General features: G+C 68.4%; 52 protein-coding genes, 1 tRNA gene and 1 riboswitch (1 of these 54 cut by a window edge). Of the genes, 26 read left to right on the top strand and 27 right to left on the bottom strand.

The genetic code is table 11. The features are described from left to right. Window positions 1-563, bottom strand: the 5' portion of a protein-coding gene (locus V6M45_RS11450; protein WP_332656527.1) for an NAD kinase. It extends 211 nt beyond the left edge of the window; 563 of the gene's 774 nt are visible here — the first part of the coding sequence; the start codon lies at window positions 561-563; the stop codon falls past the left edge of the window. 46 nt (window positions 564-609) lie between these two features. Further along, window positions 610-1,716, bottom strand: a complete 1,107-nt coding sequence (locus tag V6M45_RS11445) for a DUF2336 domain-containing protein (protein WP_332656526.1) — start codon at window positions 1,714-1,716, stop codon at window positions 610-612. 143 nt (window positions 1,717-1,859) lie between these two features. Between V6M45_RS11445 and V6M45_RS11440 the strand changes: the two genes are divergently transcribed. The 4 genes from V6M45_RS11440 (at window position 1,860) to V6M45_RS11425 (ending at window position 7,852) form a co-directional block, all read left to right on the top strand. Beyond that, window positions 1,860-2,624: a class II aldolase/adducin family protein gene (locus V6M45_RS11440; RefSeq protein ID WP_332656524.1), complete on the top strand. Its 765-nt coding sequence runs from the start codon at window positions 1,860-1,862 to the stop codon at window positions 2,622-2,624. After that, window positions 2,621-3,397 (top strand): hypothetical protein, encoded by a 777-nt coding sequence (locus V6M45_RS11435; RefSeq protein ID WP_332656522.1) that lies wholly within the window; start codon window positions 2,621-2,623, stop codon window positions 3,395-3,397. Before V6M45_RS11440 ends, V6M45_RS11435 begins: the two co-directional genes overlap by 4 nt. Window positions 3,398-3,518: 121 nt before the next feature. Beyond that, window positions 3,519-4,634, top strand: coding sequence for an efflux RND transporter periplasmic adaptor subunit (locus V6M45_RS11430; protein WP_332656520.1), 1,116 nt, complete (start codon window positions 3,519-3,521; stop codon window positions 4,632-4,634). Further along, window positions 4,634-7,852, top strand: a complete 3,219-nt coding sequence (locus V6M45_RS11425; RefSeq protein ID WP_332656558.1) for an efflux RND transporter permease subunit — start codon at window positions 4,634-4,636, stop codon at window positions 7,850-7,852. The genes V6M45_RS11430 and V6M45_RS11425 overlap by 1 nt, the downstream gene beginning before the upstream one ends. 1 nt (window position 7,853) lies before the next feature. Here the strand turns inward: V6M45_RS11425 and V6M45_RS11420 are convergent, their stop codons facing one another. Further along, a complete protein-coding gene (locus V6M45_RS11420) occupies window positions 7,854-8,342 on the bottom strand; it encodes a c-type cytochrome (RefSeq protein ID WP_332656518.1) in 489 nt (162 codons plus the stop codon). Between the two features lie 142 nt (window positions 8,343-8,484). Here V6M45_RS11420 and V6M45_RS11415 point away from each other — a divergent pair, with 142 nt between their 5' ends. Together V6M45_RS11415 and feoB are read left to right on the top strand one after the other, a co-directional pair. After that, the gene (locus V6M45_RS11415; protein WP_332656516.1) at window positions 8,485-8,793 is read left to right on the top strand and encodes a FeoA family protein; all 309 of its coding nucleotides are present in this window, start codon (window positions 8,485-8,487) and stop codon (window positions 8,791-8,793) included. Further along, on the top strand, window positions 8,793-10,664 hold the full coding sequence (gene feoB, locus V6M45_RS11410; protein ID WP_332656514.1) for a ferrous iron transporter B: 1,872 nt from the start codon (window positions 8,793-8,795) through the stop codon (window positions 10,662-10,664). Before V6M45_RS11415 ends, feoB begins: the two co-directional genes overlap by 1 nt. Before the next feature lie 8 nt (window positions 10,665-10,672). Here feoB and V6M45_RS11405 read toward each other — a convergent pair. Together V6M45_RS11405 and V6M45_RS11400 are read right to left on the bottom strand one after the other, a co-directional pair. After that, a tRNA-Thr gene (locus V6M45_RS11405) sits at window positions 10,673-10,748 on the bottom strand. A 44-nt stretch (window positions 10,749-10,792) separates the two neighbouring features. Next, window positions 10,793-11,230, bottom strand: a complete 438-nt coding sequence (locus tag V6M45_RS11400; RefSeq protein WP_332656512.1) for an HIT family protein — start codon at window positions 11,228-11,230, stop codon at window positions 10,793-10,795. Window positions 11,231-11,333: 103 nt separating this feature from the next. On the opposite strand from V6M45_RS11400, the gene V6M45_RS11395 reads away from it, so the two are divergent. Next, on the top strand, window positions 11,334-11,687 hold the full coding sequence (locus V6M45_RS11395; protein WP_332656510.1) for a phage holin family protein: 354 nt from the start codon (window positions 11,334-11,336) through the stop codon (window positions 11,685-11,687). A gap of 1 nt (window position 11,688) precedes the next feature. Here V6M45_RS11395 and V6M45_RS11390 read toward each other — a convergent pair whose 3' ends face one another. From V6M45_RS11390 to V6M45_RS11380, 3 genes are all read right to left on the bottom strand, one after another. Further along, a complete protein-coding gene (locus tag V6M45_RS11390) occupies window positions 11,689-12,840 on the bottom strand; it encodes a GNAT family N-acetyltransferase (protein WP_332656508.1) in 1,152 nt (383 codons plus the stop codon). Beyond that, on the bottom strand, window positions 12,837-13,295 hold the full coding sequence (locus tag V6M45_RS11385; protein WP_332656506.1) for a RidA family protein: 459 nt from the start codon (window positions 13,293-13,295) through the stop codon (window positions 12,837-12,839). Before V6M45_RS11385 ends, V6M45_RS11390 begins: the two co-directional genes overlap by 4 nt. A gap of 582 nt (window positions 13,296-13,877) precedes the next feature. Continuing rightward, window positions 13,878-15,122 (bottom strand): DNA polymerase IV, encoded by a 1,245-nt coding sequence (locus tag V6M45_RS11380; protein WP_332656504.1) that lies wholly within the window; start codon window positions 15,120-15,122, stop codon window positions 13,878-13,880. Between the two features lie 364 nt (window positions 15,123-15,486). On the opposite strand from V6M45_RS11380, the gene V6M45_RS11375 reads away from it, so the two are divergent. Both V6M45_RS11375 and V6M45_RS11370 read left to right on the top strand, forming a co-directional pair. Next, window positions 15,487-15,873 carry a response regulator gene (locus V6M45_RS11375; RefSeq protein WP_332656502.1) on the top strand — a complete coding sequence of 129 codons (387 nt, stop codon included), beginning with the start codon at window positions 15,487-15,489 and terminating at the stop codon, window positions 15,871-15,873. Then, a complete protein-coding gene (locus V6M45_RS11370; protein WP_332656500.1) occupies window positions 15,870-17,231 on the top strand; it encodes a PleD family two-component system response regulator in 1,362 nt (453 codons plus the stop codon). The genes V6M45_RS11375 and V6M45_RS11370 overlap by 4 nt, the downstream gene beginning before the upstream one ends. A 3-nt stretch (window positions 17,232-17,234) precedes the next feature. Here the strand turns inward: V6M45_RS11370 and V6M45_RS11365 are convergent, their stop codons facing one another. Beyond that, complete coding sequence (locus tag V6M45_RS11365) at window positions 17,235-17,414, bottom strand: hypothetical protein (RefSeq protein WP_332656498.1); 180 nt, start codon at window positions 17,412-17,414, stop codon at window positions 17,235-17,237. 118 nt (window positions 17,415-17,532) lie between these two features. Further along, window positions 17,533-17,700: a 50S ribosomal protein L33 gene (rpmG, locus tag V6M45_RS11360; RefSeq protein ID WP_003164451.1), complete on the bottom strand. Its 168-nt coding sequence runs from the start codon at window positions 17,698-17,700 to the stop codon at window positions 17,533-17,535. Between the two features lie 126 nt (window positions 17,701-17,826). Here rpmG and V6M45_RS11355 point away from each other — a divergent pair, with 126 nt between their 5' ends. Then, window positions 17,827-18,402, top strand: a complete 576-nt coding sequence (locus tag V6M45_RS11355) for a hypothetical protein (protein ID WP_332656495.1) — start codon at window positions 17,827-17,829, stop codon at window positions 18,400-18,402. Between the two features lies 1 nt (window position 18,403). Here V6M45_RS11355 and V6M45_RS11350 read toward each other — a convergent pair whose 3' ends face one another. Genes V6M45_RS11350 through rnr form a run of 3 tightly spaced genes read right to left on the bottom strand, consistent with a single transcriptional unit; the run spans window position 18,404 to window position 23,346 of the window. Next, window positions 18,404-20,254, bottom strand: a complete 1,851-nt coding sequence (locus tag V6M45_RS11350; RefSeq protein WP_332656493.1) for a sulfotransferase — start codon at window positions 20,252-20,254, stop codon at window positions 18,404-18,406. 48 nt (window positions 20,255-20,302) lie between these two features. Next, window positions 20,303-21,010 carry an NUDIX hydrolase gene (locus V6M45_RS11345; protein ID WP_332656491.1) on the bottom strand — a complete coding sequence of 236 codons (708 nt, stop codon included), beginning with the start codon at window positions 21,008-21,010 and terminating at the stop codon, window positions 20,303-20,305. Further along, window positions 21,007-23,346 carry a ribonuclease R gene (rnr, locus tag V6M45_RS11340; RefSeq protein ID WP_332656489.1) on the bottom strand — a complete coding sequence of 780 codons (2,340 nt, stop codon included), beginning with the start codon at window positions 23,344-23,346 and terminating at the stop codon, window positions 21,007-21,009. Before rnr ends, V6M45_RS11345 begins: the two co-directional genes overlap by 4 nt. 112 nt (window positions 23,347-23,458) lie before the next feature. Between rnr and V6M45_RS11335 the strand changes: the two genes are divergently transcribed. The 5 genes from V6M45_RS11335 to V6M45_RS11315 are packed head-to-tail and all read left to right on the top strand — an operon-like array spanning window position 23,459 to window position 28,323. After that, window positions 23,459-24,862 carry a cystathionine beta-synthase gene (locus V6M45_RS11335; RefSeq protein ID WP_332656487.1) on the top strand — a complete coding sequence of 468 codons (1,404 nt, stop codon included), beginning with the start codon at window positions 23,459-23,461 and terminating at the stop codon, window positions 24,860-24,862. A gap of 3 nt (window positions 24,863-24,865) precedes the next feature. Continuing rightward, entirely contained in the window at window positions 24,866-25,624 is a 759-nt protein-coding gene (locus V6M45_RS11330; protein ID WP_332656486.1) for an alpha/beta hydrolase family protein, read from the top strand. After that, the gene (locus tag V6M45_RS11325; protein ID WP_332656484.1) at window positions 25,621-26,433 is read left to right on the top strand and encodes an alpha/beta hydrolase family protein; all 813 of its coding nucleotides are present in this window, start codon (window positions 25,621-25,623) and stop codon (window positions 26,431-26,433) included. The genes V6M45_RS11330 and V6M45_RS11325 overlap by 4 nt, the downstream gene beginning before the upstream one ends. Further along, window positions 26,420-27,163, top strand: coding sequence for an alpha/beta hydrolase family protein (locus V6M45_RS11320; protein WP_332656482.1), 744 nt, complete (start codon window positions 26,420-26,422; stop codon window positions 27,161-27,163). The genes V6M45_RS11325 and V6M45_RS11320 overlap by 14 nt, the downstream gene beginning before the upstream one ends. Continuing rightward, complete coding sequence (locus V6M45_RS11315; RefSeq protein WP_332656479.1) at window positions 27,160-28,323, top strand: cystathionine gamma-synthase; 1,164 nt, start codon at window positions 27,160-27,162, stop codon at window positions 28,321-28,323. The genes V6M45_RS11320 and V6M45_RS11315 overlap by 4 nt, the downstream gene beginning before the upstream one ends. Before the next feature lie 47 nt (window positions 28,324-28,370). On the opposite strand, the gene V6M45_RS11310 is transcribed toward V6M45_RS11315, so the two are convergent. The 7 genes from V6M45_RS11310 to V6M45_RS11280 form a co-directional block, all read right to left on the bottom strand. Further along, on the bottom strand, window positions 28,371-28,631 hold the full coding sequence (locus V6M45_RS11310) for a hypothetical protein (RefSeq protein WP_332656477.1): 261 nt from the start codon (window positions 28,629-28,631) through the stop codon (window positions 28,371-28,373). 77 nt (window positions 28,632-28,708) lie between these two features. Beyond that, window positions 28,709-28,921, bottom strand: a complete 213-nt coding sequence (locus V6M45_RS11305) for a cold-shock protein (protein ID WP_168049007.1) — start codon at window positions 28,919-28,921, stop codon at window positions 28,709-28,711. A gap of 221 nt (window positions 28,922-29,142) precedes the next feature. Then, window positions 29,143-29,760: a fasciclin domain-containing protein gene (locus V6M45_RS11300; protein ID WP_332656475.1), complete on the bottom strand. Its 618-nt coding sequence runs from the start codon at window positions 29,758-29,760 to the stop codon at window positions 29,143-29,145. A 205-nt stretch (window positions 29,761-29,965) separates the two neighbouring features. Next, the gene (locus V6M45_RS11295; protein WP_168049003.1) at window positions 29,966-30,178 is read right to left on the bottom strand and encodes a cold-shock protein; all 213 of its coding nucleotides are present in this window, start codon (window positions 30,176-30,178) and stop codon (window positions 29,966-29,968) included. A 163-nt stretch (window positions 30,179-30,341) separates the two neighbouring features. Next, the gene (locus V6M45_RS11290; protein ID WP_332656471.1) at window positions 30,342-30,563 is read right to left on the bottom strand and encodes a hypothetical protein; all 222 of its coding nucleotides are present in this window, start codon (window positions 30,561-30,563) and stop codon (window positions 30,342-30,344) included. Between the two features lie 38 nt (window positions 30,564-30,601). Then, window positions 30,602-31,303, bottom strand: a complete 702-nt coding sequence (locus V6M45_RS11285) for a TorF family putative porin (protein WP_332656469.1) — start codon at window positions 31,301-31,303, stop codon at window positions 30,602-30,604. Between the two features lie 45 nt (window positions 31,304-31,348). Further along, window positions 31,349-32,275, bottom strand: a complete 927-nt coding sequence (locus tag V6M45_RS11280; RefSeq protein WP_332656467.1) for an NAD(P)H-dependent flavin oxidoreductase — start codon at window positions 32,273-32,275, stop codon at window positions 31,349-31,351. 153 nt (window positions 32,276-32,428) lie between these two features. Here V6M45_RS11280 and V6M45_RS11275 point away from each other — a divergent pair, with 153 nt between their 5' ends. From V6M45_RS11275 to V6M45_RS11260, 4 genes are all read left to right on the top strand, one after another. Then, window positions 32,429-32,764, top strand: coding sequence for a GIY-YIG nuclease family protein (locus tag V6M45_RS11275; RefSeq protein ID WP_332656465.1), 336 nt, complete (start codon window positions 32,429-32,431; stop codon window positions 32,762-32,764). Between the two features lie 137 nt (window positions 32,765-32,901). Then, window positions 32,902-33,363, top strand: coding sequence for a preQ(1) synthase (queF, locus tag V6M45_RS11270; protein ID WP_332656463.1), 462 nt, complete (start codon window positions 32,902-32,904; stop codon window positions 33,361-33,363). Between the two features lie 71 nt (window positions 33,364-33,434). Beyond that, window positions 33,435-34,292 carry a DUF817 domain-containing protein gene (locus tag V6M45_RS11265; protein ID WP_332656461.1) on the top strand — a complete coding sequence of 286 codons (858 nt, stop codon included), beginning with the start codon at window positions 33,435-33,437 and terminating at the stop codon, window positions 34,290-34,292. 142 nt (window positions 34,293-34,434) lie between these two features. Beyond that, window positions 34,435-36,021, top strand: a complete 1,587-nt coding sequence (locus tag V6M45_RS11260) for a phytoene desaturase family protein (RefSeq protein ID WP_332656459.1) — start codon at window positions 34,435-34,437, stop codon at window positions 36,019-36,021. On the opposite strand, the gene V6M45_RS11255 is transcribed toward V6M45_RS11260, so the two are convergent. After that, window positions 36,018-36,395 carry a response regulator gene (locus V6M45_RS11255; RefSeq protein WP_332656457.1) on the bottom strand — a complete coding sequence of 126 codons (378 nt, stop codon included), beginning with the start codon at window positions 36,393-36,395 and terminating at the stop codon, window positions 36,018-36,020. The two genes, V6M45_RS11260 and V6M45_RS11255, sit on opposite strands and share 4 nt — an antisense overlap. Continuing rightward, window positions 36,392-37,954, bottom strand: a complete 1,563-nt coding sequence (locus V6M45_RS11250) for a PAS domain-containing sensor histidine kinase (protein WP_332656455.1) — start codon at window positions 37,952-37,954, stop codon at window positions 36,392-36,394. The genes V6M45_RS11255 and V6M45_RS11250 overlap by 4 nt, the downstream gene beginning before the upstream one ends. A gap of 74 nt (window positions 37,955-38,028) precedes the next feature. Between V6M45_RS11250 and V6M45_RS11245 the strand changes: the two genes are divergently transcribed. Further along, a complete protein-coding gene (locus V6M45_RS11245; RefSeq protein ID WP_332656453.1) occupies window positions 38,029-39,555 on the top strand; it encodes a carboxylesterase/lipase family protein in 1,527 nt (508 codons plus the stop codon). A 4-nt stretch (window positions 39,556-39,559) separates the two neighbouring features. On the opposite strand, the gene V6M45_RS11240 is transcribed toward V6M45_RS11245, so the two are convergent. Then, window positions 39,560-40,918, bottom strand: coding sequence for a GH1 family beta-glucosidase (locus V6M45_RS11240; protein WP_332656451.1), 1,359 nt, complete (start codon window positions 40,916-40,918; stop codon window positions 39,560-39,562). Window positions 40,919-41,175: 257 nt separating this feature from the next. Between V6M45_RS11240 and V6M45_RS11235 the strand changes: the two genes are divergently transcribed. The 6 genes from V6M45_RS11235 to V6M45_RS11210 all read left to right on the top strand — a co-directional run bounded on the left by V6M45_RS11235 (window position 41,176) and on the right by V6M45_RS11210 (window position 49,913). Continuing rightward, window positions 41,176-42,249 (top strand): LacI family DNA-binding transcriptional regulator, encoded by a 1,074-nt coding sequence (locus V6M45_RS11235; RefSeq protein WP_332656450.1) that lies wholly within the window; start codon window positions 41,176-41,178, stop codon window positions 42,247-42,249. Next, the gene (locus V6M45_RS11230; protein ID WP_332656449.1) at window positions 42,249-45,329 is read left to right on the top strand and encodes a TonB-dependent receptor; all 3,081 of its coding nucleotides are present in this window, start codon (window positions 42,249-42,251) and stop codon (window positions 45,327-45,329) included. Before V6M45_RS11235 ends, V6M45_RS11230 begins: the two co-directional genes overlap by 1 nt. A gap of 93 nt (window positions 45,330-45,422) precedes the next feature. Next, a complete protein-coding gene (locus V6M45_RS11225) occupies window positions 45,423-46,868 on the top strand; it encodes a glucoamylase family protein (RefSeq protein WP_332656448.1) in 1,446 nt (481 codons plus the stop codon). Beyond that, window positions 46,865-48,136: an extracellular solute-binding protein gene (locus V6M45_RS11220; protein WP_332656447.1), complete on the top strand. Its 1,272-nt coding sequence runs from the start codon at window positions 46,865-46,867 to the stop codon at window positions 48,134-48,136. Before V6M45_RS11225 ends, V6M45_RS11220 begins: the two co-directional genes overlap by 4 nt. Further along, window positions 48,133-49,092, top strand: coding sequence for a carbohydrate ABC transporter permease (locus tag V6M45_RS11215; protein ID WP_332656446.1), 960 nt, complete (start codon window positions 48,133-48,135; stop codon window positions 49,090-49,092). The genes V6M45_RS11220 and V6M45_RS11215 overlap by 4 nt, the downstream gene beginning before the upstream one ends. After that, on the top strand, window positions 49,089-49,913 hold the full coding sequence (locus V6M45_RS11210) for a carbohydrate ABC transporter permease (protein WP_332656445.1): 825 nt from the start codon (window positions 49,089-49,091) through the stop codon (window positions 49,911-49,913). Before V6M45_RS11215 ends, V6M45_RS11210 begins: the two co-directional genes overlap by 4 nt. Window positions 49,914-49,917: 4 nt before the next feature. Here V6M45_RS11210 and V6M45_RS11205 read toward each other — a convergent pair whose 3' ends face one another. The 4 genes from V6M45_RS11205 to rplI all read right to left on the bottom strand — a co-directional run. Further along, window positions 49,918-51,405: a replicative DNA helicase gene (locus tag V6M45_RS11205; protein WP_332656556.1), complete on the bottom strand. Its 1,488-nt coding sequence runs from the start codon at window positions 51,403-51,405 to the stop codon at window positions 49,918-49,920. Window positions 51,406-51,523: 118 nt separating this feature from the next. Continuing rightward, a complete protein-coding gene (locus tag V6M45_RS11200; protein ID WP_332656443.1) occupies window positions 51,524-51,898 on the bottom strand; it encodes a hypothetical protein in 375 nt (124 codons plus the stop codon). A 91-nt stretch (window positions 51,899-51,989) separates the two neighbouring features. Then, window positions 51,990-54,398: a TonB-dependent receptor plug domain-containing protein gene (locus tag V6M45_RS11195; protein ID WP_332656441.1), complete on the bottom strand. Its 2,409-nt coding sequence runs from the start codon at window positions 54,396-54,398 to the stop codon at window positions 51,990-51,992. A gap of 273 nt (window positions 54,399-54,671) precedes the next feature. Further along, window positions 54,672-54,780, bottom strand: a riboswitch (SAM riboswitch). 109 nt (window positions 54,781-54,889) lie between these two features. After that, a partial coding sequence (gene rplI / locus V6M45_RS11190) for a 50S ribosomal protein L9 (protein ID WP_332656439.1) occupies window positions 54,890-55,411 on the bottom strand: 522 nt, incomplete at its 5' end.

Here is a 55,411-nt window from a genome sequence, read left to right as displayed (position 1 = left end):
CAGCGCCGCGGGCGAAAGGCGCTGATCGGCGTCAGGGCCAGCACCCGGGCGTCCAGCGGAATGATCGGCCCGTGGGCTGACAGGTTGTAGGCGGTCGAGCCGGCGGCGGTGGCCACAAGACAGCCGTCGCAGGACAGCTCCTCAAGCCGCACCCGTTCGTCGACCGTGATCCGCAGCTTGGCGCTTTGCCGGGTCTGGCGCAGCAGGGAGACCTCGTTGATGGCCAGTCCGCTCTGAACCGCGCCCGCCTCGGTCCAGGCGTCCATCTGCAGCGGGTGGATGACCGCCCGTCCCGCCGTGGCCAGCCGCTCCGGCAGGCCTTCCTCATTGTAGTCGTTCATCAGGAAGCCCACGGAGCCGCGGTTCATGCCGAACACCGGAGTGCGGCGCTGCAGATTGGCGTGAAGGGTCTCCAGCATGAAGCCGTCGCCCCCGAGCGCGACAATGACATCGGCCGTGGCGGCGTCCGCGGATCCGTACAGCTCGACGAGGCGGTCGCGGGCGACCACGGCTTCGGGACGGTCCGAGGCGGCGAAGGCGATGCGAAGGGGGGGCTGGGTCACGCGTCTACGCAAGCCGAGCCCGGGGGCGAAGTCAAACGCGCCGTGTTCAGCCCGCGACGAGGGCGCGGAACGAACGGGCCGCCGAGGCGGGCGAAATGGCGCCCCGCATCCATACGGGGTCGCCCGCGTCGCCCGGGGATCCGTCGTTGAGCAGGCGAATCTCGGCCAGCAGCGCGGGGTACACCGCCCGGTCCACGCCGACCGAGGCGCAGGCATAGAACAAGGCCTCGGGACTGCGGGCGGCCACCGCCTCGCGCACCTGGGCGACCGAGAATCCGCCCAGCGTCGCCAGCGCATGGACGAACAGACCTAGGCGACGCTCTCGGATCGCGCGGACGAGATAACCCGCCCGCAGCTGCCCCGCCGCCTGAAGCTTGGCGACGAGCCGTCGCTCCATCTCCTCCCGGTCCGGGTCATTGGCCGGAACGGGCACTATGGTTCCGGAGCGCGCATCATAGACGGATTGCTGTATCAGCGGCGCGAGCTTGCGTTCGTCGACCTGGAACCGCGCGCAGATGGACTGGCGCAGCGCCACGCCGACCCATTGGTACATCTGCTCCGCCAGTTGTTCGGTCATTCGCGGGTGGCGGGTCAGCGGACCGCGCAGCGCGGCGATTCGGCGCGACTGTTCGACCAGACGACGGAGGCCGTCGAGGCTGATCTCCGCGGTGCGGTTGAAGGCGAGAGCGGTCAAGGTCGCGGGTTCGCCACGATCGATGATCGCGTCCGCGACCCGGCCGCCGAGGTGAGGCCTGCGGGCGATCTCGATCTGATGTTCGAGCGTCGCCTCGACCAGAACGCGCAGCAGGTCATCGTCCTGCAACAGCGGGCTGGCCGCCAGAACGGGGCGGGCGATCTCGATTTCGTCGAGTGCGAGGACGTTGATCAGGGCAGGCGGGGCCCAATCGGCGCGCGCGAGCCGCTCCGACAGGACCTTGCGCACATCGCGTTCGGCCTGGCGCGCGAGGGTCAGGAAGATCTCGCTGAGGACCGGGGACAGTTCGCCGGCCGGCGGGCGGGAGTCGCACAGGGCCACGACGCCGAGCAGCAGCCGCTGCCGGGCATCGGTGCTGGGGTTGCGCGCCAAGGCCAGCAGATCCGGATAGGCCGGGGGAGAAGCCAGGGGAGGGGAGCGGAACTGAGCGACGGTCAAAGGCGTCTCCGGCGCGCCGACGATTCGGCTGGTCCAAGCGTAGCCACAGCGCGCTAAGGCAGGGTTAACGGAAGCTGAATCTTGACGCCGGCCCCGCCCGGCGCGAGCGTGCGCCGCCGCGCACAGCTGAAGGAGCGCCGAACATGGCCGACGGAGCGAACGTCTCGCTGAAATCCCGTGTCTCGGAGGCGGAGTGGAACGCCCGTGTCGAACTGGCCGCGCTGTACCGTCTGGTAGCGCTGCATGGCTGGGACGACATGATCTTCACCCATATCTCGGCGCGCGTTCCGGGGCCGGAAAGACATTTCCTGATTAACCCGTACGGCTACTATTTCGAGGAGATGACGGCTTCCTGCCTCGTGAAGGTCGATCTCGACGGGAACATCGTTCAGGACACCACCAGTTTCATCAATCCGGCCGGCTTCACCATCCATTCCGCTATCCACGCGGCGCGTGAGGACGCCCATTTCGTCATCCACCTGCACACCGTGGCCGGCGTTGGGGTCGCGGCGCAGCAGGAGGGCCTGCTTCCCTTGGGCCAGAACGCCTGTCTGCTCCAGCAACAGGTCGCCTATCACGGCTACGAAGGCCTGGCCCTGAACCACGACGAGCGCGAGCGACTGGTGGCCGACCTCGGCGACAAGCCCCTGATGCTGCTGCGCAATCACGGCACCCTTGCGGTTGGCCAGACGGCGGCGCAGGCGTGGATCGGCATGTTCTTCCTTGAGCGTGCCTGCGCCCAGCAGGTGGCGGCGCTCTCGGGCGGTCGCGACCATGTATTGATGGCGCCCGACGCGGCCCAGGCCGAGACCCGCGAACAGGGCAAGGGGATCGGATTCGTCTCGGCGCTCGCCTGGCCGGGAGCCCTTCGAATGTTGGATCGAAGGTCGCCGGGCTACGACGTGTGAACCGGGCCGGGGGGCTGCTGGTCGGATTGGCGGTCGCGGCTCTCGCCGCACCCGCAGCCGCCGGCGCGTGGAACCAGCCCAAGGGCAAGGGCCAGGTCATTCTGAAACTCGAGCATATGGTGGCGGAACGCGGGTTTGATCCTGACGGAGTTCTGGTCGACCTGCCAGCCGAGCGACGGGACACCTCCCTGGGGGTCTTCGCCGAGTACGGCCTGGCGGACAGGCTGACGGTCCGGTTCAAGGGCGATTGGCAATCAGGTGAGGACGCCTTCGTCGATTACGAGGGGCGAGGGCCGCTGGAGATCGGCGTCAGCTGGCAGGCCTGGCGGGACGAGCACGCCGCTGTAAGCCTCTACGCCGGCTACGCCACCGGCGGTGAAGGGCGCAATGCGGGCTATGCGGCGCCCGGACAGGGCGATGAGGACTGGGAGATAAGGGCCTCGGTCGGGCGCTCGTTCCAGAACGGCTGGGGACCGGCTTCGCCCCGGACCTTTGTCGAGCTCCAGGCGGCTCGGCGGATGCGGCAGGGCTTGCCGGACGAAACCCGCGTCGATGCGACCGTTGGCGCACACCTGGGTGAGGACTGGATGGTGCTGGGGCAGGCGTTCGGCGGCCGTACGGAAGATGGCGTTGCGCGCTGGTTGTCGCTGGAGGCGTCGGTGGTGAGGGACTTCGGCGCATGGAGCCTTCAGGCCGGCTGGCGCCAGACGGTGGCCGGACGGGAAACACCGGAGGCCAGCGGACCGGTAATAGGCATCTGGCGCCGGTTCTGATGCGTAGAACTTGCGGTCCAGGCGGCGACGGAATCTGAAACACCGGACGTTGCAGAGACTCTAGTTGCGTCGACGGCGGGAGCCGCTAAGTCGGCTCGTCCCCACCCGGAGCCTGCCCCGCGTGATCAAGCGTCACTTCTTCCTCGCCGCCGCCGCCGTCCTGTTGGGCCTGATGGTCCTGGCCGTGATCCTGCGTCTCGCCTTCGCCGGGGACGAGAAGGGCGGAGGACCGGGCGGCCGGGGCGGTCCGGGGGCGGGTCGGGGCCAGGCCGTTTCCCAAACGGTGGCGGCGCCCCGGGAATTCTCCGACGAGATCCGCGTCCTCGGCGTCGCGCGGGGGCGGCGCTCGGTCAACATCACCTCGTCGACCAGCGAACTGATCACCCGGGTCCTGTTCACCGACGGCCAGCGGGTCGCCGCGGGCGCCCCCCTTGTTGAACTTCAGGCGCGCGAAGAAGACGCCGACATCATTGAGGCGCGCTCGCGACTGGCGCAGGCCCAGCGCGAGTACGACCGCTACCGCGATCTGGCTGAACGGGGAGTCGCGCCGCGGGTGAGCGCAGAGAACGCCGAAACGGCCCTCGAGGCCGCGCGGGCGGGACTGTCGGCGGCCCAGGCCCGCCGTGGGGACCGCCTGATCCGGGCGCCTTTCGCCGGGGTCCTTGGCCTTACGAGCGTGACGGCCGGGACCCTGATCAATCCCGGAGCGGTGATCACCACCCTGGACGACATCAGCGTGATCCGCGTCGATTTCCCCTTGCCGGAACGATACCTCTCGGTGCTGCGGCCCGGCGTGCCGATCGTGGCCACGGCGGACGCCTTCGCCGGCGAGACCTTCCCCGGCCGCGTGGCCCTGATCGACACCCGGGTCAACGAGCAGACGCGCTCGGCCACCGCCCGTGCCGAGATCGCCAATCCGGGCGGGCGCATCCGTCCGGGCATGCTGATGCGGGTGTCTGTACGGCAGGGCGTGCGTCAGGGGCTCGCGGTTCCCGAGGCAGCCGTGCAGTACGAGGGCGACAGCGCCTTCGTGTTCCGTATCGCCCCCGGTGAACGCGGTCTGACAGCCCAGCGCATCGCGGTCGACGCCAGTTCGGTCGAGAATGGGTTCGTCGAGATACTGTCCGGACTGACCGCCGGCGACAGGGTCGTGGCCTCGGGCCTGAACCGTATCCAGCCCGGGTCGCCGGTGACCGTGGCCGGGGCGACCGCGCGCCGGGCGGGCGCGGCCCAATGATGCTGTCCGACGTCTCCGTCCGGCGCCCCGTCTTCGCGGCGGTGGCGGCGATCATGCTGTGCGTGATCGGCGCGGCTGCCTTCTTCTTCCTGCCTGTGCGGGAACTGCCGGACGTGGACCCGCCCGTAGTCTCGATCAACACGACCTACGCCGGCGCCTCGGCTGAGGTGATCGAAAGCCGGATCACCGAGCCGATCGAACAGCGCATCGCCGGCATCCAGGGCGTCGAGCGCATCAGCTCCACCAGCCGTGACGGCCGCTCCAGCGTCCGCATCGAGTTCTCGCTGGACCGGGACATCGACAGCGCCGCCAATGACGTGCGCGACCGTATCTCCCGCGTGGTCGGCAGCCTGCCGGATCAGGCGGATCCGCCGGAGGTGGCCAAGGCGGATACCGACAGTCAGCCGATTATGATCCTGTTCCTGCGCTCCAGCGAGATGGATCGCCTGGCCCTGACGGACTACGCGGACCGCTATCTGCTCGACCGGCTGGCGACGGTGCCGGGCGTGGCCCAGGTGCAGATCTATGGCGAGCAGCGCTACTCGATGCGCATCTGGCTCGATCCCGCAGCCTTGGCCGCACGGGGTCTGACCGTGACCGACGTCGAGTCGGCCCTGACCAGCCAGAATGTCGAACTGCCGGCGGGCGCGCTGGATTCGGGCGAGAAGAACTACACCGTGCGGGTGGCCCGCAATTACGCGCTGCCGGAGGATTTCCGGCAGCTGCCGATCGGCTCCCGCGGCGCGGGCGCGATCTCCGGGACGCCGGCCGGGGCCTCAAGCCTGAACGTGTCGAGCGGCGCGACGGGCGCCCTGCAGGGTCAGACGGCCTATGTCACCCGTCTGGGCGATGTCGCCCGGGTCGAGGAGGCTCCGGAGGAGGAGCGCCGCCTGTTCCGCGGCAATGGCCTGGATCAGATCGGTCTGGCCATCACCCGTCAGGCCCAGTCCAACGACCTGGCCATTTCGGACGGCGTGCGGGAGATGCTGGAGCAGGTTCGCCCCAGCCTGCCGGCCGGGACCGAGCTGGTCGTTGGTTCGGACAACTCCGTCTTCACCGCCCACGCGATCGATGAGGTCTGGATCACCATCGGCATCTCGCTGGCGCTGGTGGCGCTGGTCAATTTCGTCTTCCTCGGGACCCTGAGAGCCGCCTTCATTCCGTCGGTCGTGGCCCCGATCTGCCTGCTGTCGACCTTCATCATTCTGGCGCCGCTCGGCTTCTCGCTGAACCTGCTGACGCTGCTGGCCCTGGTGCTGGCCATCGGCCTTGTCGTGGATGACGCCATCGTCGTTACCGAGAATATCCAGCGCCGCATCGATCACGGCGAGCCGCCGCTGGTGGCGGCGGAGCGGGGCGCGCGGCAGGTGTTCTTCGCCGTTGTGGCCACAACGGTGGTGCTGTTGTCGGTGTTCGCACCGCTGCTGTTCCTTCCCGGCTACGTCGGACGGCTGTTTGTAGAGCTGGCGGCCGCCATCGCCGCCGCCGTCGCCTTTTCAGCCTTCCTCGCACTCAGTCTGTCGCCCATGCTGGCGTCAAAGATCCTGCGTCCCGCCTCCGGCTCGGGCTGGGTGGCCCGCCGGGTCGACCGAGGCATGGAGGCGCTCAAGAACTCCTACAGCAACTCGCTGACACTGCTGCTCGGCCGGCGTGCGGCCGTGGTCGGGGTGGCCGGCCTGATCACGCTGGTCGCCGCCGGCGCGGCGGCCATGTTCTTCACCCTGCCCAGCGAACTGGTTCCGCCGGAGGACCGGGGCCGCATTGTCGGCCGCGTACAGGGGCCCGAGGGCGCGGGCTTCGACTACACCCGCCGGATCATGCTGGGCCTCGAGCCCATCCTCGCCGAGTATCGTGAGTCCGGCGAGGTCGAGAGCTATCTGATCTCGGCCCCCGGCTTTGGTGGCGGGAGCTTCAATTCCGGGAATGCGGTGCTGACCCTGAAGGACTGGTCCGAGCGCGACCGTTCGGCCGACGAGATAGCCCAGGAGCTGAACCAGAAGCTGCGCAGCCAGACCGACGCCCAGGTCAATGTCAGCGTCCCCGGCGCCTTCCAGCGCGGCGGCGGCAATTCCAATTCGATCGAAATGGTCCTGACCGGGGCCGAATACGAGGACATGTTCCAATGGGTTCAGCCGATCCTGGCGGCGGCTCAGCAGAACCCGGGATTCTCGCGCCCCCGGCTGGATTATGAACCCAATGCGCCGCGCCTGCTGGTGGACGTCGATCCGCAGAAGGCGGCCGCCCTCGGCGTATCGTCGCAGGAGATTGGCCGGACCCTGCAGACCATGTTCGGTTCACGCCGCGCGACGACCTACATCCGCGGCGGTCAGGAGTATGACGTCATTCTGCAGACCGACCTCGAGAACCGTCGCTCCGTCGGTGATCTGGAGGCCCTGTACGTCTCGACCGGCGGCGGCCAGCTGGTGCCGCTATCCGCCGTGGTCGCCACGGAGACGTCGGGCGACACGCCCGATCGCCGTCGTTTGGATCGCCAGCGCAGCATCACCCTGAGCGCCGACCTGAACCCCGGGACCACCCTGGCCGACGCAATGTCGTTCCTGAACGATGCGGCGGCGGACCAGACCCAGGGCGTGGCCACTATCCAGTGGGGCGGCGCCGCGCGCGACCAGCAGGAGGCGGGCAGCGCCGTTGGCTGGGCCTTCGGTCTGGCTTTGCTGCTGGTCTTCCTTGTGCTGGCGGCTCAGTTCGAGAGCTGGATCACGCCGGCGGTCATCATGCTGACGGTGCCGCTGGCGGCGGCCGGTGGACTGTTCGGCCTGGTCATGGCCGGCTCCAGCCTGAATATCTACAGCCAGATCGGCCTGATCATCCTGATCGGGGTGGCCGCCAAGAACGGCATCCTGATTGTGGAGTTCGCCAACCAGCTGCGCGATCAGGGGCGGTCGATTCACGAGGCCATCATCGAGGCTTCCGCGCTGCGCCTGCGGCCGATCATCATGACCTCGATCGCGACCGCCTTCGGGGCCCTCCCGCTGGTGCTGTGGCAGGGAGCGGGAGCGGGCAGTCGGCAGACCATCGGCGTCGTCATCTTCGCCGGGGCGATGTTCGCGACCCTGCTGACCCTGTTCGTGGTGCCGGTGATCTACGGCGTGCTGGCGCGGTTCACGAAGTCGCCCGAGTACACGGCCCGGAAGATCGAGGCGTGGGAGGCGCAGGAAGGAACGGCCAACGATTCCGTGCCCGCCGCCGCCGAATAGGTCAGGGCCGGGCCGCGGGCGCGTAGCCCGTCTCGACCTTGAGGAAGGCGATCACATCGCGGCGATCCGTGGCGTCCGGAATGCCGGCGAAGCTCATCTTCGTGCCCTTCAGGAAGGTGCGCGGATTCTCCAGCCAGTGGTCCAGCCGTTCGCCGTCCCAGATGAAGCCCGCCTGTTTGACGGCCGCTGAGTAGTTGTAATCGGGGTGGACGCCCGCCTGGCGGCCGAAGACGCCGAACAGGTTCGGCCCCGTCATGTTCGGCCCGCCCTCTGTGATGGTGTGACAGGAGCGGCAGCGGGCGAAGACGCGGCGGCCGTTGTCGAGGTCAGCCTGATCGTAGGGCGCCGGAAGAGCCGCCAGAAGCGCCGCCTTTTCCGCAGCTGTGGGCGCGGGACGGTCCGGGGCGGGCGCGGTCGCGTCGCCTTCTCCTTTCTGGCCGCAGGATGCGAGAGCAAGGCCGGAGAGGATAATCAGGGCAGGGCGGTTCATGGGGGCCTCCGTAGCAGGCGACTGATAGCGAAACGTCCGGCGACGGCAACCGCTGCGACGCTTCGACAGGGTGGACGAACCGCTATCGCACCTGATAATCACTGTCATATAGGCGCGCCGGTCGCGCCACAGCGTGAGCGTCATGTCCGACACCATCCGACTCAGTCAGGCCCGCCGCGGCGATCGCGGCGTCATCATTCAGGTCGGCGGTCATTGTCATCACGACGAGCACGCGCTGGAGCTCGAGCGACGCCTGCTGGAGCTGGGGTTCGTGGAGGGCGCGCGGATCGAACTTCTGCATGAGGGACTGGTAGGCGGCGACCCGATCGCCATGAAGGTGGACGATATGCGCGTCGCCCTGCGTCGGCATGAGGCCGCGGGGCTGGTCGTCCGGATCGATACCGCGCTCACGACGATCGCCGAACCCGCTGCCGACCAGGTCGCCGCCTGATGGATATGGCGGTTCGGAGCGCGCGGGTCGCGCTCGTCGGCAATCCCAACAGCGGCAAGACGGCGCTGTTCAACGCCCTGACAGGCTCCCACCAGAAGGTGGCGAACTACGCCGGCGTGACCGTGGAGCGGAAGGAAGGCCTGATCCGCACCGGCGACGGGCGCACCCTGTCGGTCCTCGATCTGCCCGGCACCTATTCCTTGCGCGCGCGCAGCCCCGACGAGGAAGTGACCCGCGACGCGGTGCTGGGGCGACTGGCCGGCGAGGTTCCGCCCGACGTCATCGTCTGTGTGGCCGACGCCACCAACCTGCGGCTGGTGCTGCGGCTGGCGCTGGAGCTGAAGGCGGTCGGGCGGCCGATGGTGCTGGCCCTGAACATGTACGACATCGCCCAGCGTCAGGGGCTGCGGATCGATCTGCAGCGGCTTGAAGCCGAACTGGGCGTCCCCGTCGTCACCACGACCGCGACCCGCCGGCGCGGCATCGAGGCGTTGGTCGCGGCCGTCGATACTGCGGCCGGGACGATGCCCCAGGCCGCCGGGATGGCCTGGACGCCGCCGGATGCAACCGCCCTGCGCGGCGCCGCCCGCGAGGCCGAGCGGATCATGAAGGCCTGCGTTCAGCCGCCGGAGCGGCCCGACACCCTGACCGGACGGATCGACTCCGTGCTGCTGCACCCGGTCGGCGGGCTCGTGATCCTGCTGGGCCTGCTGTTCGTGATGTTCCAGGCGGTCTTCACCTGGGCCACGCCGCTGATGGACGGGATCGAGGCCAGTCTGGGCCTGCTCGGCGCCTGGGTCGCGGCCTTCATTCCGGACGGCGTGTTCCAGAGCCTGATCGTCGACGGACTGATCTCGGGCGTTGGCAGCGTGCTGGTGTTCCTGCCGCAGATTCTGATCCTGTTCCTGTTCATCATCGTGCTTGAGGACTTCGGCTACATGGCCCGGGCCGCCTTTCTGATGGACCGGATCATGGGCGGTGCGGGCCTGCACGGACGAGCCTTCATTCCCCTGCTGTCCAGCTTCGCCTGCGCCATTCCCGGCATCATGGCCACCCGGGTGATCGACTCGAAGCGGGACCGGCTGACGACCATCATGGTGGCGCCGTTGATGACCTGTTCGGCGCGGATCCCGGTCTACACCCTGATCATCGCCGCCTTCATCCCGAACGAGACCGTCTGGGGCTTCGCCAACATGCAGGGGCTGGTGATGTTCGGCCTGTACGCCACGGGCATTCTCAGCGCGCTGGCCGTGTCCTTCGTGATCCGGCGCATCTTCTGGCGCGGGGCGGTGGAGCCATTCATGATGGAGCTGCCGGCCTACAAGGCTCCCGATGTCCGCAGCGTGCTGTTCAATCTGTGGCTCCGCGCCCGGATCTTCCTTGAGCGTGCCGGGCGGATCATTCTGCCGTTGATGGTGCTGATCTGGGCCCTGTCGACCTTCCCCTATCCGCCGGAGGGGGCGACCGGGCCGGCCATCGACTACAGCTTCGCCGGCATGCTCGGGAAGGCGCTCGAGCCGATCTTCGCGCCCATCGGCTTCAACTGGCAGATGGTTATCGCCCTGATCCCCGGCATGGCGGCGCGGGAGGTGGCGGTGGCCGCCCTGGGCACGGTCTACGCCGTGGCCGACCCGGAGAGCGCCACGGCCGTCCTGGCCACGACCCTGGCCGGACAATGGTCGCTGGCGACCGGCCTGGCCTTCCTGGCCTGGTACGTGTTCGCGCCGCAGTGCGTGGCGACGCTGGGGGTGGTCAAGCGGGAGACCAATTCCTGGAAGTGGATGTGGGCGATGGTCGTCTACATGTTCGCCCTGGCCTATCTCGCCGCGCTGATCACCTACCGGATCGCGGTCGCCATGGGCGGCGGCTGACGGAGGACTGGTGCCGGTTGCAGGAATCGAACCCGCGACCTTCGGTTTACAAAACCGCTGCTCTACCAGCTGAGCTAAACCGGCGTCCGTCGTGACGGCGGCCCTTATGCTGGCAGGCCGGGCCCGGGTCAATCGAGGGCGGCGGCGATGCGGTCGGCGAGGGCGCGCAGCGCCTCCGGCTCGGCCATGGGAGCGTGGCCGTGACCCTTCATGGGCCGGTCGGACCAGCGCGGCACGATGTGGAAATGCAGGTGGAAGACGGTCTGGCCGCCCGCCTCGCCATTGAACTGCATGATCTGGAAGCCTTGCGGCCGCAGGGCCTTGACCACGGCGCGGGCGGTGCGCCGGGTGGCGTCGGCCAGCCGGGCCAGGACCTCGGGCTCAATGTCGAGCAGGGTGCGGGCCGTGGAGGTCTTGGAGATGACCAGCACATGGCCCTCGGACTGGGGAAAGACGTCCATGAAGGCGAGGATGTGGTCGTCCTCCCAGACCTTCACTGAAGGAATCTCGCCGCGCAGGATCTTCGCGAAAATGTTGTCGGGATCGTAGGGGGCTTGAAGGGTCATCGGGGCGCTCCGGCAAGTTCAGGCGAGGCTAGCAACGGCGACCGGGAGGGGGGAGCCCCGGCGGCGTTCGGGTGTTATGGTCAAGGTCCAGAGGGAGTCGGCAATGCTGCGTTTCATCGTCCAGTTTCTCGTCACCTGCCTGGCCTTGTGGCTGGCGGCGCAGGTCGTGCCCGGGGTCGGGTTCACCGACACGCCGACCCTGCTGTTGGCCGCGATCCTGCTGGGGATCGCCAACGCCATCGTGCGGCCGGTCCTGACCGTCCTGACCTTCCCGCTGACGATCATCACCTTCGGCCTTTTCCTGCTGGTGGTGAACGCGGCGGTCATCGGTCTGGTGGCGGCCCTGCTGGGCGGCTTCGTGGTCGACGGCCTGACGGCCGGCATCGGCGCGGCCATCGTCACCGGCGTGGTCAGCTGGATCGCCGGCTGGTTCATCGGCGGCGACCGGCGCGACTGAGTCACTGGACGTCCTTGCGGAAGGGCGAGAGCTCTTCCGTCAGGGCGCCGATTTCGGCGGCGACGGCGGGCCGTTCGCGCGCCAGATAGTCTGCGACCGGGCGGCGCAGGGCCGGGTCGGCGATCCAGTGGGCCGAGTAGACCGGCGAGGGCAGATAGCCGCGGGCGATCTTGTGCTCGCCCTGGGCCCCGGCCTCGACGCGCGCGAGGCCGCGCTCGATGGCGAACTCGATGGCCCGGTAGTAGCAGAGCTCGAAATGGAGGAAGGGGACCTCCTCCAGCGCGCCCCACTGGCGGCCGTAGAGGGCGTCGCGGCCGATCAGGTTGAGGGCGCCGGCGATGGGCGTTCCCTCGCGGAAGGCCATGACCAGGGCGATGCGGTCGGCCATGGTCGCGCCGATGCGGCTGAAGAAGTCGCGGGTGAGATAGGGCCGGCCCCATTTGCGCTCGCCGGTGTCCATGTAGAAGGCGAAGAAGGCGTCCCAGTGGGCCTCCGTGATGTCGGCGCCGGTGAGGGTGCGGATGTCGAGGCCGGCCTGGGCCTCGCGGCGCTCGCGGCGGATGGTCTTGCGCCGGTTCGAGGACAGGGCGGCGAGGAAGTCGTCGAAGGTCTGGTGGCCGCCGTTGCGCCAGACGTACTGCATGTCCTGACGCTGCAGCAGGCCGGCCTCGCCCATGGCGTCCCATTCGGGTCGGGTCGGAAAGTTGACGTGCAGGGAGGAGACGCCGAGCCGTTCGGTCAGGGCGATGGCGCCCTGCAGCAGGGCCTCGCGCACCGTGGCGGGATCGGCGTCGGGATGGGCGAGGAAGCGGGGGCCGGTCACGGGGGTGAAGGGCACGGCGGCCAGCAGCTTGGGATAGTAGCGGCCGCCGGCCCGTTCGTAAGCGTCGGCCCAGCTGTGGTCGAAGACGTATTCGCCCTGGCTGTGGCCCTTGAGCCAGAGGGGCAGGACGCCGAGGACACGGCCGGCCTCGTCCTGAAGAGAAAGGTGGCGGCCGGCCCAGCCTTCGCGCGGGACGGCGCTGCCGGAAGCCTCGCAGGCGTCGAGGAAGTCGAAGGAGACGAACGGGTCGCCGGCGGGGAACGCGCAGGCGTCCCAGGCCTCGCGGCCGATGTCGGCGACCCGATCGTGAACGCGGAGGGTGAAGGTCACCGCACCTCGACGATGGCGTCCACCTCGACGGCGAAGCCGAGCGGGAGCTTGTAGACGCCGACGGCCGAGCGGGCGTGGCGGCCCTTGTCGCCGAAGGCCTCGACCATCAGGTCGGAGCAGCCGTTGATGACGGCCGGGATGGCCTCGAAGTCGCCGGCGGCCTGGACGAAGCCGCCCAGTTTGACAACGCGGACGACGCGCTCGAGGTCGCCGCCGAGGGCCGCCGACATCTGGGCCAGCAGGTTGATCCCGCACAGGCGAGCGGCGGCCTTGGCCTGCTCCGGCGTGACGTCGGCGCCGACCGTGCCCTTGATCCCGCCGGAGGCGTCGTTCGACAGCTGGCCGGAGATGTGGAGCAGGTTTCCGGTCTGGACGAAGGGCACATAGTTGGCGACCGCGCTGGCGGGCTCAGGCAACTGGATGCCGAGTTCGGCGAGGCGGGCGGCGACGGTCATGGGCAGGCTCCTGATGGGGATGTGGGGGCGGTTTAGCGCGAGGGAAGGGCGGCGTCGATGCGGGGAGGGCGGCGGAAGCACCGTCCCTCAGCCCGGCGCGCTACAGAAAGGGCCGACACGGGTTTAACCCGGGTAAAAAGCGAAAATTGGCGTCCGAACCGTCCGAAGCGTCCGAAGCGTTCGCTATCGGATTGGCGCCGCGCCTCGGGCCGCGGGGGTGGGTGCGATTGTCAAAGACCGGTCGGGGTCGAAACGGAGCATTGTACGCCCGCTGAATTCCGGGGCGGGAAGATCGCGTCGAGAAAAGGCGATGTGGTTGATATCGGAGGAGAATTTTGTGACAACCCGACCATATTTTCGCGGATTGGGAGCACAGCGTCATGGCGACTTGTCCTTCTCCCGAGGGGAGAAGGTGGCGGGGCGGAGCCCCGTCGGATGAGGGACGGATGTTGGGGGCGGCGCAAGCCGCCGCTCCGGACAGCGACGCGGCTTGCGCCGACACCGACAGTGGACCCTCACCCTTGAGCGCGAGGACGACGGCTACGCCGCCGTGCGCTCAAGCCCTCTCCCATCGGGAGAGGGTTATTTCAGCGCTCTACCCGCCACCACAGCCCCCGCTCCGAATTTTGCGCGCAAGCGGTCGATGGCGGTTTCGGTCTTGAGGGTGCGGGCCTCGAGGGAGTCGAACAGGGCCGAGGGGGCGTCGACGGCGTCGTGGACCTCGCCCATGCCGATGCCGATCAGGCGGTAGGGGCGGCCCAGTTCGGGGGCCATCAGGGCGCGGCCGGCGGCGAACAGGGCGCGGGCGGTCTGGACCGGCTCGGGCAGGGTGACGCGGCGGGTGACGATCCTGAAGTCGGTGCGGCGCAGTTTCAGCACCACGACCCGGCTGGCGACGCCGTCGCGGCGGGCCTTGGAGGCCAGTTTCTCGCACAGGGGCCAGAGCTCGGCCTCGAGATCGGCGGCGGCGGTCAGGTCCTCGTTGAAGGTGGTCTCGGCGCTCATGCCCTTGCGGTCGTGCTCGGGCTTCACGGCGCGCGCGTCGCGGCCGTGGGCCAGGTCGTGCAGGCGCAGGCCGGTCTCGCCATAACGTTTGACCAGATCGCGGACGTCGGCGGCGGCGAGATCGCCGATGGTGGCGTAGCCGTCGCTCTGCAGGGTCTTGCGGAACACCGGGCCGACGCCGGGCAGGACGCCGACAGGTTTGGGCGCCAGCAGGGCCTGGGCCTCGGAGCCGATGACCGAGAAGCCGCGCGGCTTGTCGAGCTCGGAGGCGACCTTGGCGAGGAAGCGGTTGGAAGCCAGGCCGATGGAGACGGTCAGGCCGGTTTCATCCTCGATCCGCTTCTGCAGCCGGACCAGCTGGAAGGCCGGCGGGCCGCCGTTGAGGCGTTCGGTGCCCGACAGGTCGATCCAGGCCTCGTCCAGCGACAGGGTCTGGACCAGCGGCGTCAGTTCGCGCACGGCGCCGAAGATGGCCTCGCTGGCGGCGACGTATTTGCTGAAGTCAGGCTTGATGACGACCGCCCCGGGGCAGGCCTTGAGCGCCTTGAACATCGGCATGGCCGAATGGACGCCGTACTGGCGGGCGACGTAGCAGCAGGTCGAGACGACGCCGCGCTTGCCGCCGCCGACGATGACGGGCTTGTCGCGCAGCTCGGGCCGGTCGCGCTTTTCGACCGAGGCGTAGAAGGCGTCGCAGTCGAGGTGGGCGATGGCGAGGGTCGAGAGCTCGTCGTGGCGGACGACCCGGCGCGAGGCGCAGGCCGGGCAGCGCTCGACGGGGGCGTCGGCGGTCCGGAGGCAGTCGCGGCAGATGGATTTCATGCGCGGGCGCGGGTCATGGCGGGAAGCTTAGTATCGATCATCTGCACGGTTTCCCCCACTGCTTTCGTCATCCTCCGGCGAGCGTAGCGAGACCGGGGGACCCAGCGGCGCCGGAGGCGATCTGTTCAGGCAGGCTGTCGTGAGCTGCGGCGCTCTCGACAGCTTCGCGCTGCCGCGCGCCGCTGGGTCCCCCGGTCTGCGCCGCGAAGGCGCGGCTTGCCGGAGGATGACGAAAGCGAGGGAGTAACCCTGACAAGGCCGCTTCACGTCAACTTAAGAGAACCGGGGACAGACTGCTCACGAAGAAGGCGAACAAGCCTCCGCGCAGCCGCGCATTCCTGAGAGGCGAACAGGCCGGGTGATGATGTCGAAGACGGTCCTCATCGTTGAGGATAACGAGCTGAACATGAAGCTCTTTCATGATCTGCTCGAATCCCAGGGGTACCGCACCCTGCAAACCCGCGAGGGGTTGCAGGCGCTCGCCCTGGCGCGTCAGCACCACCCCGACCTGATCCTGATGGACATCCAGCTGCCCGAGATCAGCGGCCTGGAAGTGACCAAATGGCTGAAGGACGATGAGGAGCTGAACCACATCCCCGTCATCGCCGTGACCGCCTTCGCCATGAAGGGCGATGAGGAGCGGATCCGGCAGGGAGGCTGCGAGGCCTATATCTCCAAGCCGATCTCGGTGATGCATTTCCTCGAGGTGGTCCGCAAACACCTCGGGCCGGTCGAGGCGCTGGTCCCATGACGGCGCGTATTCTGGTCGTCGACGACGTCGAGCCGAACGTCCGCCTGCTCGAGGCCAAGCTGACGCTGGAATACTATGAGGTGCTGACGGCGATGGACGGCGCCAGCGCGCTGGAGATCGCGGCGGCGGAACGGCCCGACATTATCCTGCTGGACGTGATGATGCCCGGCATGGACGGGTTCGAGACCTGCCGGCGGCTGAAGGCCGATCCGGTGACGCGGCATATTCCGGTCGTGCTGGTCACCGCCCTCGATGGCCGCGAGGACAAGATCAAGGGACTGGGCGTCGGGGCCGACGACTTCGTCACCAAGCCGATCGACGACGTCATCCTGTTCGCCCGGGTCAAGTCGCTGGTGCGGCTGAAGGCGGTGATGGACGAACTGCGGGAGCGCGAGGAAAGCGGCCGCCGGCTGGGCGTCGATTCGGACGGCGCCGGGCGACTGCGCGGCTCCGGCGGCCGGGTGCTGATCGTCGACGACAACGAGTTGCAAAGCGAGAAGATGCAGGCCCATCTGGCCGGCGAACACCGGCCGGTGGTCGAGGCGGACCCGGCGGCGGCCCTGATCGCGGCCCGCGGGCCGATCGACCTGATGATCGTCAATGTGGCCAGCAGCAGCTTCGACGGCCTTCGCTTCGTGGCCCAGGTGCGGTCGAGCGAGGCCTCGCGCAGGACGCCGATCCTGGCGGTGGTCGAGCCGTCGGACCGGCCGCGCCTGCTGAAGGCGCTGGAGCTGGGCGTCAACGACATCCTGCCGCGTCCGGTCGATCCGGAAGAGCTGATGGCGCGGGCGCGGACCCAGATCAAGCGCAAGCGCTACGCCGACTTCCTCAAGGAGAAGCTGGACTACAGCCTCGAGATGGCGGTCACCGACGCGCTGACGGGGCTGCACAACCGCCGCTACATGGCGGGGCAGCTGCAGGCCATGGTGGGGCGGGCGGCGCACGGCGGCGATCCGGTCGCGGTGCTGGTGATGGACATCGACCACTTCAAGGCAGTCAACGACAGCTTCGGCCATGACGCCGGCGACGAGGTGCTGCGCGAGTTCGCGGTGCGGCTGGCGACGAATGTGCGGGCCATCGACCTGCCGTGCCGCTTCGGCGGCGAGGAGTTCGTGGTGGTGATGCCGGGCGCGAGCCTGGAGGACGCCGCCCGGGTGGCCGACCGCATCCGCCGCGACATCGAGGCCCAGCCCTTCCCGATCATGGGCGGCAGCGAGGGCCTGACCATCACCGTCTCGGTAGGGGTGGCGGCGAGCGTGGCCGGGGATACGCCGGAGGCCCTGCTGAAGCGGGCCGACGAAGGGGTCTATGAGGCCAAGGCGCATGGCCGCAACCAGGTCATCGCAAGGGCCGCCTGAGGCCTAGCGGCTCATCCAGGGCTTGGATTTGCCGGCCGCGATGCTGGCCGCCTGTTCGCGTTGGAAGCGGCCGCCGCGGGGCGGTTTGGGGCGGGCGTCGATGATCGCCTGCTTGAGGCGGAGGGCCCGCTGGATGGGGGTCTCGCCAGCCGGCGCCTGCTGGTCGTCGTCGTGAACGGTCATCCCGCAGCCTACCACGCCCGACAACGAAAAACGCCCGGCCTTGCGACCGGGCGTTCGAAAATCCTCGGATCGGCCTCGCTTCGCTCGTTGTCCGAGGATGACGAGGTCGTAAGGCGCCTTACTTGATCTTGCCTTCCTTGAACTCGACGTGCTTGCGCACGACCGGGTCGTATTTCTTGACGACCATCTTCTCGGTCATGGTGCGGGCGTTCTTCTTGGTGACGTAGAAGAAGCCCGTGTCGGCGGTCGAGTTCAGGCGGATCTTGATGGAAGCCGGCTTGGCCATCGGAATTACCTTTGCGACGGCGAAAGCCGCTGAAATGAGAGGCGCGGAACATACTCAGGCGCGTCCGGAAGTCAACCGCGCGAGAGACGCATTGAGCCGGAAGGCCTGGCGGGTCAGGGTGGGGGCATGAAAACCCTGACGCTCGCCGCGGTCGCGGCCCTGTTTCTGTCGCCGATACTGGCGGGCTGCGCCAGCGCGCCGGAGCCGAGCCATCCGCAAGACGCCTTCATGGCGCGGCTGAACGCCCTGTGCGGCCAGAGATTCGTGGGCCGGGTGGTGAGCGATGACCCGGCGGATGCGGATTTCCGCGCGAACCGGCTGGTGATGCATGTGCGCGACTGCTCGGCCGGGGAAGTGGGGATCCCGTTCGCCGTGGGCGAGGACCGGTCGCGGCGCTGGATCGTGACCCGCACCGGGACGGGGCTGCGGCTCAAGCATGATCACCGCGACCCGCAGGGCGTGATCCACGGCTATCACATGTACGGCGGCGACACGGCCGGGGCGGGTACGGCCGAACGGCAGGAATTTCCGGTGGACCGGGAGTCGATCGAGCAGTTCGTCGCCGGCGGGGCGCAGGTCTCCACCACCAACGTCTGGGCCATGGAGGTCCATCCGAGGCGGATCTTCGCCTATGAGCTGCGCCGTCCGGGCGGGCGGTTCATGCGGGTCGAGTTCGATCTGACGCGGCCGGTGGCCGAATAGCTTAGCGGAAGGCGCGCAGGCGCTCGATCAGGGGCTGGAGGCCGGGGATCAGGGGCTCGATCTCGGCGGCGTTCTTCTTCCACTTGCCGGCTTCGGGCGGGGTCAGGGTGTGGCGCGAGGGCGGCAGGTCGCCGCCGGTGCGCTCGACCAGGGCCGGGTCGAACTCCAGCCCCGCGAAATCGCAGACGCCGCGGATGACGGCGGCCGGATCGGCGAGGAAGTCGCTGTAGCGGACCACGTGACGGCGGTCGGCTGGCAGCTGCTCCAGATCGTCCATGATGGTCTGGTTGGTGGTCGCCCACTGATAGGCCGCGACCTCGGGCAGGGGCCTGCCCTTGAGGCCCTGCCAGCCGGGCGGCAGCAGCAGGGACCACGGGCCGTCCCAGCCGGGCAGCTGCGGATAGGTGACCCAGCCGCCGGCGCGCCAGGCGTCGATGATGCTGGAGATGTTCTCCTCCGGCTCGCGCCACAGGAAGACGAAGCGGGCGTCCGGGAAGAGGGCGTTGAAGAAGGGGATGCGCAGGGCGTTCTTGGGCGTCTTCTCGAGCAGGCGCACCGAGGCGGCGGCGGCGGGGGCGCCGGCGGCGTCGACCAGTTTCTCGGCCAGGCGCGACTTCATGGCCAGGGCGATCTCGGGCGTCATCCGGTCCGCGGTCAGGCGGTTGGAGTCGACACCGGGGGCGCCGGGCAGGAATATGCGGAAGCCCTCGACCAGCCAGTGGGCCTCGCCGCCGGGATTATGCAGCTGGGGCGTGACCGCGAGGGTCTCGAACAGGGCGGTGCTGCCCGAGCGGGGCGCGGCGACGATGATGACGGGGCGGTCGTAGTCGGGGGTGCGCACGACCGGGCGGACGGCCGGCGCGGCCGGGGTCGTGGCGCCGGAGCCGGCGGCCGGAGCGCCCATGACGCCGACCTCGGGATTCACGGCATAGGTGCCGATGCGCTGGCCGATGACGCGCAGCACCGGCATCTGGTTGGAGCGGACGCGCAGGTCGTCGCCGAGGGCCTGGACCTGCTGCAGCAGCATCTCCAGCCGCTTGCGGTAGTGGGGCACGCCGCGGTCGGTGTCGGCGAACAGGGACCACAGCTGACGCCAGTCCTGGCGGAAGCCGTAGAGGACGCGCTGATAGCGGGCGAACTCCTCGGCGCCCGCGTCGCCCGGCTTGAGCGAGACCGTCTCCTCGGCCAGGTCGCGCAGCAGGTCGTCGACCTCGGACGGGGGCATGACACGGTAGATGTTGTGCTGCTCGGTGGCGATGCCGACGCGGGCGCCGGGCTGGTACGGCACGGCCTGGGGCGGGATGTCCTGGGCCGCGGCGGCGTGGGCCATGTCCCAGAATCGGCTGTTCCCGGTGGTGTCGGCGACGAGGTGGACGCGCTCGATGTCCGAGCCGTTCTCGACCTTGTGCGGACGCCAGTTGTCGAAGATCCACGACTCGCCCTGGCCCATGTGCACCACCTGGTCGTCGCAGAAGAACCGGACATCCGGCGTGGTCACGATCGGGATGTGCAGCCGGACGCGGTGGAACCAGTGGTAATTGATGTCGGTGTGCATCGGCACCGTCGACCCGGGGCCGAGCTTCATCAGGCGCGAGCGGCTCCAGACCACGCCGAAATGGGCCAGCACCTGCTGCAGATAGGGCGAGGCCTTCAGGTGGGGCGTCATGGCCATGGGCCCGGCGACGTCGTCGTTCTCGCCGCCGCCGACGGTGATCAGGCGCAGGGCGCTGTTGCCGTCGAGATTGTTGGGGTGACGCACCCAGGCCTCGGCCGGGAAGGCCGCGACCTCTTCCTGCAGCCGGGCCGCGTCGAAGCGGAACGGCAGCTTGATGAACGGAACCTCGAGCTTCATCCCGTCGGCATACCGGCGAGCGGGGCCGGGGTCAAAGCGGGCGGAGCTTCAATCCTGATGCTCGACGACGTGCCGGCCGCGGATCATGCGCACGAAGGGCACCGGGCGCTGCGGATGGGTCAGACGGTCGGAGACCTCGCCGAGCACGAAGCGGGTGATGGCCGGGAGGTCGAGGGAGCGGGCGTCCGCGAGCGGCAGCCAGGCGATCTCGTCCAACTCGCCGGAGCCGGCGGTGGGCTCGGGATGGAGCAGGGCCGAGGCGTCGGCCATGAAGAAACGGGCGTCGAAGCGGCGGCTGCGGCCGGGCGGGGTGATCGCGCGGGCGATGTAGCGGAGCGCCGCGAGATCGGGCAGGGCCCCGGCGGCCCGGAACTCGCGCCACGGTCCGGCGACGGAGGCGGGCGGGGCCGGCTCCGCCAGCAGAAGGCCGGTCTCCTCGAAGGTCTCGCGCACGGCGGCGAGGGCCAGGGCGCGGGCGCGGCGGGGCGTCATCTCGCGGTGCAGCCGGATTGCGTCGGCGTCGGCGAGATCGGTGGCGAAGGCGGCGGAATGGTCGGCTCGCTCCACCCGACCGCCGGGAAAGACCCACTTGGCCGCCATGAAGACGTGGCCGGGCGCGCGCCGGCCCATCAGCACCTCGGGCGCGCGTTTCCGGACCCGGGTCAGGATCAGGGTGGCGGCGTCCTTCGGGCGCTGGCGGTCCCCGGTGCGCGGGGCGTCCCTGAGATCCTGCGCCGCGTCGAACGGCTGGCTCACCGCCGCTTGCCCTTGCGGACGCCCTTCAGGCCGCCGGAGGGTTTGCCGCCGCGGGGAGGCTTGGGACCGCCGGGGCGGGCGCCGCCGCGCTTCGGGAAGCCGTCGCCGCCCTTGCCGCGGGCGCGGACGCCGAGGCGGGGGGCAGGGGCGTTGGGGTCGCGCGGGGCCGGGTCCGAGATCATTTCGAATACGAGACCGCCGGTGACCGGCGTGGCCTCGACCAGCTTGACCTCGACGGTGCGGCCCAGGGTCCAGCGCTGGCCGCTGCGTTCGCCGACAAGGGCGTGGATGCGGTCGTCGTGGTGGAAATATTCGCCGCCCAAGGTGGAGACGGGGACGAGGCCGTCGGCGCCGGTCTCATCGAGGCGGATGAACAGGCCGAAGCGGGTCACGCCGGTGATGCGGCCGGTGAAGGTCGCGCCGACGCGCTCGGACAGGAAGGAGGCCATATAGCGGTCCATGGCGGCGCGCTCGGCGGCCATGGAGCGGCGCTCGGTCATCGTCACCTGTTCGGCGATGGCGGGCAGTTCGCTGATCTCGCGGTCGGTCAGGCCGTCCTTGCCGAGGCCGAGGGCGCGGATCAGACCGCGGTGGACGATCAGGTCGGAATAGCGCCGGATCGGCGAGGTGAAGTGGGCGTAGCGGTCGAGGTTGAGGCCGAAGTGGCCGACGTTCTCCGGCGAATAGATGGCCTGCATCTGGGTGCGCAGGACGACCTCGTTGACGACCTCCGCGTGGGGGGTGTCGCGGGTCTCGTCGAGGAGCTTGTTGAACCGTTTGGTAGTCGCGGGCTCGCCCTTGTTCCACGGCTTGCCGATGGTCTGGAGGAAGTCGCCGAGGTTGAACAGCTTCTCCTGACTGGGGGCGTCGTGGACGCGGTAGAGCAGGGGCGTCTTCTTCTGCTCCAGCGTCTCGGCGGCGCAGACGTTGGCCTGGATCATCATCTCCTCGATCAGGCGATGCGCCTCCAGCGACTTGCGCGGCTCGATGGTCCCGATGCCGCCGCCCGGGTCCATCAGCACCTTGCGTTCGGGGCTTTCGATGGCCAGCGGGGAGCGTTTGGTGCGGCCCTTGAGCATGGCCCGGTAGGCGTTCCACAGCGGGTACAGGATCAGGTCCATGATCGGGCCGGTGATGTCGTCGGTCCCGCCGCCGTTTTCCGGGCCGTCGATGGCGGCCTGGGCCTGTTCGTAGCTGAGGCTGGCGTGCGACCGCATCAGGCCGCGGACGAACTTGTGGCCGATCTTCCGCCCGTCCTTGTCGAAGACCATGCGGACGGCGAGGCAGGCGCGGTTCTGGCCGTGCTTGAGGCTGCACAGGCCATTGGACAGGACCTCGGGCAGCATCGGCTCGACGCGGTCGGGGAAGTAGGTCGAATTGCCCTTCTCGCGCGCTTCGCGGTCGAGGGCCGTTCCGGCGCGGACGTAGGCGGAGACGTCGGCGATGGCGACCCAGACGACCCAGCCGCCCTCGTTCTTCGGATCCTCGTCGCGCTGGGCGAAGACCGCGTCGTCGTGGTCGCGGGCGTCGGCGGGATCGATGGTGATCAACGGCAGGTCGCGCAGGTCCTCGCGTCCCTGGAGCGTCGGCAGGGCCTGGTCCTCGGCCTCCTGCAGAACCTTGTCGGAGAAGCCCATCGGCACATTGTGGGCGGCGATGGCGATCAGGGAGGCGGCGCGGGGATCGTCCTCGCGGCCTATGGTCTCAAGGATCTTGCCGCGTTTGGGTCCGTAGCGCTGCTCGCCCTTCTCGATGGCGGCCAGCACCAGATCGCCGTCGCGGAGGTCGGCGCCCTGGGCGTGGGGGACCAGGAGGACGTCCTTCGAGCGGCGGTCGACGGGTTCGACCCGGACCTCCTTGTTGGATTTGCGGATGACGCCGAGGACGCGGTTCGTATCGGTGTCGAGCACCTTGATGACCCGGGCTTCCCAACCGTCCTCGCCGCGCGAGAATTTGGCCAGGACGCGGGCCCCGAGGCCGGGGGCGGCGCCGGTCTTGCCGGTGTTGTCGGGAACGAGGATGGCGCGGGGCGCATCGGGCGACGCCTCGACGAGGCGGACGTAGAGCTCGCCGTCGACGTCCCGTTCGATCACATCGGCGACGCCGACGGGGGGCAGGGCGCCGGCTTCGGAAAAGCCCTTGCGGCCGCGCTTGCCGAGTTCACCCGCGGCCTCAAGCTCGCGGATCATTTCTCGCAGGGCGCGGCGGTCCCCGCCTTTCAGGCCGAAATGGCGGGCGATATCGGTCTTCTCGGCCGATCCGGCCTCGCGCAGGAAGGCGAGGAGGGCAGCCTTGTCGGGAAGGCCGGCGGCCGGGCGTTTGGGAGATTTGGTCATTGGAATCCTAGATAACGCGCTTCACGCCTGTTCGGAGGCGAAATCTTGCGCGGCTTGTCGTGAAGAGGGGTGGAGCCTAGCTTTCGGCTCCAAGCCCTGTGGAGTTGTCTGAATGTCTCTCGCCCCCGCCCCGGTCCTGACCGGTCCGACCGGCTCGCTGCTGGACCTGATCGGCAAGACGCCGATGGTGGAGGTGACGAAGATGGACACCGGCCCGTGCCGGCTGTTCCTGAAACTGGAATCGCAGAACCCGGGCGGATCGATCAAGGACCGCATCGCGCTGTCGATGATCGCGGCGGCGGAGGCGGAGGGGTTTCTGAAGCCCGGCGGGACCATCGTCGAGGCGACGGCCGGCAACACCGGGCTGGCGCTGACCTTGGTGGGTCAAGCCAAGGGGTATAAGGTGCTGCTGGTCATCCCGGACAAGATGTCCAAGGAAAAAATCCAGCATCTCAGAGCGATGGGCGCCGATGTTCGCCTGACGCGTTCGGACGTGCCGCACGGGCATCCGGAATATTACACCGACATGGCGGAGCGTCTGGCGCAGCAGATCCCGGGCGGGTTCTACGTCAACCAGTTCGCCAACGACGCCAACTCCCTGGCCCATTTCCAGACCACCGGTCCCGAGATCTGGGAGCAGATGGGCCGCGACATCGACGCCTTCGTCGCCGGCATCGGCTCTGGCGGCACCATCACCGGCATCGCCCGGTTCCTGAAAAGCGTCGGTTCGGACGCGAAGATCATCCTCGCCGATCCGGTCGGTTCGACCCTCGCGGGCCTCGTCAACGAGGGCGTTCCCGGGCCGGAGGGCAGCTATACGGTCGAAGGCATCGGGCAGAATTTCGTGCCGGACACGGCCGACATGGACCTGATCGACACCGCCTATTCGATCCCCGACGCCGAGGCCGTCGCCACGGTGCGCGAACTGCTGCTGAAGGAGGGGGTGCTGGCCGGCTCGTCGTCGGGCACGCTGATCGCCGCGGCCCTGCGCTGGTGCCGCGAACAGACCGAGCCGAAGCGGGTGGTGACCTTCGTCTGCGACACCGGGGCGAAATACCTGTCCAAGGTCTACAATGACGCCTGGCTGGCGGATCAGGGTCTGGGCCAACGCGAGTTGCATGGCGATCTGTCGGACCTGATCACCCGCAAATACGAGAATGGCGACGTGGTCGTGATCGGTCCGGACGACACGCTCGACACGGCCTTCAAGCGGATGAAGGGGGCTGACGTCTCCCAGTTGCCGGTGATCGCGGACGGGCGACTGGTCGGGATCGTCGACGAGAGCGACATCGTCCATGTGATGAACACCGACGAGATCACCCGCGAGGAGCGCTTCAGGAAGCCGGTCGGTTCGGTGATGACGCGCGACCTCGACACGGTGCAGGTGTCCGAATCCCTCGAAGCCCTGATCCCCCTGTTCGACCGAGACCGGGTGGCCATCGTGCTGGACGGAGAGGCGTTTGTGGGCCTGATCACCCGCAGCGATCTGATCAACCACCTGAGCCTGAACCGGTAAGCGATGAGGCGCGGCCCGCACCTGGCGTTCGCATTGGCCCTTGTCTGGTCGCTGCCGTCGGCGGCGCAGGCGGCCTGCGACGGCGACGTGGCTCATGCGGCCACGCGGACGCAGGCGTCGTATGAGAGTGGGCAGGCGACCGTGCGGGGTCTGATCTATCGCCCCGCCCGGCCGAACGGGGCGGGGGTGGTTCTGCTGCACGGCGCGAGGGGGCTGGCCGCCGACGCGCAGACGTTCGATCCCCATGCGATCCAGCTGGCGTCGCGGGGCTATCATGTGCTGGTCCCCAACTATTACGACGCGCAACCGGGCCGCCAGAACCGGACCGATCGCGATCTGCGGCTCTGGCGTGGCGCGGCGCGGGACGGCGCAGCCTTCCTGGGCTCCCAGCCTGGAATGGAGCCGGGCCGGGTGGCGCTGTGGGGCTATTCGCTCGGCGGCTTCCTTTCGGGCGAGACGGCGATGGAGGCGGACGCCGTGGCGGCGGCGGTCTCGGTGGCCGGCGGCCTGGACGCGGGCGAGGCCGGCCGGGCCGGGCGGCCGGTCCCGGTGCTGCTGATTCACGCGCGACGGGACCCGGTGATCTCGCCGGAGTCCACGCGGCGGTGGGGAGACGGCTTGCGGCGCCGGGGTGCGACGGTCGAGATTCAGGCCCTGCGGCACGAGGGGCACGGCCTCGGCCGCGCGGCCTGGTGCGATGTGTTCGAGCGGACGCGGACCTTCCTGGACCGCGCCCTGATCGGGGGAGAGGCGGGATCATGAGGGGGAGGGGTCCGGCCATTCCGACGCGCCTCGCGCTGGTCGGGCTGATCGCGGCCCTGGCCGGCGGGCCCCGCGCGCTGGCGCAGGTTCCCGAGAGGCCGCAGGTGGGGGTTCCGGGCTGCGCCGACGATGTGCCGGTGCGGGCCTCGAGGGCGCTGATCGCCTTCGAGAGCCGGGGACGGCCGGTGCGGGCCTATCTCTATACGCCGCGGGGCGAGGCCAACGGCGATGGCGTCGTGATGCTGCATGGCGGCACGGGGTTCGAGATGAACTCGATCCTGTTCGACGCCCATGCGATCCAGCTGGCGTCCCGGGGCTATCATGTGATCCTGCCGGCCTATTTCGACGCCGCGGATCCGGATCCCAGCCGGCGGGCCGTGACCGCGCGGGCGTGGCGGCAGGCGGCGCTGGACGCGGCCGGCGAGCTGGCTTCCGGACAGGGACTGTCGGCCGGGCGGGTGGCGCTTTGGGGCTATTCGCGCGGCGCCGGGGTCGCGGTCGATGCGGCTGCCGCGCCCGGGGGCGAGGTGCGTTCGGTGGTGCTCGCAGCCGGGGGCGGCGCCGTGGAGCAGAGCCTGGCCGGACGCGATCTGTCGGTGCTGCTGCTGCATGCGCGGCGCGACGAGGCCGTGCCGGTTCGGGCGACGCTGCGGTTGGCGGATGACCTGCGCGAGGCGGGGGCGGCCGTGGAAGTGCGCGAACTGGCGTTCGACGGCCATCAGTACGACCTGCCCACTTGGTGCGCCGTCATGAGCCATACGCGAACCTTTCTTGAGAGCCGGCGGGAGGCGGGCCATGGACCGGCGTAGACTTCTGGCGGGCGCGGCGGCCGGGCTGGCGCTGGCGCCGGCCGCGCGGGCGCAGGACGCGGCGCCGATCTACGAGGGCATGACCTTTCAGAGCCACGACAAGCCGATCCGCGCCATCCACTATCGGCCGGCGGGCGAGGGGCGGCGGGCCGCGATCGTGATGATGCACGGCTCGGGCGGACGCATCCGCAACGCCGGGCCGTGGCATGAGCTGGCCATGCAGTTCGCAGGCGACGGCTATCAGGTGCTGACGCCGCTCTACACCGACGCCTTCCCCGACGACGGCGTCCGGCCGGAGCGGATGATGGAGGCGTGGCGCGACGTCGGCGAGCACGCCATCGACTGGTTCATCGAGCGGGGCGTGGACCGGCGGCGGACCGCGATGTTCGGCTATTCGCTGGGATCGTACGTCGCGGTCGACGGGGCGCTGGGCAACAGCCGGGCGGCGGCGGCGATCGGGCTGGCGGGGGGCGTCGATGTCTATACGCCGCGCGTCCCGCGCCGGCGCGTTCCGGTTCTGGTCATCCGGGCCGAGAACGACACCCATGTGCTGCCGCGCAACACAGCGGCCTGGGTCGACTTCCTGCGCGAGCATGACGTCAATGTGCGGGTTGAAGTGATCGCCGGGGCCGGCCATCTGTTGAGACCCCCCGAGTGGGCCGAGGTGTTCACGCGCTCGGCCGAATTCTACGGCGGCACCATCGGCCGCATCGATCAGGACACCGCATGAGCTCGCTGAAGAACAGCCAGGGTTTCTCGACCCGCGCCATCCACGCCGGCCAGCGGCCCGACCCGACCACGGGCGCGGTGATGACGCCGATCTACGCCACCTCTACCTACGCCCAGGAAAGCCCCGGGGTGAACAAGGGCTATGAGTACGCGCGGGGCAAGAACCCGACGCGCGAGGCGTTCGAGGCCTGTCTGGCGGATCTCGAGGGCGGGACCCACGGTTTCGGCTTCGCCAGCGGCATGGCGGCGACCTCGACGGCGCTGGAACTGCTGGACGCGGGTTCGCACATCGTCACTGGCGACGACTTGTACGGCGGTTCGTGGCGGCTGTTCGAGCGGGTGCGGCGGCGGTCGATGGGGCTGGACTTCGCCTATGTCGATTTGAGCGATCTGGCGAAAGTCGAGGCGGCCATCACGCCGAAGACGAAGCTGATCTGGGCCGAGACCCCGACCAATCCGCTGATGAAACTGGCCGACATCGCCGGCCTGTCCCGGATCGCGAAGGCGCACGGCCTGCTGCTGGTGGTCGACAACACCTTCGCCACGCCATGGAGCCAGCAGCCGCTGAAGCTGGGGGCCGACGTGGTGATGCATTCGGCGACCAAATATCTGAACGGCCACTCCGACATCATCGGCGGGGCGCTGGTGACGGCGGACCCCGCGCTGGCGAAGGAGATCAAGTTTCTGCAGAACTCGGTCGGCGGGGTGATGGGGCCGTTCGACGCCTTTCTCGCCAACCGGGGGCTGAAGACCCTCGGCCTGCGCATGAGGGCGCACAACGAGAACGCCCTGGCCGTGGCCCGCTGGCTGGAGGAGCGGAAGGGGATCGCGAAGGTGATCTATCCGGGGCTGATCAGCCATCCGCAGCACGATCTGGCGGCGCGGCAGATGAACGGCCGCTTCGGCGGGATGGTGACGGCTGTCATCGACGGCGATCTGGCGCGGACCAAACAGGTGCTGGAGCGGGTGCAGGTCTTCACCCTGGCGGAGTCGCTGGGCGGGGTCGAAAGCCTGGTCAACCACCCGGCCATCATGACCCACGCCTCGGTGCCGAAAGAGCTGCGCGAGGCGGGCGGGGTGACGGACAACCTGATCCGGCTGTCCGTGGGCGTGGAGGATGTCGAGGATCTGATCGCGGATCTGGATCAGGCGCTGGGGTGATCAGCGGAACGGCGCGCCCCCGCTTTCGCGGGGCGCGGGGTCGATATTCAGGCGGCCTTGGAAGGCAGGGCCGTCTGGTGGCCGGTGGCCGGGACGACCTTCTTCTTGGCCGGCGCGCGAACCTTCTTGACCGTCGAGGCCGGCGCGGCGGCGCGGCGTTCGAATTCGGCGTCGATCAGAGGGAGGATTTCAGTGGCGGTGTTCATCTGAACCGCGGAGCCGGATTCCGACAGGCGGGCGGCGTTGGCGCGCAGGGCCTTGAGGTCGGGATCGCTCATGGCGGGGATCATGTCGGCAAGCGGGGTCATCGATAGTCTCCTGGGGACAAGGGAACGGAGGTCGGGCCGGCGCCTGTTCGGCGGCCGGCCCTTCCGTCAGTCGGAAACTATTCGGCGGCCTTCAGGCGACCGGCCGATTCCTTGCCCGAACGCGAGTCGCGCTCGATCTCGTAGGAGACCTTCTGGTTTTCGTTGAGCGAACCCAGGTCCGAAACTTCGACGGCCGAAGCGTGGACGAAAACGTCCTTGCCGCCATCATCGGGGGCGATGAAACCATAGCCCTTGGTGGAATTGTACCATTTAACAGTGCCGGTAGCCATTTTCAGGACCTCCGCTAGCAGTTGACCGCCGGAAAGAGTCCGGGAGGCCTGTCGGGTCTGAATGGGATCGGCTTTGGACCTCGGTGCGCGATGCAAAGGGACAGCAGCGTTTCGCAAGAGATCGACGAAGCCTCAAGTGGGCCCTTTCCCCGACAATAGCAAGCGCGGCCGTGAGATAGGCCGCGGGGCCGTCGCGCCGGCGACCGCCCCGCGGGTCATCATCAGTTGGGCATGGAGACGGTGTCGGTGACGTGGATCACGCCGTTGGACTGGAACACGTCGGCTTGGGTGACCGTGGCGGTGCCGCCCTTCTCGTCGGTCAGGATGACGGAGTCGCCGCGCAGCGAGGCCGTCAGGGTTCCGCCCTCGACGGTGGTCAGGGCGGCGCTGCCCCCGCCGGCGTTGATCTGCGCGATCAGGTCGGCCGCGGCGACCCGGCCGGCGACCACATGATAGGTCAGGATTTTGGTCAGGGTCGCCTTGTTGGCGGGCTCGACCAGGCTCTCGACCGTGCCGGCCGGCAGTTTGGCGAAGGCGGCGTCGGTCGGGGCGAAAACCGTGAACGGACCGGGGCCCGACAGGGTCTCGACAAGGCCGGCGGCGGTCACGGCGGCGACGAGGGTCTTGTGGTCGGCCGAGTTGCTGGCGTTCTCGACGATGGTCTTGTCGGGATACATGGCCGCGCCGCCGACCATGACGGTCTCCTGGGCGGGGGTCGCCGTGGCTTCGGCGGTTTCCGTGGCGGACGGCGTTTCCGCGGCCGGCGAGCAGGCTCCGGCGAAGACGGCGCAAGCGGCCACGCCGGCGATCAGAACGGTGCGGGTCGGGGTGAAGGTCATCTGTGTCTCTCCTGAGCGGCCGTCGATACGGCTCAGGGCACAGACGAAGGAGCGGGGCGGACGGATCACCTTTGCGGCTACTGGCCACACCCCGACATCCAGACAGGCGGTTCCTTCGTAAGGGCGCGCCCCGGACAGCAAAACGGCGGCGGAGCCGAGGCCCCGCCGCCGTTCGAAATCATGCGCCGGAGACCGGCGCCTGAACTCAGCCCTCGGTCTTCAGCTGACCAGCGGATTCCTTGCCCGAACGCTTGTCGCGCTCGATTTCGTAGGAAACCTTCTGGTTTTCATCGAGGCCGCGCAGGCCCGCCTGTTCGACGGCCGAGATGTGGACGAACACGTCCTTGCCGCCGTCGTCCGGCTGGATGAAGCCGTAGCCCTTGGTGCCGTTGAACCATTTTACAGTGCCGGTAGCCATTTTCAGGACCTCCGTTAGAAGTTGGCTACAGGGAAGAGCCCCTGGAGCCTGTCGGGTCTGAAAGGAGCGGCTAGACCTCAGTGCGAAAGCAGAGGGTGGCGTTTCGCAGAGAGATCGACGTCAGGGATAGTGGACGGTTCGCGTGGCGAAATCAAGCCGATGATCAGCTCGCGGTCTGGTCCTCGGTGGCGGGCTCGACAGGCGCCACATAGTGTTCCTGGCACAACTTGCGCAGGGCCGCGCTCAGGGTCGGGCCGTAGAGGGAGTCCTGGATGCGGTCGAAGCCCTCGGTGGACAGGGCCTGTTTGATGTCGCTGACGGTGCGGCACCGGCCCTCGCGGGCGAGTTCATAGGCGCGTTCGAGTGTGGTGGGTCTGTGAGTCATCCCACTCAGGTAGGTACGATGGGGCGCGATTGCGAGCCTCAGAAGGCGAAACTGAGGCCCGCGACCAGACTATCGGCGTATTGCTCGCCGGGAACGTCCGCGTCCGTCCCGTACCAGCGCAGGTCGGCCTCCAGACTGCGGGTCAGGGCGTAGGAAATCCCGGCGTTGTAGCCGGTGTAGTCGACGCTGGTTTCCTGCTCCCGGCGCCCGATGGCGGCGGAGGCGTAGAGCTTGTCGGTGAAGTCCCAGCCGATCTGCGCCTCGGTCCAGGTCCAAGCCTCGCCGGCGCCGATCGTGTCCGGCGAATACTGCAGGCGCAGACGGCCGCTGGCGGGGCCGATGGAACGCTTCATGTCGGCGGTGAATTCCCAGGCGTCGTCGTCGGTCGCCGGGTCGGCGTCGACCAGCCATTTGTGTTTGGCGTTGAGGTCGAAATCGAAGCCCGAGAATTCGGGCCGGACGCCGGCGGTCAGTGCGGCCTCAAGCTCCGAGCCGGAGGACTTGACCGTCTCGAACGAGGGCCCGGCGTAGAACAGGCCTGACGCGCTCTCCCACTCGGCCTCGCCCCAGACGAACGGGTCGCCGTCGGACTTGGACGCATCCTTGGAACGGTTGTCGGTCGCGGCCCCGACCGCGAAGCTCCAGGCGCCGGACGGGGGCGCGGCCTCCTGGGCGGCGGCGGCTGAGGCGCAGGCGAGCAGGGCGGTCGCGGCGGCGGCGGTCGTCAGGGTGCGGATCATCGGTGGTCGCTTCGGTCTGGCCAGGGGTCCGGGATGCGGGCCGGTCTAGAACCGCTTCTTGTCGAAAACGGCGCAGGCCTCCGCATATTCGTCCCGAAGCCGGCGGACAAGTTGCTCCGTCGGCAGAATATCATGCACCGCGCCGACGCCCTGACCGGCCGACCAGACTGTCTTCCACGCGCGCGCCTCCTCGCCCATGTCGAGCTTGTGCTCGGGCAGCGATTTCGGATCGATGCCGTTGGCGATCAGCGAGGGCGTCAGGAAGTTGGCGGGGATGCCCGAGACGGCCGGGGTGTAGGTGATGTCCGAAGCGCCGGCGTCGACGATCATCTGCTTGTACTCCTGCTGGGCCTGGCTCTCGGTCGTCGAGATGAAGCGGGTGCCCATATAGGCGAAGTCGGCGCCCAGCATGGTCGCCGCGGCGACGTCGCGGCCGGTGGAGAGGCAGCCGGACAGGATGATAGTCCCGTCAAAGAAGGTGCGGACCTCCTCAACCAGGGCGAAGGGGTTGACCACCCCCGCGTGGCCGCCGGCGCCGTTGGCCACCAGGATCAGGCCGTCGACCCCCGCCTGGGCGGCCTTCTTCGCATGACGGACGTTGGCGATGTCGTGGAAGACCACGCCGCCATAGCCGTGCACCGCCTCGACCACGTCGCGCACCGCGCCCAGGGAGGTGATGATCAGCGGCACCTTTTCCTCGACCGAGACCATCATGTCGGCCATCAGCCGCGGATTGGTCGGGTGGACGATGTGGTTGACGCCGAAGGCGGCGGCGTCGGGGTTCAGCCGGCCCTTGATCTCCTGCAGCCAGTCCCGATAGCCGTCGGTGGTGCGCTGGTTCAGCGACGGGAAGGTGCCGATGACCCCGTTGTTGCAGCACTCGACGACGAGGTCGGGGCCGGAGACGAGGAACATCGGCGCGGCGATCACCGGCAGCTTCAGTCCCTTTTGCAGCGATGCCGGAATGGCCATGACGTTTCCCCGGGTTGTCTTTCGCTACGGATAGCGGGCTGTCGCGGGGGAAGGCAAATGGTCAGACCTGCTTCCCGCGCCAGGAACGGGCGACGGGCATATTTACCCGGGTAAAAATAACCGCTATATTACCCGGGTAAAAAGGAGACTCGTATGACCCCGCAGGAGCGGAAGGCCGCAGTGGCCGCCTACAAGGAGCGCAAGACCGTCGCCGGAGTGTTCGCGGTGATCTGCACCGCGACGGGCGAGGCCTGGGTCGGCAAGAGCCGCCACGTCGACACCGAGCAGAACGGGCTGTGGTTCACCCTGCGTCAGGGCGGGTCGCCATTCCGCACCCTGCAGGCGGCGTGGAACGCGAATGCGGAAGCCGATTTCCGCTTCGAACAGCTGGACCGGCTGCCCGAGGACGCCTCGCCGTTGATGCGCGAGCTGGAGCTGAAGGAGAGGGCGGCGCGCTGGACGGCGAGGCTGGGCGCCCAGGCCCTCTAGACGTCCCGGGCGGGCTCGTCGCTCCGGCGGGCGGATCCCTTCCCGGCGCCGGCCCTTTGAAAACCGGGGCGCATGGCCCTATTGCCTCGGGACACGTTCCTTCTCGCTGGCCGGCAGGCCGCCCCGGACTGAAATCCATGACCACCGACACTTCCGGCCTGCACCAGCTCGGCCAAATGACCGCCGCGCCGACGAGCCCGGAGACCGCCGTGCTGGAGCGGGTGCCGAACCCGCACGCGGGAACGCTGTACCTGACGCGGTTCACGGCGCCGGAGTTCACCAGCCTGTGCCCTGTGACGGGCCAGCCGGACTTCGCCCACATTGTCATCGACTATGCGCCGGGCGAGTGGCTGGTCGAGTCGAAGTCGCTGAAGCTGTACCTGACGAGCTTCCGCAACCACGGCGCCTTTCACGAGGACTGCACCGTGGCCATCGGCAAGCGGCTGGTCGATCTGCTGAAGCCGGCGTGGCTGCGCATCGGCGGCTACTGGTACCCGCGCGGCGGCATCCCGATTGACGTCTTCTGGCAGACCGGGGCGGCGCCGGAGGGGCTGTGGCTGCCGGACCAGGGCGTGCCGACGTACCGCGGGCGGGGGTGAATTCACCGCGCCACGGGAATTCCTCAGATTCTGCTCATGCCTGAGCCCCGGGCGGCGGCCAGGCTGATCCCATGACAGAACCGCGCCGTCTTCCGCTCGAAACCTGGGGCCGTCACTGGCTTGGCCGGCTGCAGGCATGGTCTGACCGGCGGGCGTGGAGCCGGTACGGGTTCGAGTTCCTGATGTTCGGGATCAAACAGGGCTGGGCCTGCCTGTTCGGCGGGGCGATGCTGGCGCTGCTGATCGCGACGAAGCTGTGGTGGCCCGAGCAGGCGCCGATCGCGCGCTACGACTTCCTCGTGCTGGCGGCGGTGACGATCCAGGCGGCCATGCTGGCGCTGAAGCTGGAGAGCTGGGAGGAGGCGAGGGTGATCTTCGTCTTCCACGTGGTCGGGACGGTCATGGAGCTGTTCAAGACGGCGGCGGGGTCGTGGATCTATCCGGAGGACAGCCTGCTGCGGATCGGCGCCGTGCCGCTGTTCTCGGGCTTCATGTATGCGGCGGTGGGCAGCTACATCGCGCGGATCTGGCGCATCTTCGACATCCGTTTCCGCCACTATCCGCCGCTGTGGACGACCTGGGCGCTGGCGGCGGCGATCTACGTCAACTTCTTCGCCCACCACTGGCTGCCGGACGTGCGGCTGGGGCTGTTCGCCCTGACCGCGCTGCTGTTCGGGCGCGGCTGGTTCTATTTCACCCCGGACCGGCGGCGGCGGTCGATGCCGTTTCTGCCCGGCTTCTTCCTCGTGGCCCTGTTCATCTGGTTCGCCGAGAACCTCGGCACCTGGGCGCAAGCCTGGGCCTATCCGGGGCAGGAGGACGGGTGGGAGCCGGTGTCTGTGGCCAAGCTGGGCAGCTGGTTCCTGCTGATGATGATCAGCGTGGTGCTGGTGTCGCTGGTGCACCGGCCGGAGGAAGAGCCACAATAGCTCCGCTCATCCCGGCGAAAGCCGGGACCCAGTCCTGTCCATCGTGACGCCAGCGTTTCGGGTCGGGCCATTGCAGGCTAAAGCCCTCTGATCATCACCCAAAGCACTGGGTCCCGGCTTTCGCCGGGATGAGCGGAAGAGAATGCGGACAGAAACCGACGTCGTCATCCTCGGCGGGGGCCACAACGGGCTCGTCTGCGCCTTCTATCTGGCGAAGGCCGGTCTGAAGGTGACGGTGCTGGAGCGGCGGCATGTCGTCGGCGGGGCGGCGGTGACGGAGGAATTCCATCCGGGCTTCCGCAACTCGACGGCCAGCTACACCGTCAGCCTGCTGAACCCGAAGGTGATCGCCGACATGGAACTGGCCCGGCACGGGCTGACCGTGGTCGAGCGCAAGGTCTCCAACTTCCTGCCGCTCGACGACGGCCGCTATTTCATCGCAGGCGAGGGACGAACGCAGGGGGAGGTGGCCCGGTTTTCAGCTCGCGATGCGGAGCGGCTGCCCGAATACGAGCGGCGGTTGGAAGTTGTGGCGGCGGTGCTGCGCGACTGGATCCTGAAGGCGCCGCCCAATGTGGTCGAGGGCGGCTGGATGGCGATGCTGCCGGAACTGCTGAAGGGCGCGTCGCTGGGCAGGCAGGCGGCGGGGCTGGATACACAGGGGCGGCGCGACCTTCTGGACCTGTTCGCCAAGTCGGCGGGCGACTGGCTGGACGGCTGGTTCGGGAGCGATCCGATCAAGGCCCTGTTCGGCTTTGACAGCGTCGTCGGCAACTACGCCAGCCCCTATACGCCGGGGTCGGCCTATGTGCTGCTGCACCATGTGTTCGGCGAGGTGAACGGGAAGAAGGGCGTCTGGGGTCATGCCCTGGGCGGCATGGGCGCGATCACCCAGGCCATGGCGAAGGCCTGCGCGGAGGTCGGTGTCGACGTGCGCCTGGAGACGCCCATCGCCGCGGTCCTGACCGAAAAGGGACAGGCCGTCGGGGCGGTGACCGAGGCGGGCGACGTGGTGCGGGCGCGGGCCGTGGTTTCCAACCTGCATCCGCGACTGCTGTTCGAACGGTTCGTGGACGACGCGGTCGTGCCGGCGGACTTCCGCGAGCGGATCGGCAACTACCAATCGGGCTCCGGCACCTTCCGCATGAATGTGGCCCTGTCGGAGTTGCCGAACTTCACGGCGCTGCCGGGGCAGGGGGATCACCTGACCGCCGGGATCATCATGGCGCCGTCGCTGGCCTATATGGACCGGGCCCACGCCGAGGCGCGGCTGAACGGGTGGTCGTCGAAGCCGATCGTGGAGATGCTGATCCCCTCGACCCTGGACGACAGCCTCGCGCCGCCGGGGCAGCATGTCGCCAGCCTGTTCTGCCAGCACGTCGATCCGACCCTGGGCGACGAGCACCGAGACACGGTGGCGGACCTGATGATCGAGACGGTCGATGCGCATGCGCCGGGCTTCAAGGCCTCGGTGGTCGGGCGGCTGGCGCTGGGGCCGCGCGATCTGGAGCGGCGTTTCGGCCTGGTCGGCGGCGATATCTTCCACGGGCGGCTGACGCTGGACCAGCTGTTCAGCGCCCGGCCGGTGCTGGGCCACGCCGACCACCGGATGCCGGTCCCGGGACTCTATCTTTGCGGCTCAGGCGCGCATCCGGGCGGCGGCGTCACCGGGGCGCCGGGGCACAATGCGGCGCGGGCGGTGCTGAAGGATCTGGGGCGGTCGCTCTAGACGTCCGCCAGACCCATGGCCTTCATCAGGGCGTCGCGGACGGCGGCTTCGGTGAAGGGCTTCTGCAGGGTCGGCTGGCCGCGCCATTCGTCGGGCAGGCCGCCCTCGCCGTAGCCGGTCGAGAAGACGAACGGCACCTTTCGCTCCCTGAGCGCCTCGGCGATGGGGAAGACCTGCCGGCCGGCGACGTTGACGTCCAGCAGGGCGGCGTCGAGGGCCCCACCTTCGGTGACCATCTGCAGGCCCTCCTCGACCGTGGCGGCGGGGCCGACGGGGACGCAGCCCATATCCTCAAGGATCGTCTCCAGCAGCATGGCCACGAGGGATTCGTCCTCGACGACCAGAACGCGGCGGCCTGCAAACGCCTGGGTCATGTGCCCTGCTCCCTGTCCAGCGGAATTGAGAAAGTCGCGGTGAATCCATCGCTTGCGTAGTCGAGTTCGACCTCTCCGGCCAGATCATGACGCACATTTCGTTCGATCAGTCGGCTGCCGAAACCCTTTCGCTCCGGCGCCGTCACCGGCGGGCCGCCGATCTCGCGCCAGACCAGCTGGAGCCGGGGATGCGTCTGGTCGGCCACCGACCAGTCCACGAGCACTCGCCCGTCCGGGGCGGACAGGGCGCCGTATTTGGCGGCGTTGGTGGCCAGTTCGTGGAAGATCATTCCCAGCGACAGCGCCGCGGCAGGGGCCAGGGCGACGTGCGGGCCGTTGACCGAGACGCGGGCGCTGCCGTGGGCCTCGGTCTCGTGCTGGAGGATGGCGTCGAGGTCGGCTCCCTCCCAATGGCTGCGGGTCAGCAGATCGTGGGTGTGCGACAGGGCGAGCAGGCGGGCCTGAAAGCCCGCGGCGAAGGTGCGCGGATCGCCGTGCGAGCGAGCGGTCTGCATGGCGATCGACTGGACCGTCGCCAGAGTGTTCTTCACCCGGTGGTTCAGCTCGTCGATCATCAGTTTCTGACGCTCGGTCGAGAGGACCGTCTCGGTCACATCGTGGCCCTGAACGAAGATGCCGGCCACGGCCCCGGTCGCGTCGCGGATCGGCTGGTAGATGAAGTTGAGGTAGACGGTCTGGAGGGGGCCGTCGGGCGTGCGCTGCAGCTGCACCTGGCTGGCGCGCCCCTCGTAGGCCTCGCCCGTGGCGTAGACGTTGTCGACCAATTCGAAGAAGCCCTGACCGGCGACTTCCGGAAGGGCCTCGCGGATCGTCTTGCCGGTGAGCTGGCGATGGCCGACCAACTGGGCGTAGGCCGTGTTGTGCATCTGGAAGACATGCTCGGGCCCGGACAGAAGGGCGACGAAGCCCGGCGCCTGCATGAACATCTCGAGCAGGCGGTTGCGCTCGCTTTCCAGCCGTACGTTGGCCAGCTGCACCTGTTCCGCCCGTCCGAGGACGGCGCCGCCGAGGATCGCGTCGATGGTGCTGACACTCTCGCTGGCGGCGCTGCGCTCGCGCAGCCGCTGCAGTTCCGTAATGTCGGTGGTATGCTGAAGCAGGAAGACGACCTCGCCGTCATCGCCGAGGATCGGCGTATGGGTGGCGCTCCAGTACCGATCCTCGAACTCCTGGCGGCCGTGCTCGTCGACGCGCGCCATCGAGAATTTCACCAGGGCGAGATGGTCCCGTCGGCGCTCGTCCCGAGCCCGCTCCAGCGAGGCCCGGACCTGACGGACATTTTCCGGCGCCTCTTCACCCGGCCCGGAATCGAAGGCGGCGAACAGGGGCTGACCGACGATGGCGGCGCGGGTGCTGTTGGTGACGTCCAGATAGGCCTGGTTGACGCCGGCGATGCGCAGATCGGGCGTGAGCAGCACATAGGGATTGGGCGAGGCGTCGAACGCGCTCGCCAGATCGACCGCCAGGCCGCCCGATTTCGCCAGTTCCTTCAAACCCGTCCCCGCCGTGCGCGTCGCTGTAACGCCTTGCTTGCGCATAGGTTCACGCGCCGGAAGCGTGTGGTGCATTTTGCGGTTTGAGCCAAGAGGGCGGGCGCGGCTAGTCTGGGTCCATGTCCATGGTTTCGTTTCTGGCGGCGGCGGTTCTGATGATGTCACCGGCTGGTCCCACGGACCCCGCGCCGCGCGCGACGGTGGAGCAGGGCGTACTGGTCGGGCGCGAAGCCGACGGCGTGCGCAGCTTCAAGGGCGTGCCCTATGCGCGGCCGCCGGTCGGCGACTTGCGCTGGCGGGCGCCGCGGCCTGCTGAAGGGTGGAGCGGGGAACGGGACGCGGGGCAGGTCGGCGCGATCTGCATCCAGCCGCCGGCCAACGGAGACAATGGGGTCGGGCCCCTGCCGATGAGCGAGGACTGCCTGACGCTGAACGTCTGGACGCCGGCGCAGGGCGACGGCCACGCGCCGGTGATGGTCTGGATCCACGGGGGCGGGTTGAACAACGGCTCGGGGACGGCGGCGCTGTATGATGGGACGAACCTGGCGATGCGCGGCGTGGTGGTGGTGACGATCAACTACCGGCTGGGGCGGCTGGGGTTCTTCGATCATCCGGCGCTGGCGGCGGAACGGGCTCCGGGCGAGCCAGCCGCCAACTACGGGCTGATGGATGTGATCGCCGCGCTGGAGTGGGTTCGGGACAATGCGGGGGCGTTCGGGGGCGACGCCGGCAACGTCACCGTCTTCGGCGAGTCGGCCGGCGGGGCGCTGGTGACGCGACTGATGATCTCCGAACCGGCTAGGGGCCTGTTCCACCGGGCCGTGGTGCAGTCGGGGTTGGGGCGTGACGAGGGCACGCCGCTGAACCGGGCGAGGCGCGACGGCGGCCCGTCGCTACAGGCGAGGGGAAAGGCGTTTGCGGAGTCCCTCGGCGCCGGGACGGCGGCGCAGCTGCGGGCGATCCCGGCGGAGGCCCTGCTGCGCCCGGCGCCCAATTTCTACGGCGGCGATCTGCTGGTCCAGGATGGCCGCTATGTGGGGGAAGATGTCGAGGCCGCCTTCGCCGCGGGGCGCCAGGCGCCCGTGCCGCTGATCATCGGCACGAACAGCGCCGAGTTCTGGTGGATGAAGCCCTCGGACCTGAGCCCCTACGGCGCCCTCGACGACGCGATGACAGAGGCGGAGCGCGGGGCGCTCGTCGAGGCCTATGGCGGACAGAACGGTTACGACGCCCATGTGCTGAGCGATCTGGTCTTCAATGAACCGGCGCGGCGCCTGGCGCGGCTGCATGCGCGCAGAGGGCATCCGACGTATCTGTACCGGTTTGACGTTGTCTCGGCGGCGATGCCAGAGCCGCACGAGGGGGCGACCCATGCTTCGGAGCGGCAGTACGTCTTCGACAATCTGACCGCCTCGCCCTGGCCGACGGGGGAGATGGACCAGCGGCAGGCCAATGCGATGGCCGGCTACTGGACGACCTTCGCGGCGAAGGGCGATCCTAACGGCGGTCAGCGTCAGGCCTGGCCAGAGTCCGGGGCGGAACCCGACCGGCTGCTGGAGTTCACCAATGACGGACCGGTGGCGAAGTCGATCCCTTTCGCGGACCGGCTGGATCTGATCGAGGCCTTCTACGCGCGGGTGCGTTGACGGCTCAGAGCACGCCGCCGTTGGACTTGATCACCTCGGCGTAGAGCAGGCCGGAATCCTTGATGGTCCGCTCCTGGGTCAGGAAGTTGACGTGGGTGATGCCGAACCGCTTTGAGTAGCCCAGCGACCATTCGAGATTGTCGAGCAGCGACCACGCCATATAGCCGCGCACGTCGACGCCCTTGCCGATGGCGTCGTGCAGCGCCTTGAGGTGGTTCTTGAGGTAGTCCACCCGCATCGGGTCGTGGACGCGGCCGTCGATGGCGTGGGGCGGATCGTACCAGGCCGAGCCGTTCTCGGTGATCATCAAGGGCAGGCCGTTGGTCTGTTCGTGCAGCCAGACCAGGGTGTCGGTCAGGGCGGGAGGATAGACCTCCCAACCGGTCTCGGTGTGGGCGTGCTGGACCTGCTTCACCGGACGCGCGCGGACGGGCCACGCGTCGGGCGCGTTTTCCGGCACGGAGCGCGTGTACCAGTTCAACCCCATCCAGTCGGTGGGCTGAGCGATCAGGTCGAAGTCTTCCTGCGGGAACTCGCGGTACGCCTCGCCATAGACATCCTTCAGCTCTTCCGGATAGCCGCGCCCCATCAGCGGATCGAGGAACCAGCGGTTCATCTGGGCCTCGGCGCGTTTGCGCGCGGCCTCGTCCTCAGGCCTGTCCGAGGCGGGGTATTTGGGCTCGATGTTGAGGACGATGCCGATCTGGCCCTCGCCCACTTCCCGGAAGCGTTTCACCGCCGCGCCGTGTGCGCGCAGGACGTTGTGGCCGGCGATCATGGCCTCGAAGGCCGAGCGGTGGCCGGGGGCGAGGGCGCCGTGCAGATAACCGCCGTCGACGATCACCCAGGGCTCGTTGATCGTGCCCCAGGTCTTCACCCGGCCCTTGAATTTCTCGAACAGGACCTGGCCGTAGTCGGCGAACCAGTCAGCGATGTCGGGGTTGAGCCAGCCGCCCCGATCGTCCAGCGCGGCGGGCAGGTCCCAGTGATACAGCGTGCACAGCGGCTCGATCCCGGCCTCGAGCAAGCCATCGACCAGGCGGTCGTAGAAGGCGAGGCCCTTGTCGTTGATGGAGCCCCGGCCCTCGGGCATGACCCGGCTCCAGCTGACCGAGAATCGGTAGGCCTGGAGGTTGAGCCGCTTCATCAGCTGGATGTCCTCACGCCAGCGATTGTAGTGGTCGCAGGCCACGTCGCCGGTGTCGCCGTCGCGCATATTGCCCGGCGTGTGGCTGAACCGGTCCCAGATCGAGGCTCCCGCGCCATCCGCCATCGACGAGCCCTCGATCTGATAGGCCGCTGTCGCCGCACCCCACAGGAAACCTTCTGGAAACAGATAGTTGCCGGTGTTTCTGGTGGTCATGTGTCAGGCTCGTGAGACTCAATGGATACGACTGGAACGGGCGGATCGGGCCCGGCGGGTACGCGTGTAGCGCCGGGAGCACAACCTCCCTGTGACCAAACTAGGGCACTTGCGGGCGACATTGCTAGTGTGTCATGTAATCGGTTACACGGAAATGTCGGACGGACTCGCGGACAAGCGGGCCGGGATCGCGGACCGTCAGGGAGAGAGACTTTGGCGCTTTCGGCGACTCTGCAGACCTGCGTGGGCGACCGCGCATGAAGCCGGCCACCATCCGCGACGTGGCCGAACGCGCCGATGTCTCCGTCGCCTCCGTTTCCCGTGTTCTGACCGGAGCCGGGCCTGTCACCGAGGCGACCCGCAAGAAGGTGATGGAGGCGGTCGAAGCGCTCCAGTACGTGCCCCATTCGGGCGCCCGCAGCCTGTCGACCAGCAAGACCCAGACGATCGGCGTCATCCTGCCGGACCTGTACGGCGAGTTCTTCTCGGAGCTGATCCGGGGCATGGACGTCGGCGCCCGGGCGCTGGGCTACCATCTGATCGTCTCCAGCTCACATGACGACGCCGAGGAGGCCTCGGCGGCGATCCGCTCGATGCGCGGCCGCGTGGATGGGCTGATCGTGCTGTCGCCGCATCTGGACGCGGCCAATCTGGCCACCACCCTGGCCGGGCGGCTGCCGATCCTGCTGATGAACGGCGGGGCCGGGGCGGGCCGTCCCTCGATCGTGGTCGATAACCACGGCGGCGCCGTGCAGGCGGTCGAGCATCTGATCGCCACCGGTCGACGCCGCATCGCCCACATCTCCGGACCGACCGGCAACCTCGAGGCCGAGGCGCGGCTGGCCGGCTACCTCGAGGCGATGGCGAGGGCGAACCTGCCCACGACGGTGATTGAGGGATCCTTCACCCAGGCCTCGGGCCACAAGGCCGCGGCCGAACTGGCAGGCCGGTCCGAACGTCCGGACGCGATCTTCGCCGGCAACGACATGATGGCGATCGGAGCCCTGCTGGCCCTGCAGGACGCCGGTCTCGCCGTGCCTGAGGACGTTGCCATCGTCGGCTTCGACGATGTGCCGATCGCCGCCCTGATGCGGCCGGGCCTGACCACACTTGGAATCCGCATCGCGGAAACCGGGCGCAGCGCGCTGGAGCGTCTCGTCCGTCTGATCAACGCAGCGGGCGAGGCCGTCGCCGACACCGCCTGCGAGGTCGTCCGGCCCGAACTGGTCGTGCGCCCGTCAAGCAACCCGGCGACACAGACCCAAACGACGACCGGCGGCCGCTCGCGCGACGCCGCCCGCACATCACTTCTGAAGGGGGAGAACCCGTAATGACCCGCAAGTCCAAACAGTATCTGGGGGCCGCCTCGGCCCTCGCCGTCGCGATTTCGCTGGCTGCAGCCGGCGGAGCCATGGCGCAGGTTTCCACCGCGACGATCCGCGGATCGGTGACGGACGGCGCCCAGGCCGAGGCCGGCGCCACGATCGTGGCGCGCGACGTCGCTTCGGGCTTCACCAACCGGACCACGGCCAATGCGGATGGCGGCTACGTGCTGTCGGGCCTGCGTCCCGGCACCTATGAGATCACCGTCACCACGACCGACGGCCAGACGACCTCCGAGGTGGTCACCATCGGCGTGGGTCAGGTCGGCGAGGTCGATCTTTCCGTGGGCGGCGATGTAACCGCTTCCACGGCCGATCTCGAAGGGACGGATCTGGGCGAGGTGGTCGTCACCGGCCGCCGCCTGGTCGAGGTGCGGACGCCGGAAATCGCCACCAATGTGACGACCCAGCAGATCCAGACCCTGCCCCAGATCAACCGCAACTTCCTCAACTTCGCCGCCTTGGCGCCGGGCGTTCGGGTGTCGACCAACGAGCAGGAGCAAACCATCACCGCCGGCGGCCAGCGGGCGGAATCGGTCAACGCCTTCATCGACGGCGCCAGCCTCAAGTCGAACATCATCGATGGCGGCATCGCCGGCCAGGACGACAGCCGCGGCAACCCGTTCCCGCAGGCCGGCATCCAGGAGTTCCGGGTCGTCAGCCAGAACTTCAAGGCCGAGTACGAACAGGCCTCGTCGGCGATCATCACCGCCGTGACCCGTTCGGGCACCAACGAGTTTCACGGCGAGGTGTTCGGCACCTACCGCGATCAGAGCTTCATCGAGCAGGACTTTTTCGCCGAGCAACGCGGCGACGAGCAGCCGGATCTCGAGGTCCAGCAGTACGGCTTCGCCCTCGGCGGCCCGATCATCCGGGACACGCTGCACTTCTTCGGCACCTATGAGCGCAAGGAGGAAGGGCGGGCCGCGACCGTCAACCTGGGCCGTCAGGATCCCCGCTTCGTCAGCCAGTTCGGCCAGTATATCGGCACCTTCGGCGTGCCGTTCGAGGAAGACCTGTATTTCGGCAAGCTCAGCTGGCAGCCGGCCGATGACCATCTGCTGGATCTGAGCGTCACCTGGCGGGACGAGTTCGATACGCGCGGGATCGGCGGGGCCAACTCGGTCGAGCGGGCGACCGAACTTAACCAGACCACCCTGACCATCAACGGCCGCCACCAGTGGCAGACCGACAGCTTCCTGAACGAGCTGACGATCACCCAGCGGGAATACAACTACAATCCGCAGCCGGTGAACTTCTCCAGCTTCGGCGAGACCTATCGCCTGTTCGAGAACGACACGAGTCCGGCGCCCGGCTTCCAGCCCGACTTCTTCGGCGGGACCAACATCCTCAATCTGGGCGGTGCGGACAGCCGCCAGGACATCGTCGACGAGGTCCTGACCGTCCGGAACGACCTGACGCTGAACGAGATCGAGTGGAACGGCTTCCACACCATCAAGATCGGCGGCAAATTCTCGCGCCAGAACTACCAGGTGACCAAGGAGTTCGGGCGCAACCCGCTGTTCTTCTATGACGTCGATGGCCGTCCCGAGCTGTCGGGCAGCACCACGGTCCCGTACCGTGTCGAACTGGGCAACGCCTTCCCGTCGGTGGACCTGACCAACAACGTCATCGGTCTGTACATCCAGGACGACTGGCAGATCACCGACAAGCTGGAGCTGAACCTCGGTCTCCGTTGGGACTACGAGGACAACGCCAACAACAATGACTACGTCACGCTGCAGTCGGTCATCGACGGCCTGGACCAGTGGATCGCCTCCACCGACGGCGGCAAGCCGGCCGGCTATGCCCCCAGCTGGTTCAACCGCGACGACTACATCGCGACCGGGAACAACCGCGATCCGTTCGCCAACGCCTTCCAGCCGCGGATCGGCTTCTCGTATGACATCTTCGGGGACAGCTCGACGGTGATCTTCGGCGGGGCCGGTCGCTACTACGACCGGGTGCAGTTCAACTTCTCGTTCGACGAGATCGTCAAGCCTTTCGACTTCCGCCAGAACGTCTTCTTCAGCACCACCGGCCGACCGGCCGGACAGGACTCCGATCCGGGCCCCGGCGTGAACACGCCCGGCGACGCCGGCGACCCGGTCCTGTGGGACGAGTCCTACCGCACGGTGGCCGGGCTGGACGCCCTGCTCGACACCTTCCCCGCCAAGGGCGAAGCCTTCCTGCTGTCCAACGACTTCGAGCCGCCGCGGACCGACCAGTTCAACATCGGCGTGCGTCAGCGCCTAGGCGACTGGCAGACCGAGCTGACGCTGGCCTACGGCAAGACCGAGAACGAGTTCACCTGGCAGTATCTGACGCGCTGCCGTGAACCCAACCGTCCGAACGACGGCGACGGCTTCGGCGACAACGGCGGCTTCTGCGGACCGGGCGGCGCCAATCCGTACCGCGGCTACTTCGTCTCCGATCACAACAAGGAGCGGGAGTTCACCGCGCTCTATCTGAAGGCCGACAAGCCCTATACGCGGGACTCCGGCTGGGGCTTCAATCTGGCCTACACCTGGTCGGAGTCGCTGCAGAATGGCGGTAACGACAACTTCTGCTTCGACTGCTTCTCGGTCGAAACGTCGCCGACCCGCTCGTCCGCCAATGACGAAACGCACCGGATCGTCGCCAACGGCATCGTCGACCTGCCGTGGGACTTCCAGCTGTCGGGCATCCTGACGCTGGGCTCGGGCTCGCCGTTCAACGTCTTCGACGGCAGCGGTTCGCAGTTCTACTTCCGGCCGTACGCCGGCCGGCCGGAGAAGTACGGCTTCATCCTGCCGAACGCCTTCGCCTACCGGAACCTGGACCTCCGCCTGACCAAGAATTTCGAGGTCTTCAGCGGTCACGAGCTGTCGCTGTTCGTCGACGCCATCAACGTCTTCAACTTCGACAACTACTCGGGCTTCGACGGGGGCACGGGATCGGCCGCGAATCCGAACCCGAATTTCGGCCGGCCGAGCACGGTGCTGTTCCCGACCCGGACCTTCCAGATCGGCATGCGATATAGCTTCTGATGTCCTGTTGAGCTGTCGGCCGCCCTTCGACCCGCGTCGGAGGGCGGCCTGCTTTTTTGACTAGTCCCCCCTATGAGTATGAGAGTGCCCGCCATGGATCGTCGTCGCTTCCTGATGAGCTCCACCGTCGCGGGCGCGGCGATGCTCGGCGGACTGTCCGGCTGCGCTGGCGTTCCGGGCGGGGCGCCATGGCCGAACCGGCCGGCGCTCGACGCCGATGTCGAGGAGCTGCAGGAGCGGACCTTCCGCTGGTTCGTCGACACGACCAATCGCGCCAACGGCCTGACGCCGGACCGTTGGCCCCGCAAGTCCTTCGCCTCGATCGCCGCCGTCGGCTTCGCCCTGACCTGCTGGCCGATCGGGGTCGAGCGGGGCTGGATGACCCGGGAGGAGGCGCGCGAGCGGACCCTGATCACGGCCCGCTTCTTCCATGACGCGCCGCAGGGGCCGCAGGCGACCGGCGTGACCGGCCACAAGGGCTTCTTCTACCACTTCCTCGACATGGAGACCGGCCACCGCTACCGCGACACCGAGTTGTCGACCGTCGACACGACCCTGTTCCTGGGCGGCCTTCTGTACGCCGCGCAATGGTTCGACGGCGACCATCCGGACGAGGTCGAGATTCGGCGGCTGGCGCAGGCGATCTACGAGCGGGTCGAGTGGGACTGGGCCGTGGTGCGCCCGAACCGCATCTCGATGGGCTGGCGTCCGGGAAGCGGCTTCATCGAGGCCGACTGGAATGTCTACAACGAGGGCATGCTGGTGCTCCTGCTGGCCATCGGCAGCCCGACGCATCCCGTCCCGGCGGCCGTGTGGGACGAATGGTGCTCGGTCTACGACCAGAGCTGGACGGCGGAATGGGGGTCCGCGCACCTGCATTTCCCACCGCTGTTCGGCCACCAGTACAGCCATATGTTCGTCGATTTCCGCGGCATCCACGACCCGTTCATGCGGTCGAAGCAGGCGGAGATTCCCGGTTTCGACTATTTCCAGAACAGCGTCCGCGCGGTGCAGGCGCAGCGCCGGTACGCCATCGACAATCCGATGGGCTGGGCCGGCTATTCCGCCGACGTCTGGGGTCTGACCGCCTGCGACGGCCCGGGCGACTTCAGGCAGGTGATCGACGGGCGGGAGCGGCAGTTCTTCAGCTATTCCGCGCGCGGGCCGGGCGACCGGGACGACGGGACCATCGCGCCCACCGCCTCGCTCGGCTCGATGCCCTTCGCGCCGGCCGAGGTGACGGCCTGTCTGAAGGCCATGAAGGCGCGCTACGGCGCGGCTCTCTACACGGAGTACGGCTTCCTCGACTCGTTCAACCCGACCCTGACGGCTACCGACCGCACCTTGCAGCACGGGCGGATCGTGCCGGGGATCGGCTGGGTGGACGGAGACTATCTGGGCATCGATCAGGGACCGATCGTCATCCAGATCGAGAACCATCGCTCCGACGAGGTCTGGAAGCGGATGCGGGGCGAACCGAATCTCATCCGCGGCCTGAAGGCGGCCGGGTTCACCGGCGGCTGGCTGGCGGACGCATGATCCTGCCCACGCCGGATCGACGGGCGGCGCTCGGCCTTCTGGCCGGGGCGGCGGCGTCGGGTCTGGCCGGGTGCGGGCGACAGGCGGACGGGGTCACCCGCCTGACCTTCTGGGCCATGGGCAATGAGGCGACGAATGTCCCTCAACTCCTGCCGGAGTTCGAGCGACTCAATCCCGGGATCAAGGTCGACGTGCAGGCCCTGCCGTGGACGGCGGCGCACCAGAAACTGCTGACCGCCTACGCCGGAGACTCGCTGCCGGACCTGAGCCAGGTGGGCAACACCTGGGTGTCGGAAATGGCGGCTATCGGCGCCATCTCGCCGCTGCCGGCCTTCGCCTCCAACCTGCTGACCGACCAGTTCCCGGCGGTGCTGGAGACCAACCGGATCGACGGGCGGGTGGTGGGGGTGCCGTGGTACGTCGACACCCGGCTGATCTTCTACCGGTCGGACTTGCTGGCGCAGGCCGGGTTCGAAGCTGTACCGGCGACCTGGGCGGGCTGGAAGCAGGCCATGCGCGCGGTCAAGCGCGTGGTGGGCGAGGACAAGTATGCGGTGCTGCTGCCGCTCAACGAATTCGAGCAGTTGCTGACCTTCGGCCTGCAGGGCGACGCGCCGCTGCTGCGCGATCAGGATACGCGCGGGAATTTCTCCAGTCCGTCGTTCGTGGCGGCGCTGGCCTTCTACAGGAGCCTGTTCGACGAGGGTCTGGCCCCTGTGGCCTCGGCGGCGCAGATCTCCAACGTCTGGACCGAGTTCGAGCGCGGCTGGTTCAGCTTCTATTTCTCCGGGCCGTGGACCATCGGCGATTTCAAGAGCCGGCTGAAGCCGGGGACCCGCTGGATGACCTCGGGGGTGCCCGGTCCGGGCGGGCCGGGCGCCTCCGCCCCGGGCGGATCGTCGCTGGTGGTCTATCGCTCGTCGCCGCGTCAGGAGGCGGCGTGGAAACTGGTGCGCTATCTGTCCGATCCGGGGGTGCAGGCGCGCTTCAACGTCGTCACTGGCGACCTGCCGGCGCGCCCGAGCGCCTGGGCCGCGCCGGCGGTGGCGGGCGACCCCTATATCGCCGCCTTCAAGGGCCAGCTGGCGCGCGCCGAGGCCGTGCCCAAGGTGCCGGAGTGGGAGCGTATCGTCACCGAAATGCAGATCGTGGCCGAACGGATGGTGCGCGGCGAATACACGCCGGAGGCGGCCGCCGCCGAGATCGACCGCCGCGCCGACCGGCTGCTGGAGAAGCGCCGCTGGATGTTGGAGCGGGGTAGGGCATGACCGACATCCGGTTGAACATGGCCAAGGTGGAAGCCGAGGCCGCGGCACGCCCCCGTCGCCTCGCCGGCGGTTTCCGCACGCGCGAGCGGGCCGCCTGGGGGTTCGTGGCGCCGGCGCTGATCGCCATCGGCGTGTTCTTCGCCATTCCGGTGTTTGCGGCCCTGCTGCTGAGCCTGACCGACTTCGACATCTACGCCCTGGCCGATCTCAACAACGTCCGCTTCATCGGCCTGCAGAACTATGAGCGGCTGTTCGCCAATCCGCTGTTCTGGGGGGCGATGAGGAACACCGGCCTGTTCGCCCTGTTCGGCGTGCCGCTGTCGATCGCGGCGTCGCTGGCGGCGGCGGTGATCCTGAATGCGCGCGTGGTGAAGTGGCGACCGCTGTGGCGGGTGGTCTTCTTCGCTCCGTTCGTCACCACCCTGGTGGCCACGGCGGTGCTGTGGAACTACCTGCTGCACACCCGCTACGGCGTGATCAACTGGGCCATTTCCAGCCTCGGCCTGCCGCCCATCGACTGGCTGGGCCAGCCCTCGACCTCGATCCCGGCCATCCTGATGTTCGTGGTGTGGAAGGTCTTCGGCTACAACATGCTGATCTTCCTGGCCGTTCTTCAGACTGTTCCGGACGACCTGTACGAGGCGGCGCGGATCGACGGGGCGGGGGTGTGGAAGCGGTTCACCCATGTGACGCTGCCGGCCATCGCGCCGACCCTGCTGCTGGTGTCGATCATTTCGGTGGCCAGCTTCTTCCAGCTGTTCGCCGAGCCCTATGTGATGACCCAGGGCGGGCCGGCGCAGTCGACCGTGACGGTGCTCTACTTCATGTACGAAGAGGGCTTCAAATGGTGGAACCTCGGCTCCGCCAGCGCCGTGGCCTTCGTGCTGTTCGTCTGCATCCTGGCGGTGACGCTGGTGCAGCTGGCGGTCGCGAAGCGGATGGGGGCCTACGAATGAGCGGCCGTCGCCTGCGCGCCATGTTCCTCAACGCCGCCGTGGCCGTGGTCGCGCTGCTGGTCATGTTCCCGCTGCTGTGGATGCTGTCGGTCAGCTTCATGGCGACCGGCGAGGCCGCAGCCTTCCCGCCGCCGCTATGGCCGAAGACCTGGACGCTGGAGCACTACCGCGACCTGTTCGTGAGGCAGGGCATGGGGCGCTACCTGTGGAACAGCTTCGCCCTCGCGACGCTGGCGACGGGTCTGGCCCTGCTGTTCACCGTCCCGGCCGGCTACGCCTTCGCCAAGCTGAGGTTCCGGGGGCGGGAGCGGATGTTCCAGCTGCTGGTCGCGGCCCTGGTGGTGCCAGCCCAGATCGGCACCCTGCCGCTGTTCCTGATGCTGAAGGGCATGGGGCTGGTGAACACCTACGCCGGCGCGCTGGTGCCTTGGCTGGCGTCGATCTTCGGCCTGTTCCTGGTGCGCCAGTATTCGCTGTCCATCCCCGACGAGATGCTGGAGGCTGCGCGCATCGACGGGGCCAGCGAGGGGCAGATCTTCCGCCGGGTGGTGCTGCCGACGCTGCAACCGATCATCGTCACCTTGGCCCTGTTTGTCTTCCTCGGCAGCTGGAACGACTTCCTGTGGCCGCTGATCATCCTGACGGACCAGTCGAACTACACCCTGCCGGTGGCGCTGGCCGCCCTGTCGCGCGAGCACGTGCAGGACATCGAGATGATGATGGCCGGGGCGGTGATCACGGTCGCCCCGGTGTTGATCCTCTTCCTCGCCCTGCAGCGCTACTACATCCGCGGCATGTTGGCCGGGAGCGTGAAGGGGTAGGGCGTCAGTCGCCGTAGCTGTCGAAGCGCTGGCCTTGGGCGAGGTTGCCGAACTTGGTGGTGTCGGCGTCAAACGACAGTTTGACGATGCCGATGGGACCGTGGCGCTGCTTGCCGATGACGACCTCGGCCTGATGCTTGAGGCGGTCCATGTCCTCCTGCCATTTGAGGTGCTCCTCGGTGCCTTCGCGCGGTTCGGCGCGGCCGAGGTAGTAGCTCTCGCGGTAGACGAACATGACGCAGTCGGCGTCCTGCTCGATCGAGCCGGATTCGCGCAGGTCGGACAGCTGGGGCCGCTTGTCCTCGCGCTGTTCGACCTGACGCGACAGCTGCGACAGGGCGAGGATCGGCACGCTGAGCTCCTTGGCCAGGGCCTTGAGGGCGCCGGTGATCTCGGACACCTCCTGCACCCGGTTCTTCTGGCTGTTGCTCTCGCCGGTGGTGATCAGCTGCAGATAGTCGACCACGATCAGGTCGAGGCCGTGCTCCATCCGCTTCAGACGGCGCGCGCGGGCGGCCAGCTTGGACATCGACAGGCCGCCGGTGGCGTCGATGTAGAGGGGGCTTTCGCCGATCTCGACCGCGGCGTCGCGAATCTTGCCGAAGTCGGCCGCGTCGATCTCGCCCTTGCGCAGCTTGTCCGACGACACGCCGGACGCGTCGGCGAGGATACGCATGGCCAGCTGCTCGGCCGACATTTCCAGAGAGTAGAAGGCCACCACCCCGCCGCTGACAGTCTTGCGGCCCTCGGGCGTCGGCTCCCAGCGGTAGCTGCGGGCGACGTTGAAGGCGATGTTGGTGGCCAGCGCCGTCTTGCCCATCGACGGGCGGCCGGCGAGGATCAGCAGGTCGGACGGGTGCAGCCCGCCCAGTTTCTGGTCGAGGTCATCAAGGTTGGTGGCCAGGCCGGCCAGCTTGCCGTCGCGCTGATAGGCCTCGGCGGCCATCTGCACGGCCCCGGACAGGGCGGTCGAGAAGCTGACGAAGCCGGACGACGGCTTGCCGGTCTCGGCCAGATTGTAGAGTTGCTGCTCGGCGGACTCGATCTGCTCAATGGCGGCCGTTTCAGGCTGCGGCGCTTCCTTGATGATCTCGCCGCCGATGCGGATCAGGTCCCGGCGCAGCGAGAGGTCGTAGACCACCCGGGCGTAGTCAGGGGCGTTGGCCGCCGGGGGGGCGCGGTCGACGAGGTCGGCGAGGTAGCGCAGGCCGCCGAACTCCTGGAAGGCCGGATCCTGCTTGAACCGCTCCATCAGGATCGTCGGCTCGGCCAGCAGGCCCTGACGCACATGATCCTCGATGGCGTCATAGAGCCGCTGGTGGAAGGGCTCGTAGAAATGACTGCCGCGCAGACGGTCCGACAGGCGCTCGAACACCGCGTTGTCGAACATCAGGCTGCCCAGCAGCGCCTGCTCCGCCTCGAGATTGTGCGGCAGGGACGGGATGGACGCGGGGTCCATGGGCGGGAAGGCGACGGGGGCGAGGGCGTTCATCGGGCTCATGTCTTACCCATGCGCGCGGCTTGCGTCAGTCGCGGACGTACGGCCGGCTAGGGATAAGTCGGGGCTGTTGTGGGCGATCCGGAATTCCGCAGCCGGATCAGTTAACCGCTCAGCTGGAACACGGATAGCGCGAGACCATCCAGCTGCGGATGCCGTCGGTGACGGTCATGCGCTGCCGGCGCGCCTGGGGGATGCCGTTCAGGAAGTCCAGCAACTGCCTGGGGTTCAGCTCGATGCGCTCCGGAGGGCAGGCCGGCGGGGTCCGGTTCGCGGCGCGGGCGTCCCGGATCTCGCCGCCCACGGCGCGGAACGCCCGCTCGGCCTCGCCCTTCAGCCGGTGCGCGTCGGGCCTCAGCATGGCGGTGGCGTTGAGCGGAATTCGGTTGGCGCGGGTCACGAAGGACTCCAGCGTTGGGCCGGACTGGGCGATGGCCGAACCCGCGAGCAGGCAGGCGACGAGAGCCGCGATGAGTGTGGCGCGCATGTCTTCCTCCGGACGGCCGAGCTTGTCGGGAATTTTGTGGCCGATCAACGGCGGGCGGCGCGGGCGGATGGCGCCGCCCGCGCCGCCGTGGTCACCAGTTCAGGCTGAGGCGGGCGTAGACGAAGCGCCCGTTGAATCCGAACGGAGAGTAGAAGGGAAAGCCCAACACGCCGTTGCTGTTCAGCGTGGCCGGCACCGCGTCCGGGTATTCGTCGAAGGCGTTGTCGACGCCGACGGCGAGCGCGACCCGTTCGTTGGCCTGGAAGCGGCCCTCGAAATCGGCCACGGTCTTCGCACCGGTCGAATAGTCATTGGCCGGCGTGCTGCCGGGCTGGACGACATCGCCATAGTAGGTCGCGCGGGCGGTCAGGCCCCAACGTCCGTAAGACCAGTCAGCATTGGCCGAGACCTTGCTGTCCGGCGTACCCTGCTGGATGGTCTCGATCCGGCTGCGGGCGAATAGCGGCGGGACCGGGTTCAGCACCGAGGACGAGGTCGGGACCCGGGTCACCTCGACGTCATTGAAGTTGGCCGCCACGGTGAAGTCCCAGTCGCCATACGCCTCGGTACCCAGACGATAGCGGCCGACGATGTCGACACCCTGGGTCGTGGTGTCGACGCCGTTGAGGAAGAACCGGGCCGCCTGGACGCCCAGCGGGTCGAGCAGGGAAGCGACCTGCGGGCTGAAGCTGCGGTTGATGTTTTCCGACAGGACGATCTGGTCCTCGATGTCGATGCGATAGGCGTCGACGGTCAGGTCAAAGTCGCCCAGGCGAATGACCGTGCCCAGGGTGTAGTTGACCGAGGTCTCGGCATCCAGCGGCTCGGCGCCGAGGACGACAGCGACCGGGCTGGTGGCGGGGAAGGTGCCGGTCTCGACCACGACGCCGTTCTGGACCACCGACGCCGTCGAGGTGAAATACGACTGCTGCAGCGACGGGGCGCGGAAGCCGGTCGAGACGGAGCCGCGCAGGGCGAAGGCCGGCGTGAAGTCGTAGCGGGCGGACAACTTGCCGGTCGTCGAGTTCCCGAAGTCGGAATAGTCCTCGAAGCGGACAGCGCCCGCGACCGTGAACTTGTCGGTCACCGGCGCCTCGACATCCAGATAGACGCCAACCGCGGTGCGGTCCTCGTCGACCTCGTTGGAGGGCTGGAAGCCGACGAAGCCCTGGGCGCCGCCGGCGAGGGCGGTGTTCCCGCCCAAGGGGCCGCGATTGTACGACTCGGGCTGGCCGGCCTCGATCTCATATCCTTCGCGCCGCGCCTCCAGACCGACGGCGACGTTGAGCGGTGCGTGCAGGCCGACCTCGTACTGGCGGGTCAGGTCGGCGCCGAGCACCAGCTGATTGTAGATCAGGGCGCCGGAGTCGAAGCTGGTCGGCGAGGCCGCGCCATAGGTGGCGTTCAGGGAATTCTCGGTGCGGAAGTCGAGCGCATTGCGGCCGTACACCAGGTTGAAGTCCCCATCCCATCCGCCGATGGCGCCCCGTACGCCGCCCGCTACCGACAGGTCCTGCGAATTGATGGCGATCAGCGGCAGGAAGCCCGTGGGATAGAGGGCCGGGACGTTGTTGGTGTTGGTGGCCAGGCGGGGAAAGGCGGCGCTTTCACTGTCCCTGTCCTGGTAACCGGCCCAACCATAGGCGGACCAGCCGTTCCCCAGCGGTTTTCCGGCGTTGGCGAAGACCGTCCACTGATTGACCTCCGGGTCGCCGAAACGGGCGGTCACGGCATTGGGCGTGACGCGGGGATCGAGGTCCGAGCGGTTGGTCGGGTCGCGGCTGACCAGCTCGGCGCTGAGGGTCAGGAAACCGTCGGAGCCGAGCGCGAAGCCCTGCCAGGCGGAGGCGGTGAGGGCGCCGCCGTCTTCCTCGTCGCGGGCCGACCGGGCGGTGTCGACCGTGGTGTAATACTGGCCGGCGGTGAAGGTCGCGCCGCCGCCGCTGGCGGCCTCGCGCAGGCGCAGGTTGATGACGCCGGCGATGGCGTCCGAGCCGTACTGGGCGGATGCGCCGTCGCGCAGCACCTCGATCCGCTCAAGGGCGCCGGTCGGGATGGTGTTCAGGTCGACGGCGGCCGAGCCGCGCCCGACTGAACCGTTGACGTTGACCAGGGCCGAGGCGTGCCGGCGGGTGCTGTTGACCAGCACCAGCGTCTGGTCGGGCGACAGGCCCCGCAAGGTCGCCGGGCGGATGGAGTCGGTGCCGTCCGTGACCGCGGGGCGCTGGAAGGTCAGCGAGGGCACCGACTGGGCCAGGGCCGCGGCCAGTTCGGTCGTGCCCCGGTTCTGCAGGTCCTCGGCCGAGACGACATCGACCGGGGACAGGGTATCGAGCCGCGAGCGGTTCGGCACGCGGGTGCCGGTCACAATCACGTCCTCGACCGCGGCGGCGGCGTCCTGGGGCGCGGTCTGGGCGACGGCGGGGGCAGCGGCGGCGAGCACGGCGCCCGAGGCGGCCGCCAGCAGGAACAGGCGATGGGAGGCGTAGGCGTGAATCATTTTCGATCTCGATGAGACGCAGCGGTCCGCATGGCGTCGCGCAACGCGATCACCGGGAACGGCCTCTGCTGTTGTTGAAGTCAGATGGGGCGCAAGCGCCTGTCAGTCAGCCGTCTACAGCGAACTTCGACATCGCATCGGCCCCGTGCATCGGGGGCGGAGGCCGGCGGCCAGGGTAAACGGATCAACAGGCGCAAGGTCACGCATCGTCTTCTCCCGCTCCGTCAAGAACTGTCCCGGTGACGGATGGGGAGCGGGGGCCAGGCCCTCTATCCCTCATCTGTCGCGACCCGCGAGGGTCCCGAAGGAGTTGGCACCTTACGGATCCCGCAGGTTGCCCCGGCGTCGCTGGGCCTAATCCCTCGACCGGTCTCGATGAGCAGTTGCGATATTGCGATGCGGCATAAACGCGTCAAGTGCGCGTCAGAAAAAAGTTCGGCGGCGCAGGGTTTCCCCCGCGCCGCCGTGACTTGTCAGCGATCAGGCCGGACTCAGGCCTCGGAGCCGAGGCCGTCCTGCTGGCCGGCGCCGCCGGCGATCATGTCCTGGGCCTGTTCCAGCGCTTCCGCGCGGTCCTGGTCGTAGGCGGACTTGATCACGTCCTCGCCCTTCGCCTGACGTTCGGCTTCGTCGGCCGAGCGGGCGATGTTGATCTTGACCGTGGCGGAGACCTCGGCGTGCAGGCGGACCAGCACTTCGTGGACGCCCAGGGTCTTGATCGCGGTGTTGAGCACGACCTGCGAGCGCTCGACCTTGCCGCCTTCGGCCTGGATGGCCTCGGAGACGTCGCGGCCGGCGACCGAACCGTACAGCTGACCGGTCTCACCGGCTTGCCGGATCATGACGTAGGTCTGGCCGTCGATCTTGTCGGCGACCTTCTGCGCTTCGGACTTGTTCTTCTCGTTGCGGGCCTCGATGGCGGCGCGGTCGAGTTCGAACGCCTTCAGGTTCGCCGACGTGGCCCGACGGGCCTTGTCGCGCGGCAGAAGGAAGTTACGGGCGAAGCCGTCCTT

Source organism: Brevundimonas sp. (genome assembly GCF_036676055.1).
GTDB lineage: Bacteria > Pseudomonadota > Alphaproteobacteria > Caulobacterales > Caulobacteraceae > Brevundimonas.
The sequence above is the reverse complement of the archived record's forward strand: the minus strand, read 5'-3'. Positions and strand labels throughout refer to the sequence as shown.

Excerpts from the sequence above, each read along its gene's own strand:
- V6M45_RS11440 (WP_332656524.1), top strand. The coding sequence starts at position 1,860 with ATGGCCGACGGAGCGAACGTCTCGCTGAAATCCCGTGTCTCGGAGGCG.
- V6M45_RS11425 (WP_332656558.1), top strand. The coding sequence starts at position 4,634 with ATGCTGTCCGACGTCTCCGTCCGGCGCCCCGTCTTCGCGGCGGTGGCG.
- V6M45_RS11420 (WP_332656518.1), bottom strand. The coding sequence starts at position 8,342 with ATGAACCGCCCTGCCCTGATTATCCTCTCCGGCCTTGCTCTCGCATCC.
- V6M45_RS11415 (WP_332656516.1), top strand. The coding sequence starts at position 8,485 with ATGTCCGACACCATCCGACTCAGTCAGGCCCGCCGCGGCGATCGCGGC.
- feoB (WP_332656514.1), top strand. The coding sequence starts at position 8,793 with ATGGATATGGCGGTTCGGAGCGCGCGGGTCGCGCTCGTCGGCAATCCC.
- V6M45_RS11400 (WP_332656512.1), bottom strand. The coding sequence starts at position 11,230 with ATGACCCTTCAAGCCCCCTACGATCCCGACAACATTTTCGCGAAGATC.
- V6M45_RS11395 (WP_332656510.1), top strand. The coding sequence starts at position 11,334 with ATGCTGCGTTTCATCGTCCAGTTTCTCGTCACCTGCCTGGCCTTGTGG.
- V6M45_RS11385 (WP_332656506.1), bottom strand. The coding sequence starts at position 13,295 with ATGACCGTCGCCGCCCGCCTCGCCGAACTCGGCATCCAGTTGCCTGAG.
- V6M45_RS11380 (WP_332656504.1), bottom strand. The coding sequence starts at position 15,122 with ATGAAATCCATCTGCCGCGACTGCCTCCGGACCGCCGACGCCCCCGTC.
- V6M45_RS11375 (WP_332656502.1), top strand. The coding sequence starts at position 15,487 with ATGTCGAAGACGGTCCTCATCGTTGAGGATAACGAGCTGAACATGAAG.
- V6M45_RS11370 (WP_332656500.1), top strand. The coding sequence starts at position 15,870 with ATGACGGCGCGTATTCTGGTCGTCGACGACGTCGAGCCGAACGTCCGC.
- V6M45_RS11365 (WP_332656498.1), bottom strand. The coding sequence starts at position 17,414 with ATGACCGTTCACGACGACGACCAGCAGGCGCCGGCTGGCGAGACCCCC.
- rpmG (WP_003164451.1), bottom strand. The coding sequence starts at position 17,700 with ATGGCCAAGCCGGCTTCCATCAAGATCCGCCTGAACTCGACCGCCGAC.
- V6M45_RS11355 (WP_332656495.1), top strand. The coding sequence starts at position 17,827 with ATGAAAACCCTGACGCTCGCCGCGGTCGCGGCCCTGTTTCTGTCGCCG.
- V6M45_RS11350 (WP_332656493.1), bottom strand. The coding sequence starts at position 20,254 with ATGAAGCTCGAGGTTCCGTTCATCAAGCTGCCGTTCCGCTTCGACGCG.
- rnr (WP_332656489.1), bottom strand. The coding sequence starts at position 23,346 with ATGACCAAATCTCCCAAACGCCCGGCCGCCGGCCTTCCCGACAAGGCT.
- V6M45_RS11335 (WP_332656487.1), top strand. The coding sequence starts at position 23,459 with ATGTCTCTCGCCCCCGCCCCGGTCCTGACCGGTCCGACCGGCTCGCTG.
- V6M45_RS11330 (WP_332656486.1), top strand. The coding sequence starts at position 24,866 with ATGAGGCGCGGCCCGCACCTGGCGTTCGCATTGGCCCTTGTCTGGTCG.
- V6M45_RS11325 (WP_332656484.1), top strand. The coding sequence starts at position 25,621 with ATGAGGGGGAGGGGTCCGGCCATTCCGACGCGCCTCGCGCTGGTCGGG.
- V6M45_RS11320 (WP_332656482.1), top strand. The coding sequence starts at position 26,420 with ATGGACCGGCGTAGACTTCTGGCGGGCGCGGCGGCCGGGCTGGCGCTG.
- V6M45_RS11315 (WP_332656479.1), top strand. The coding sequence starts at position 27,160 with ATGAGCTCGCTGAAGAACAGCCAGGGTTTCTCGACCCGCGCCATCCAC.
- V6M45_RS11310 (WP_332656477.1), bottom strand. The coding sequence starts at position 28,631 with ATGACCCCGCTTGCCGACATGATCCCCGCCATGAGCGATCCCGACCTC.
- V6M45_RS11305 (WP_168049007.1), bottom strand. The coding sequence starts at position 28,921 with ATGGCTACCGGCACTGTTAAATGGTACAATTCCACCAAGGGCTATGGT.
- V6M45_RS11300 (WP_332656475.1), bottom strand. The coding sequence starts at position 29,760 with ATGACCTTCACCCCGACCCGCACCGTTCTGATCGCCGGCGTGGCCGCT.
- V6M45_RS11295 (WP_168049003.1), bottom strand. The coding sequence starts at position 30,178 with ATGGCTACCGGCACTGTAAAATGGTTCAACGGCACCAAGGGCTACGGC.
- V6M45_RS11290 (WP_332656471.1), bottom strand. The coding sequence starts at position 30,563 with ATGACTCACAGACCCACCACACTCGAACGCGCCTATGAACTCGCCCGC.
- V6M45_RS11285 (WP_332656469.1), bottom strand. The coding sequence starts at position 31,303 with ATGATCCGCACCCTGACGACCGCCGCCGCCGCGACCGCCCTGCTCGCC.
- V6M45_RS11280 (WP_332656467.1), bottom strand. The coding sequence starts at position 32,275 with ATGGCCATTCCGGCATCGCTGCAAAAGGGACTGAAGCTGCCGGTGATC.
- V6M45_RS11275 (WP_332656465.1), top strand. The coding sequence starts at position 32,429 with ATGACCCCGCAGGAGCGGAAGGCCGCAGTGGCCGCCTACAAGGAGCGC.
- queF (WP_332656463.1), top strand. The coding sequence starts at position 32,902 with ATGACCACCGACACTTCCGGCCTGCACCAGCTCGGCCAAATGACCGCC.
- V6M45_RS11265 (WP_332656461.1), top strand. The coding sequence starts at position 33,435 with ATGACAGAACCGCGCCGTCTTCCGCTCGAAACCTGGGGCCGTCACTGG.
- V6M45_RS11260 (WP_332656459.1), top strand. The coding sequence starts at position 34,435 with ATGCGGACAGAAACCGACGTCGTCATCCTCGGCGGGGGCCACAACGGG.
- V6M45_RS11255 (WP_332656457.1), bottom strand. The coding sequence starts at position 36,395 with ATGACCCAGGCGTTTGCAGGCCGCCGCGTTCTGGTCGTCGAGGACGAA.
- V6M45_RS11250 (WP_332656455.1), bottom strand. The coding sequence starts at position 37,954 with ATGCGCAAGCAAGGCGTTACAGCGACGCGCACGGCGGGGACGGGTTTG.
- V6M45_RS11245 (WP_332656453.1), top strand. The coding sequence starts at position 38,029 with ATGTCCATGGTTTCGTTTCTGGCGGCGGCGGTTCTGATGATGTCACCG.
- V6M45_RS11240 (WP_332656451.1), bottom strand. The coding sequence starts at position 40,918 with ATGACCACCAGAAACACCGGCAACTATCTGTTTCCAGAAGGTTTCCTG.
- V6M45_RS11235 (WP_332656450.1), top strand. The coding sequence starts at position 41,176 with ATGAAGCCGGCCACCATCCGCGACGTGGCCGAACGCGCCGATGTCTCC.
- V6M45_RS11230 (WP_332656449.1), top strand. The coding sequence starts at position 42,249 with ATGACCCGCAAGTCCAAACAGTATCTGGGGGCCGCCTCGGCCCTCGCC.
- V6M45_RS11225 (WP_332656448.1), top strand. The coding sequence starts at position 45,423 with ATGGATCGTCGTCGCTTCCTGATGAGCTCCACCGTCGCGGGCGCGGCG.
- V6M45_RS11220 (WP_332656447.1), top strand. The coding sequence starts at position 46,865 with ATGATCCTGCCCACGCCGGATCGACGGGCGGCGCTCGGCCTTCTGGCC.
- V6M45_RS11215 (WP_332656446.1), top strand. The coding sequence starts at position 48,133 with ATGACCGACATCCGGTTGAACATGGCCAAGGTGGAAGCCGAGGCCGCG.
- V6M45_RS11210 (WP_332656445.1), top strand. The coding sequence starts at position 49,089 with ATGAGCGGCCGTCGCCTGCGCGCCATGTTCCTCAACGCCGCCGTGGCC.
- V6M45_RS11205 (WP_332656556.1), bottom strand. The coding sequence starts at position 51,405 with ATGAACGCCCTCGCCCCCGTCGCCTTCCCGCCCATGGACCCCGCGTCC.
- V6M45_RS11200 (WP_332656443.1), bottom strand. The coding sequence starts at position 51,898 with ATGCGCGCCACACTCATCGCGGCTCTCGTCGCCTGCCTGCTCGCGGGT.
- V6M45_RS11195 (WP_332656441.1), bottom strand. The coding sequence starts at position 54,398 with ATGATTCACGCCTACGCCTCCCATCGCCTGTTCCTGCTGGCGGCCGCC.